The following is a 47,607-nucleotide window of genomic DNA, read 5'->3' on the forward strand; positions in this document are numbered from 1 at the left end:
AAGGTCGCGGCGTGCCAGAGTGGCAGAGGGTGAGGCGGCTGGGATTTGGTGGGTGAGACGAGGTGCGGCCGGGATGGGCGTGCCATTGGGGCGGCGGCGGGTTATTTTTTCTTTTCGTGGGTGAGGCCCATCTGGACGTAGTCGCGGCGGAAGAGGAGGTCGACGGTCCAGTCGAGGGCGATGCGGACCTTTCGGGTGATTCCGGGCATTTTGAGGAGGTAGAAGGTTCGCCAGGTGAACCAGGCTGGGAATCCGGCGAGTTTAAAGCCGAGGATTTTGGCGACGGCAGTGCGGCATCCGAGGGGGGCGATGGCGCCGCGGTTTGTGATGTCGCAGGGGGTAGGATGGTCGCCGTGGAGGGCGCGGGCGAGGTTATGGGCGAGGTGGTCGCCCTGTCGGACGGCGTGTTGGGCGGTGGCGGGATAGGCGTTTCCATGGGCGTCGAGATTGACGGCTGCGTCGCCGATGGCCCAGACGTTGTCGCAGCCCTGGACGCGGAGTTCGCGGTCGCAGAGGATGTAGCCCCGCTGATCGGTAGGCAGGTGGAGGCGTCGGAGGAGCGGAGGCGGGGCGATACCGGCGCACCAGACGACGGTGTGGGTGGGGAGTCGCCGGCCGTCTCGCAGGTCGACGTAGCCGTCGTGGATATGGCTGATCGTGGTGTTGAGCAGGACGTCGATGTTGCGTTTGGCGAGTTGGGCGAGGGCGTATTGGGAGAGGTCGGGGTCGAGGGCGGCGAGGATTCGGTCGGTGAGTTCGATGAGGGTGACTCGGCAGTCGTTGGGCGAGACGTTGCGGTAGTAGCGAGAGGCGTTTTCGAGGAAGACCTGGAATTCGCCGGCGACTTCGACGCCGGTGTAGTTTCCGCCGACGACGACGAGGTGGAGGAGGGCTTTGCGTCGGTCGGGGTCGAGGGCGGCGTCGGCGATTTCGAGCATCTGTATGGCGTGGTCTCGGAGGGCGAGGGCGTCGGGGAGGGACTTCATGCCGAAGCCGCGGTCGGCCAGGCCGGGGACGGGCGGGAGGTTGGTGACGGAGCCGGGCGAGAGGACCAGGTGATCGTAGGGGATTTGGCGCGGATCGGGCTCGCGCGGGACCTGGGCGAAGACGATCCGGCGGTCGAAATCGACGCCGGTGACTTCGGCCATGAGGAAACGGATTTTGTGGAGGAAGCTTCGGATGGAGACGAGGGCGTGTCGGGGTTCGAGGGATCCGGTTCCGGCTTCGACGAGGAGGGGGTAGAAGATGAAGTAGTTGTTTCGGTCGATCAGGAGGATATCGGCCCGCTGGTAAAGGCGGTTGTTTTCCATGGCTTGGGCGCAGTAGGCACCGCCGAATCCGCCGCCGATGACGACGATACGCGGCTTGTTTGCGGTGTGTGCCGGGTCCATGCCCACCCCCCTTGGCGTCGGCTGAGGACGATTGTATCGGGGCGACAGGCGGCTGTCGAGGTCGGCCAAAGAAAAAGGCGGGACGCTAGAGGCACCCGCCTTTCGTGTGACCCTCCGCATGGCGTGGGTGTCACGACTAAATTTCACTCCGTCGAAACGGAGCTCCTCACAAAGTCAGAAGCCAACGAGGTGGAATCACAGGTGCCAGTCCGGAGGTGCATGTCAAGTTCAAGGTACAGACCATGGGCATTTGTGTCAATGGTTTGCCGTAACGACCGGACTGGAAGGGACTTGATTTGGATCAAGAGGGGGAGTGTCGGTGGCGCAGCGGCATTGGGATCGGTCTGTTGTGTCGCAGCGGGGGTTAGAACTTGGCGGCGGCTCCGACCTGGCGGTCGAGGAAGAGTGCGTAGGCGAGGAAGAGCATTGCGAGAATGTAAGTAGCGGCGTATCCGGCGGCGAAGAGGATGTAAGTGAGGCTGATGTGTTTTTCGAGGTCGAGGGCGTCGAGCATCCAGAAGATCTGGAAATTGGGGACTAGGGCGTAGAGGGCGGACCATCCGGCGCGGGCGAGGTCGGAAGGGGCGTTCTGGACGTGGGCGAGGACGAGGTAGTCCCAGACCATACCGAGGCAGAGGATGACCACGGCGATCAGGAGGGTCCGGACCACGGGGAGTCGGGTGGAACAGGCGATACAGACGGCAGCGAGGACCCATATGGCCAGGAGGAGGAGGAAGCAGGCGGAGACGACTTCGATGGAATAGCCCTGACCGAAGGACTGGATTTTCCAGGATTTGTCGAAGAATCCGGCGGTGACGGCGGCTGCGGAGAGGAGGGGGAGTCCGATTCCCAAGGCGGCGGGTCCGAATTGCCAGTCGAAGAGGTAATTTCCGATGGCGGCGACGAAGAGGGTGATGACGGCTGCACTGAGGCCGAAGACGATGATGGGCCAGTCGCGTTCGAGGTAGGCGGCCCACATGACGCCGTGTCGCAGGACCATGAGGAAAGTGACAGTCATAAAAGTGCAGGCTAATGCAAGTGCGGCCATGACGGCGAGAAACTTTGCGACGAGGAGTTCGAGTCGATTGACGGGTTTTGAGATGATGGTGAGGATGGTCTGGTCTTCGATTTCGGCTGAGACGGCTTCGGAGCCGGCGACGGCGGCGAGGACGACCCCGGCGACGAGGATGGTTGAGAGGCAGAGGTCCTGGAGCATTTTGTTGTCGTCGTCCATGGTGAGCATGGTCAGGGAGGGGGCCAGGACCATCAAACCGAGGCAGAGTAAAAGGAGAACCCCGTAAATCGGCTGACGTATGACCTGTAAGAACGTGACTTTGGCTATGGCGTAGATCTTCATAGTGCTAAATTTTGTTAATAGAATTTGAAACGGACCCGGATGCCGCTATATTGTTTTGAACTACGTCGGAATACAAGGAAAAGTTCCGGCGAGGCGCCTGTTGTCGCGCGATAGACGGGTGGCGGCGATGGGCGTGGAGTAGCGGAGAATCGTTCGGCGAGCGGCCGGACGGGGCAGGGACCTGCCCAGCTAACCCAGAGGAGAACGGACAGGGGTTCCGTCGTCGGCGACGGCCCCGGCGTTGGGAAGTAAGGAGCGACCATGCATCGAGTGGACAGGCGAGCAGAGTGGGCGGCCCTGGCGGGCCTGGTCCTTCAGGTGGTGTTCTTCGCGGTGCTCCTGGTGTTGTTCCGGAGCAACGGGAGCGCGGCGACACTGGCGGAGAGCTGGCACTTTCTGGCGGGTGTGGGGATCTGGTTTTTGATTTTTGTGGAGGTGTACCTGCATCGGCTGTCGGTGCAGCAGCGGAACGAGGCGGAGGAGCTTGAGCGCGAGCGGCTGCGTCGGATCGGCGGGTCTGCGAGCGTGTTTTCGGGTTTGCCGGAGGGCGAGCCGCTGTCGATGGAGAAGCGGCTGGCGTGGACGAAGAAATGGTTCGTTCCGATTGCGTCGCTGGGGATTGCGGGGGTGTTGGGGTATTTGGCGTTTCGCCTGCTGCCGTACTGGGTTCCGATGGCGTGGATGCAGGACGCGACGGAGACGGGGGTCCGGAACGAGCAGTTGACGATGGTCGTTCTGGCGGTGATCACGCTGCCGTGTTTTCTGGTTTCGCGTTACGTGCTGGGCCTGAGCCGGGTACCGGGATTGCGGGTGGTGCGTGCGGGCGCGAACTACATCATGGGGAACGCGATCGCGTGTTTTGTGCTGCTGGTGGTGATGGCGTTCGCGTATTTCGGGGCGGGGAACGCGGAGCGGGTTCTGGCGGTGGCGATTCCGGCGGTGATGGCGGTGTTGGGGTTGGAGATACTGCTGAATCTGCTGTTGAACGTTTACCGGCCTCGGATTCCCGGGGAGGAGTATCAGCCGGTTTACGAGTCGCGTTTTCTGGGGTTGTTTTCGGAGCCGGAAGGGGTGATGCGGTCGATCGCCCACACGATCGACTACCAGTTCGGGTTCAAGGTGTCGGAGACGTGGTTTTACCAGCTTCTTCAGCAGGCGGTGGTTCCGCTGGTGCTGTTCGGGGCGGTGATGCTGTATCTGCTGAGTTGTTTTGTGATCGTGCGACCGGGGTACCAGACGGTGGTGCTGCAGTTCGGTCGGATCGACCGGGTGCTGGAGGAGGGGTTGTACCTGAAGTGGCCGTGGCCGATCGAGCGGACGCCGGAGTTCTATCCGGTCAAGGAGGTGCAGACGATCTGGATCGGGTACACGGGCGAGAGCACGTGGAAGGGGGAGGAGGACAAGCCGATCCTGTGGACGGTCAAGCACGTGACGGGCGAGGAGTTCCAGCTTCTGGTGGCGAGCGAGCGGATACTGGAGGTGGCGCGTGAGCGGACGGCGAGTCAGCCGGCGGAGTCGCAGGCGGACGCGGAAGGGAGTCTGGCTCCGGTGAACATCCTGGCGGGCGCGCTGGTGGTGAACTACCAGATCAAGGGCGGGGAAGCGGGGTTGATGGAGTACGTGGAGAACTACGCGGAGCCGGGCCAGGCGCTGGAGGCGATCGCGTATCGGCAGTGGACGCAGTACATGGCGAGCGTGGATCCGATGGAGGTGATGACGACGGGTCGGGCGGCGGCGAGCGTGGCGTTGCGGGACGCGATCCAGAAGGAAGCGGACGGGCGGCAGTTGGGGTTGAAGGTGCTGCAGATTGCCGTGCTGGGTCTTCATCCGTCGACGGAGATCGCGGACGCGTACGAGGCGGCGATCAACGCCCGGCACGAGCGGAAGGCGACGGTGTGGCGCGCGGTGGGCGACGAGAACGCGATTCTTCCCAGGGCCGCGGCGATGGCGGATGAGGTGTTGAGCGAGGCGTCGGCGGACCGATACGGGCGGGTGATTGTGGAGCAGGCGGCGGCGGCGCGGTTCAACGAGCAGCTCAAGGGGTATCAGGCGGCGCCGGAGGTGTTCTATCTGCGGCACTATCTGGACGTGCTGGCGTCGGCGACGGAGGACGTCCGGAAGTTCGTGGTGACGCTGAAGGACCCCGGGAAGGTGCTGCTGATCGTGGACGAGCAGGAGAAGCTGCCCCCGGGATTGCTGGGGCTGGGCGAAGAGATTCTGAACGAGAGAAACCAGTAGGGACATCCGATCCAGGTTACAGAGGGACAAAGCTCATGGAGTCGAAGCGAAGTCTGGCAACGATCGTGTTGGGAATCATCGTGTCGGCGGCGTTCGTGCTGTACATGGTGGTGTTCACGGTATCGTTTTCGGAGACGGCGGTGGTGACGACGTTCGGGAAGGTGACGCGGACGTACAGCGATCCGGACTGGCACCTGAAGTGGCCGTGGCCGGTGGAGCAGGTGATCACGTTCGACAACCGGCTTCGGGTTCACGAGAGCAAGCTGGAGCAGCTCTACACGCAGGACGAGCAGAGCGTGACGGTGATGGCGTTCACGTCGTGGCGGGTACCGGAGGGCGAGGAGCAGGTGGAGCGTTACCTGAAGGAGATTCGCACGCGGGAGAAGGCGGAGCAGATTTTGACGACGCTGGTGCACGACGCGATCGGGGCGGTGGTGGGTCGCCACCGGTTCGAGAGCTTTGTGAGCATGGACCCGGAGCGGATGAAGTTCACGGATATCGAAGCGGAGCTGAAGGAGATGATTCAGGGCCGCGCGCTGGAGAATTACGGGATCGAGGTGACGGCGGTGGGGATCGAGCGGCTTGAGTTGCCGGAGGAGGCGACCAAGAAGGTGTTCGATCACATGAAGGAGGAGCGTCAGCGTCTGGCCAAGCGGTATCGCGCGGAGGGGGAGGCGGAGGCCCGTCGGATCAAGACCCGTGCGGAGGAGCAGGCGAGCAAGATTCGGGACCGGGCGCAGGCGGAGGCGATCGCGATTCGGGGCGAGGGCGACGCGGAGGCGGCGAAGTACTACGCGATATTCGCTTCGTATCCGGAGCTGCACACGTTCATCAAGCGTCTTGAGGCGCTCAAGCAGATGCTGCCGAAGCGGACGACTTTGATTTTGGAGGCCGATCAGGTTCCGCCGTTTGACCTGATCGGGTCTCAGACGCTGCAGTGGTTGCTGCAGAATCCGGCGCCGGCGACGGCGACGCAGCCGGCGGCGTCGGATCCTCTGTTGTCGAGCAAGTAGTCGGGCGGGCGACCGGGCGGCAAGCTGATCGATCAGGAAATCAGGAATGGATGAGACTCGCATGGAACAAGACAATACGATCAAAGCGGGCCCTGGCGGGCAGATGGAGAGCGGCGACGAGGCCCAGAAGTCGTTGATGGACGGTCTTCGGGTGCTGTTCTGGGTGCTCAAGCTGGCGATGCTGGCGCTGGTGGTGTTGTACCTGGCGAGCGGGATCAAGCAGATCAACCAGAACGAGGTGGGTCTGAAGGTCCGGTTCGGCAAGATCGTCAAGTCGGCTGAGACGGCGGAAGCAGGTCCGGGTTTCAAGTGGGCGTTGCCGTGGCCGATCGACCAGTGGATTGTGATTCCGAAGGGGACTCAGCGCGGCGTGAACGTGGAGTTCCAGTACCAGATGACGGAGCAGGAGAAGGTCCAGGGCCCCAGTCCGTTCGCGGGCGGGTCGCTGGTGCCGGGCAAGGACAACTTCGTGCTGACGGGCGACGGGAACATCATCCACGTGGTGGTTCGGGTGAACTACCGGATTGCGGACGCGGCTGAGTACGTGGAGAACATCATGGACGCGGGGGTGGAGGGCAAGCCGGGCGAGTTGCGGATGCCGGAGAAGGGGCTGGTCGAGGCGTTGGCGCGGGAGGCGATCATCCAGGCGGCGGGTCAGTTCGAGGTGGATCAGCTTCTGACGCGCAGCCAGGTGTTCAGCGACCGGGTGGAGAAGTACCTTCAGGAGTCGCTTCGGGAGCTGCGTGCGGGACTGACGCTGGACGACGTACTGGTTCGGGAGATCACGCCGCCGCGTCAGGTGCAGGCTCATTTCAACGACGTGCGGAACGCGGCGGACGAGAAGGGGGCGATGGTCAAGAGCGCGGAGGGCGAAGCGGTCAAACTGCTGACGGAGACGGCGGGGACCGGGTATGAGGAGCTGATCGCGGCGATCGAAGAGGAGGAGGGTCTGCGGTCGAGCGGGGGGGACGGCGTGGAGGAGGCCAAGTTGCGGATCGCTTCGCTGCTGGACCAGGGGCAGGGCGAGGTGCAGTCGATTCTTTCGGACGCGAAGGTGTACCGGACCCAGATCGAGGCGTCGGCGAAGGCGGACGCGGAGTACTTCGAGGCGTTGCTGCCCGAGGTGCGTGCGAACCAGCAGGTCGTGTTGACGCGGCTGTTGCTGAGCACGCTGGAGGATCTGTTCCCTCAGGTGGAGAAGTGGTACGTTCCGACGCGGGTGGATCAGGTTCGGATCATGGTGGACAAGGACCCGCGGGATCTGCAGAAGAAGCCGACGCAGCAGTCACAGAATCGGTAGGGTGGTTTGACGCCGGTCCGATCGGCAGGACGGAAAAGGAACGATGGATCACAGACAACGTGACGTGGTGGTCGAGACGGTGGCCCTGACGAAGAACTTCAAGGACTTCTGGGGCCGGGACAAGGTCCGCGCGGTGGACGATTTGAACCTTCAGATTCACCAGGGCGAGGTGTTCGGGCTTCTGGGCCCGAACGGTTCGGGGAAGACGACGACGATCAAGATGCTGTTGGGATTGCTGTATCCGAGCCGTGGCCGGGCGCGGCTTTTTGGGAAGGATCCAAGCGACGTGTCGGCCAAGTCGCGGATCGGGTATCTGCCGGAAGAGACTCGGCTTTATCAGTTTCTGGACAGCGTGGAGACGTTGGATTTTTACGGCCGGCTGTTCAAGCTGGACGGTTCGGAGCGCGATCGCCGGACGGATGCGCTGGTGGAGATGGTGGGGCTGTCGGCGGCGGCGACGCGGCCGGTGGGGCAATATTCGAAGGGGATGGCGCGTCGGATCGGGCTGGCGCAGTCGCTGATCAACGATCCGGACTTTTTGATCCTGGACGAGCCGACGTCGGGCATGGACCCGATCGGGACCCGGAGCATCAAGGACCTGATTTTGGAGCTCAAGACGCGGGGTAAGACGATTCTGCTTTCGAGCCACCTGCTGTCGGACGTGGAGGACGTGTGCGACCGGGTGGCGATCATGTACGGGGGGAAGCTGCTGTGCTGCGGACCGGTGTCGGAGCTGTTGGCGCAGCAGGAGATGACGCAGGTGGTGACGGAGCGGTTGAGCGGGGAGCAGGTTCGGGAGTTGACGGCGTACATGGCGGAGACGCTGGGGACGAACGTGGTGTCGGTGGGGACGCCGCGCGACCGGCTGGAGCAGTTCTTTTTACGGATCGTTCGCCAGGCGCAGGAGGAGATGCAGCTCAAGACGAGCGGGGCGCTGGCGGGCGGTCAGGTGAGCGAGTTTCTTCGGGCGCGAGGGGATGAGCCGATCGAGGGGGCGGCATTGCTGGACCAGCTCAGTTCGGTAGAGGAGCCCAGGGCGGCTGAGGGATCGGCGGTGAAGGAGATTCGTCGGGAACCGGTACGGACGGACGTGCTGGAGCAACTGGCGCAGGGGCGGGAGCCGGAGTCGCGCGAAGCGGAGGGGGATTCGGTGAAGGAGGTCCATCCGGAGAAGGCGGAGGTGGATCGGTCGGTGTTGGACGGACTGGTGGACGGGTCGGGCGGCCAGGAGGGCGGCGTGGAGAAGGGGAACCGGTAGATGGGACGGATCTGGGCGATAGCGCGGCTGACGATTTCGGAGGCGATCCGGACGCGTCTGGCGATTTCGTTCATGGCGTTGCTGGCGGGTCTGATCGTATTGATCGTGGCGACGGCGTCGGGGGACGGGACGGTGGCGGGCAAGGTGCAGATGTTCATGTCGCACACGATCGGGATCACGCATCTGCTGCTGAGTCTTCTGGTGATTTTTCTGGCGGCGCGGATGGTGGACCAGGACATCCGGACGCAGCGGATCGACAGCCTGATGACCAAGCCGCTGGCGCGGTGGCAGTTTCTGGCGGGCCGGTGGCTGGGGATTCTTCTGCTGGCGACGTTCCTGCTGGGGTTGGTGATGGGGGCGAGCTACGGGGTGGTGCGGTTTTTCTCGCGTGAGGCGACGGGGGTTGACGCGGTCAAGCTGGAGAACCAGGTTCTGGTGGCGCGGACGTCGTACCGGCCGTCGCTTCCGGACGTTTCGGAGCAGGTGGAGCGGATCGTCCGTGAGCGGGGCCAGGACGAGGAGTTGGCGGAACTGACACCGCGGAAGATGCGTGAGCTGGTCCGGGACCGGCTGATTACGGCGTCACGTACGGTGGGTCCGCAGCAGGGGCGGACGTGGACGCTGACGGGGTTGCCCAAACCGCAGGAGGGGTCAAGCGACGCGACGGACCTGCTCACGCTGCGGTTCAAGTATGAGCCGTCGAAGAACACGGAAGGGGTGGCGGAGTATCAGTTGCACAGCAACACGATCCTTGGCCAATGGATCATCGGCCGGCGGGAGTCGCCGAACCAGCACATGTGGTTGGACGCCAAGCCGTATCGGACGGCGAACGAGATTCGTGTTCCGATCAACGCGATCGAGGCGGACGGGACGCTGGAGCTGTCGTTTATCAATCGGGACCCTCGCGGGGTGGCGGTGAACTTTCCCATGGAGGACGGGATCGAGGTCCTGGTTCGGTCGGGGCGTTTCGGTCCGAACTTCGTGCGGGCGTTCCTGCTGGTGTTGCTGACGCTGGTGTTTTTGACGACGCTGGCGCTGGCGTGCAGCACGTTTTTGTCGTTCCCGGTGGCGTCGCTGCTGACGGTTTCGATTTTCTTTGTGGGGTTGGCGGGCGGTTTTTTGTGGGATTCGATCGGGCTGTGGGGGACGGACCAGGGGACGGCGACGTTTTTGGAGGTGTTCGGCAAGATCGTGCGCGAGGGGACGGTCTGGGCGCGGGTGAGCCACACCATCACGTTTCTGCTGTTGCACCTGATCCCGATTCTGGACGTGGGGATATTCACGGACCGGTTGATCGACGGGCGGATGATCGGCTGGGTTGAGGTGATGGCGGGCTTTGTGAAGCTGGTGGCGGTTCAGAGTTTTCTGCTGGCGATTTTCGCGGTAATGATTTTCCGTCGTCGCGAACTGGGCAGGGTGATCGTATAGGCATGTCAACGAAGACGAAGAAGCTATTGTCGGCGGTGATGATCGTGGTGCTGCTGGGCGCGGGATTTGTCCTGTCGCAGCGGACCAACGGGATTCGGACGGAGCAGGGTCTGGCGCGGATGGAGCTTCCGGCCCAGGCTCGGCCGGACCTGCTGACCAACGTGTTGCTGAGTGTGGGACGGGCGCTGGCGGTGGACTACCTGTGGATCGGCCTTCAGAACATGCAGCAGGAGGGCCGGTATTTCGACGCGATGCAGCGGGCCGAGTGGATCTGCCACTTGCAGCCGCATTTCCCGGCGGTGTGGATTTTCCACTCGTGGAACCTTTCGTACAACATTTCGGTGGCGATGAACAGCGAGGAGGACCGCTGGCGGTGGGTGCTGAACGGGATCGAGATTCTGCGGGACCGCGGGATTGCGCTGAATCCGCAGACGGTGAAGCTGTATCAGCAGTTGGCGTGGATCTACCACCACAAGGTGGGCGGGCTGTCGGACGACTGCCACTGGTATTACAAGTCGCAGTTGGCGTTGGCGATCGAGGACATCGTGGGCTGGCCGGAGGAGCAGTACGCCCTGATGGCGCGTTCGCCGCGGACGTGGGAGGCGTTGATGGCGCGGCCGGGGATGGCGGGGATTCTGGCGCAGTTCGAGGGGTTCGGGCTGGATGCTCGCAAGGACCTGTTCGCCCTGCTGGCCAAGCCGCAGGAGTACGGCGAGAAGGTTCAGGCGTTCCTGGCCGACCCGGCGAATCAGGAAGACCTTCAGATGCTGGAAGGGCACCTGCGGCGCGACCGGCTGTACAAGGAATGGAAGCTGGACGCGGAGAAGATCGCGAAGCTTCGGACGGATGATATGTTCGGGCCGCTGGACTTTCGGACGCCGCAGGCGCACGCGATTTACTGGTCGTACCTGGGCCAGGAGATGAGCGGGGACGACGCGTCGTTCGAGGCGCTGAGCGCGGACCGGGTGGTGTACGGCTCGCTGCAGGACCTGGTGCGTCGCGGGCGGATCCACGTGAGCAAGGAGTCGCCGCTGCCGCTGATTTCGCCGGACGTGCGGTTCATTCCGGTGGTTCACCACTGGTACGTGGCGTTCGGCAAGAAGTGGGCCCAGATCAACGAGGAGGAGTGGGACGGGACGGCGGGCGAGACGTTCCGGTCGGGGCACGTGAACTTCCTGCGGAAGGGGATCACGCTGTACTACCAGTACGGCCGGACGGACAAGGCGCGGGAGTACTGGGACACCATGACGGAGATGTATCCACTGCCGGAATACGGCGTGGGGATGGAGGCTTACGTTCACAAGCTGATCCTGGAGGATTTGCTGTCGCCGGGTCTGCCGGACGTGAACGCGAGCGTGCAGTTTTTCCTGATGGACGCGTACCGTCGTTACGCGCTGGGCGACGACTATTCGGCGATGGGGATGGAGCGTCTGGCCAAGACGCTGTACGATTCATATCAGGATGAGCGGAGTTGGAGCGGGGAGATGGCGGCGAAGCGGGTGGCGATGCCGTCGTGGCCGGAGATGGTGCGTAAGACGCGTGAGCAGGCGTACGCGGCGTTGCCGCCGGAGCTGTCGCAGCGGCTGCGTGAGCGGCTTGGTGACGCGGCAGGGGGCGATTCGAAGGCTGAGCCGTCGCCGGTGAATCCGTAGAGACGTCGGGAATCGGCGTTTGCGGCAGTGGGGATGAGGAAACATCAGGGGTACTTTTTGCCATTTATCGGACCGACCGCCTTGATCGGGGTGGCGGGAGCGATAGAATCGGAGTGGTGGGAAGTGGGCCGTTCCCGCCCGATTGGCCGATACTGAAACTGTGGCAGCAGATCCACGTATAATGCTTATGGAGCGGTCATTGTTTCTAAGGTTTTTGCGGATATGAGTTTAGGCGAAGTATTAGTCGCGAAGGAGCTGGTCAGCCAGGCCCAGTTAGCCGAGGCTCAGGCGGTGTGCGAGGGGTCGGGGAACCGGCTTGACCGCGTGCTGCTGAAGCTTGGGTTCGTGGGGGAGGCGGACTTGCTGCGGGTTCTTTCGGATCAGTTTTCGATTCCGGTGGTGGACTTGCTGAGCGAGCCGATCGACACGGAGCTGCTCAAGTCGATGCCGGCCCGGCTGATCCATCGGCGGCGGATTTTGCCGTTTGCGGCGCGGAACGGGAACCTGATCGTGGCGACGAGCGACCCGTTCGACGTTTTCGCGTTGGATGAGCTGCGGGCGATGACGGGCAAGCACGTGGAGCCGGTGCTGGCGGCGGAGCGTGAGATCGCGGCGCTGATCAAGCGGTACTTCGGGGTGGGCGGGGCGGCGATCGACCAGATGATGCTGGAGAGCGGGGAGGAGGTCCACGACGTCGAGGTCTCGGACGCGGCGTTGCTGGAGCAGGCGCAGGAAGCGACGGTGGTCAAGCTGGTCAACGAGATTTTGCGGGAGGCGATCAACGACCGGGCGAGCGACATCCACTTCGAGCCATTCGAGGAGGATTTGCGGATTCGGTACCGGGTGGACGGGGTGTTGCACACGACGAACGTTCCGGAGCAGATCAAACGGTTCCAGGCGGCGATCATTTCGCGCATCAAGATCATGGCGTCGATGAACATCGCGGAGAAGCGGCGGCCTCAGGACGGCGGGTTCAAGATTCGCCACGAGGGCCGCGAGATCGACATCCGGGTGAGCGTGCTGCCGTCGGTGTTCGGCGAGGGCGTGGTGCTTCGTATTCTGGACCGCAGCGCGGCGGTGATCAGCCTGACGGAACTGGGGATGGACGAGGACACGTACACGGCGTTCGACGAGCTGATCAATCTGCCGCACGGGATCATTCTGGTGACGGGTCCGACGGGTTCGGGCAAGACGACGACGCTGTACGCGGCGCTGAACGCGATCGTTTCGGACCAGATCAAGGTGATCACGGTGGAAGACCCGGTGGAGTACCGGCTGATGGGAGTCAATCAGATTCAGGTGCATCCTGGGATCGATTTGACGTTCGCGGCGGCGTTGCGGAGCATTCTGCGTCACGACCCGGACGTGATCATGATCGGCGAGATTCGCGATTTGGAGACGGCGGAGGCGGCGATTCAGGCGTCGCTGACGGGTCACCTGGTGTTTTCGACGCTGCACACGAACGACGCGTGCAGCGCGGCGACGCGGTTGACGGACATGGGGGTGGAGCCTTATCTGGTGTCGTCGTCGGTGGTGGGGGTGATGGCGCAGCGGCTGGTGCGGACGAACTGCGAATTCTGCCGGGAGCCGATGACGATTGATCGGGACAAGCTTCCGAAGGATTTCGCGTTGGAGGCGGGGGCGGTGCTGTATCACGGCCGCGGGTGCCGGGAGTGCCGGCATACGGGGTTGCGCGGCCGGGTGGGGCTGTTTGAGCTGGTGCCGTTCGGCGGGGAGATTCGGGAGGCGATCACGGACGGTGCGAGCGCGGACAAGCTGTTGAAGATCGCGTGCCGGCAGGGCGCGCGGATGTTGCGCGAGGACGGCTGGAACAAGGTCCGGGCCGGGTTGACGGTGCCGGACGAGGTGTTGCGGGCGACGGTATTTCAAGGGAAGTAGTGATCGTTTATGGCGACGTTCAAGTACAAAGCGCGAGACCTTCGCGGCGTCGAGCAGCAGGGCAGCCTGGTGGCGGATTCGCAGGCGGCGGCGGTGCGGGTGCTGGACGAGCGTGGTCTGTTTCCGATTCGGGTTTGGGAGGACAAGGTCGAGACGTCGTCGCTGCAGATCGGCCGGCGGGTGAAGCTGTCGGAGCTGGCGGGTTTTTACAACCAGTTGGGGGATTTGCTGGCGGCGGGGGTTCCGATGCTGCGGGCGCTGGACGTTCTGGCGCGTCAGCAGCGGGCGGGCGTGATGGCGGTGGTGACGGGCGAGCTGCGGGAGGACGTGGCGGGCGGGGCGAGCATCGCGGACGCGATGGAGAAGCACACGCTGGTGTTTCCGGAGCTGCACGTGGGGATGGTGCGGGCGGGCGAGCAGGGCGGTTTTCTGAATTCGGTGCTGCACCGTCTGGCGTCGTTCGTGGAGCAGCGGGACGAGCTGCGGAACAAGGTGATCGGGGCGATGATCTATCCGCTGTTTCTGCTGGCGGTGGGATTGACGGTGGTGCTGGTGGCGGTGACGTACTTCATGCCGAAGCTGGAGCCGATGTTCGCGGGGATGGAGCTGCCGGCGTTGACCAAGGGGGTGATGGGGTTCGGCAACTTCTTGCGGGAGTATTACCTGCTGATTATTCCGGGGATCGCGCTGTCGGCGATGCTGGTGCTGCCGTATCTGCGGTCGCCGGCGGGCCGGAAGGCGTGGCACCGGGTCCAGTTCCGACTGCCGGTGGTGGGGAACGTGTTCCGGATGGTGGGGGTGTGCCGGTTCTGCCGGGTGCTGGGGACGCTGCTGGGCAACGGGGTGTCGATGATGCCGGCGTTGACGATTTCGCGGGAGTCGGCGGGCAACGTGGTGCTGGCGGAGTCGATCGCGGACGCGGCGGAGGCGGTTCGTTCGGGCAAGAGTCTGTCGCAGACGCTGCGGGCGGGCAATCTGTTTCCGCTGGACATTATCGAGCCGATGGCGGTGGCGGAGCAGACGAACCGGTTGGACGTGGTGCTGGTGGAGATGGCGGACCGTCACGAGCAGCGGGTGGCGCGGAAGGTGGACGTGGCGGTGCGGATGCTGGAGCCGGCGTTGCTGCTGGTGGTGTTCTCGATGGTCATGGTGATCGCCATGGCGCTTCTGCTTCCGATCATGCGGATGCGAAGCATCATGAGCATGTAGTAAGGCATAACGACGTAATCGGAGACAGCGATAGGAAGGAGTTTCAGCGATGTCGAGGAAGTCGAGGACGTACCGGGTGAAGGCGTTCACGCTGTTGGAGATTCTGCTGGTGATCGGGATCATCGTGGCGCTGGGCGCGGTGATTTTGCCGAACCTGCTGGGCCAGGGCGAGAGCGCCAAGATCGGTACGACGAAGATTCAGATGAACAGCGTGGAGGAGGCGCTGGAGTATTACAAGCTGAAGGTTGGTTCGTATCCGACGACGGACGAGGGGCTTGGCGCGTTGACGGACAAGGACGACGTACAGGACGAGGAGATGGCCAAGAAGTGGGACGGGCCGTACCTCAGGAAGAGCACGGACCTGCGGGACCCGTGGGGCCGGAAGCTGAACTATGAGAGTCCGGGCCGCCACAACGAGCGGAGCTTCGACCTTTGGAGCAACGGTCCGGACGGCCGGGAAGGCAACGATGACGACGTCACGAACTGGGAAGACGACGACTAGGCGGTTGGCTGCGGGCCGCGTGCGAGGCGGAGTTCGATCGTTCACGTTGATCGAGATTCTGCTGGTGATCGCGGTGCTGGTGATGCTGGCGGGTCTGATCTGGCCGAACGTGATGGGCCGCCGGGAGCAGGCGCGGTTCGACCACGTGGTGCTGCGGGTTTCGACGATGATGTCGCTGGCCCGCAGCGGCGCGATGATGTCGGGCCGGACGCACCGGTGCGTGTTCGACGAGGGCGGCGGGAGGATGCGGGTGGAGTGGGAGCCCGAGCCGTTCGACGGGGCGGGGGAATTCGAGCCGGTCGAAGGGAGTTGGGCGAGGCTGGATTTGGCGAAAGAGGGGGTTCGGTGCGAGATGGTGGATTTGAGCGGGGTGTTCAAGGCGATTCGGGTTCGCGAGCGCGACGTGGTGGGCGAGGAGCCGCCGGCGGCGTTGCTGGAGCCGGTGACGTTCCGGCCGGACGGCCGGTGCGACTCGGGCGTGATCGTGTTGAAGTCGAAGGGCGGGCGTGAAGCGCAGATGGCAATCAACGGCCTGACCGGCCAGGTAAGGATGGTCGAATCATGGCAGGGAGAACGTCAGGAATAGGGCGGTGGACGAGCGGGCGGCGGCGTGCCAGCATCCTGCTGGAGACGATGACGGCGCTGCTGGTCATCGCGATTGCGCTGGGGGTGATGTCGGGGTTTTTCCAGAATTCGATCTCGCGGATTCGGGAGGCGCGGCTTCGGAGCCGGGCGATGCTGCTGGCGGAGAACAAGCTGGCGGAGCTGCAGTTGGGGTTGGCGGACATGACGGAGGGGACGGAGGGCTCGTTCGACGGGCGGCCGGCTGGGTTTTACTGGATGGTCGAGACCGAGCCGACGGAGATCGAGGAGTTGGAGCGGTTGACGCTGACCGTGATCTGCGACGATCCGAGCGAGGGGTTTTCGATGCCGGTGCACACGTTGTTCAGCCCGTCGCTGAACTACTCGTATGAGAAGCTGATGGAGATATCGACGGACACGTCGCAGTTGATGGAGATTCAGACGCCGGGCCTGCAGGATTTGCTGACGCAGATGAACGAGGCGGAGTTTCCGGGCGCGGATCGGCTGGTCAAGGCGCTGATGGCGGGCGGGGTGGGCGAGATGATTCGGTTGTTCAACCAGATCACGACGGGCCAGCTTTCGCCGGAGCAACTGATGGAGTTGCTTCAGCCGGAGATGGCTGATGACGAGGACGCGTTCATGGGCACGCTGCTGGCGGGCGGGGCGGCGGAGGAGACTCCGTACGGTCCGGTCTGGAGCGACGACGACACGGCGGTGATTTCGCCGGAGGCAGGGTTCGCGGGGGGCGAAGGGGAGACGGGTGAACCGACGTTGGCGGAGGGCGAGCCGCCTCCCGATGACCCGACGGCTGCGCGTCCGCGTTCGCGGACTCTGGCGCCGGGCGAAGAGGGAGAGGCGGCCGAGCCGAGTCCGGCTCCGAGCGGGCGGCAGGGGATGTCGCGCGAGGATGCGATGCGAGAGATCACCCGCCTGCTGGGAAGAATGGCGCGTGAGAAGCGATGAGCAGGACGACCCGGGCGTTTACATTGCTGGAAGCCATGCTGGCGGTCTCGGTGATCATTCTGATTATCGGGGCGGTGTACTCGTTTTACACGTATTCGCTGCGGCTGGTGGAGGCGGGCAACCGGCACCTCCAGGAGTCGCTGGTGGCGAGGACGGTGCTTCAGCAGGTTGCGTCGGAGATTCGATCGATACCGGGATTGGGCACGCATTTCGGGCCGGTGCTGCGCGGCGAGCACGACCGGATCTTGTTTATCAGCACGGTGAATCCGTCGCGGCTGGTGTTTTTCCCTCGTGACTTCATGGAGTCGACGGTGGCGGTGGAGCACGATTTGCGTCGGGTGGAATACCGGCTGGCGGAGAGCGACGAGGAGGAGGTGCTGGGTCTGCGGCGGTCGGAGTTGCGGGTGCTGCTGGCGCCGACGGTGGAGGAGACCGGGGACGAGGAGTTGGCTGCGGGCGAGGCGTCGGAGTCGGTGGACGCGGCCGCGGAGGTGAGCGTCGACGAGGTGATGGATAACGTGGAGGTGGCCGAGGAGCAGATCGTCGCGGAAGACATCCGGTACCTGGAGTTTCAGTTCTACAACGGGCTGGGATGGAGCAGCCAGTGGGAGGCGGACGTTCTGCCGCGGGCGATTCGGATCGTGGTGGGTTTTTCGGAGGTTCCGGAAGAGGCGTTGCGGGACGAACTGATGCTGGCGTGGGAAGACCGGCCGTACCGCGAGGACCAGTATGACCTGGTGGTTTCGCTGCGGCTTTCGGAGGAACTGAAGGCCCGAAACGCCGAGAGCGGCGGGACGGAGGGGCAATGAGGACGAGCGGTCGGACATTCCGGGGCCTTCGCCGCCGTCGTCGGTCATCGTGGCGGCGCGGGGTCATTTTGCCGATCGTGCTGGTGATTTTCATTCTGCTGGCTATGCTGGCGATCAGCTTCGGGTTTCTGGCCCGGGCGGAGTATTCGGGGATGGCGGCGCAGGCGCGGCTTCAGCAGGCGCGGTTCTGCGCGATGGGCGGTCTGGAGGGTGCGGCGCTGCTGCTTCGGCAGCACTTCAACGAGCCGGCGTTGTGGTACAACAATCCGGCGTTGTTCCAGGACCGGGAGGTGTACGGCGAGGGATCGGAGGAGGATCGGCGGGCGTGGCGGTTCAGCCTGGTCGGGTACAACCTCGACAGCGACCAGGCGACTCGGTACGGGATCACGGATGAGGCGGGCAAGTTGAACCTGAACGTGGCGAGTCCGGATCAGCTTTACCGGCTGATCGCGCCGCGGTGCGCGCCGGGGATGGCGGAGTCGCTGGTGGCGTCGCTGCTGGACTGGCGGGAGTCGGGGAGCGAGGCCCGGCCGGGCGGGGCGAAGGACACGTATTACATGATGCTCACGCCGCCGTACCGCTGCAAGCAGGGGCCGCTGGACACGGTTGAGGAACTGCTGCTGGTCAAGGGGTTCACGGCGGATATCGTGTACGGCGAGGACATGAATCGCAACGGGATGCTGGACGCGAACGAGGACGACGGCGACGGGTCGCTGCCGCTGGACAACGGCGACGGCGTGCTGGACCGGGGGTTGTACCCTTACGTGACGGTGTACAGCCGCGAGCCGGAGGTGACGGACGGCAATCCGTACATGCCGCGGGTGAACATGACGATCTGGCCGGAGGGCGTCGCGGACAAGCTGCGGCCGGAGCTGGCGGCGTTTCTGGTTCAGGCGCGGGACGGCAAGGCGGATTTCGGGAAGACGCCGGCCAACCTGGTCGGCATGCAGGTCGGCAAGGGCGGCAGCACGTTCGTTTCACCGGCGACGGAGGAGGATTTACCGGCGGTGATGGACCTGCTGACGACGGGGTATCACGTGCACGACGACGGGTTCGTGTACGGGCGGATCAACGTGAACACGGCGTCGCGGACGGTGCTTGGGACGATCGGGAAACTGACGCCGGAGGAGATCGATGCGATCCTCAGCGTCCGGAACCGGCTGACCGACGAGGCGAGGAAGACGACGGCGTGGCTGGTTACGGAAAAGGTGCTGACGCTGGACAAATACAAAGAGGTGGCCTATTTATTCACTGCGCGGTCTTACCAGTTTACGGTAGAGTCGATCGGGTACGGCGACTATGATGGCCTTCAGTGCCGTCTTCAGACGGTGATGGAACTGCGTCTGCCGCGGGTCCAGTACGTGTATTTTCGCGATCTGACGGAGTTTGGGGCCAGTTACCGGCTTGGAGAATTCGAACAGGATGATGTTATCGTTACACAGGAAAGCGGTCGCGATTGACTACGACTCGAAGGACGTCCGCCTGCTGGAGTTTTCGCGGGAGCGGGGCGGGACGGTGAGCGTTCACCGGCGGTGCGCCGGGCGGTTGCCGGAGGGCGTGTCGGTGGACGATCCGGAGGGGTTCGGCAAGCACCTGTCGGAGCTGATGGCGCGGGAGGGCATCGCGACGCGGACGGTGGATTTCGCCATCGCCCGCGACGAGGGAATGATGCACCACCTGTCGGTGCCGGCGACCCCGGACGATGAGCTGGCGAATCTGGTGCGGTTCCAGCTTTCGCAGGAGTTGCCGTTCGCGATCGAGGAGTCGTCGGTCGATTACGTGGTCACGGCGCGTGCCGAGGGCGGTCTGGCGTCGCGGTTAATCGCGGGCGCGGTGAAGCTGGAGCATCTGGACCGTCTCCGGCACGTGGCGCGGGCGGCTGGGCTGTCGATCCGGCGGATCGGTTTTCGCCCGTACACGTCGTATCTGGCGTGCCGTCAGGCTGGGTTGCTTGCCGAAGGTGCGACCTTGTTCGTGTACCTGGCCCACGAGACGATCGAGATCGACGTGTTCGACCGCGAGGAAGGGCTGCTGTTTTCGCGGAGCGCCGGGCTGACGGAAGGCGTCGAGGAGCAGTCGGCGGTCGAGCGTGGGATTCTGCAGCTTCATCGGACGTTGCCGGCGTACCATGCGGAGGGCCGCGCCAAGCCGCTGGGTCAGGTGGTGGTGGCGGGTGAGACGGGCTCGGAGGGGGAGTTTCTCGAGAAGGTCCAGGAGCAGCTCAAGCTGACGGGCCGGCTGTTCGCGTTGCCGGGCGAGTCGGGCGGCGTGGAGTATTCGGCGTGCTACGGACTGGCGGTCGGTCAGTACGAGTCGCGGGCGTCGCAGTTCGACTTTTTGAATCCCAAGCGGGCGGTCGATCCGGTGGCCCAGCGGAACCGGCGGTACCAGCTCGTGGCGGCGCTGCTGATCGTACTGCTGATCGTGGGTTTTGTAACGATGCGGCGGGTTCGGTCGGATCGGCAGGCGGAGCTGGCGCGGCTGATCGCGATCGACGAGGAGTTGCAGGACGAGCTCAAGGAGCACAAGCGGTTCGAGCGTCAGGTTCGCCAGATGGCGGAGTGGAGCGAGGGGAAGGTGAACTGGCTCGATCAACTGTCGGAGTTGACCGAGCGGATGCCGGACCCGCAGCAGGCGTACGTGGAGGTGGTTCGTCTTTCCGAGGCCCGCAAGGGCGAGGGGGCGGCCAGGATCAGCATCCAGGGACAGGCCAAGTCGGCGCAGGTGGTGAACCAGATGTACCAGACGCTGCTCCAGAGCGGCGAGTATCTTGAGGTGGATCGCCGCGCGGAGTCCACCGCCCGCACCTCGCGAGAGTATCCGGAGAGTTTCAACTTCGAGATCGTGGCGGCTTCGAGCGAGGCGGGCGCGGCGACCAAGCCGGCGGACGACGCGGCGGAGACGGCGGAGTGACCTCCAGAGAATCCGAAAGGAACCCATGACGATACAACGTCGAGAGCGGGTATTGCTGATCGCGGCGATCGCGGTGGTCGCGCTGGTAGCGGCGCGGCCGATCCTCCGTTCGGTCTTCGGAGGCGGCGGGAGTCAGATCGATGAGCTTCGGACCGCCATCATCGAGAAGGAGGAGGAGCTCGAGGGCAGCCGCAAGCTGGTTCGGCAGTGGCGATCGATCCACGAGCAGAGCATGGCTGACGATCCCGACGCGGCCAAGGGCCTGCTGATGTCGCGGGTCAACGTCCTGCTGCTTCAAGCGGGCCTGGCGGACAAGCAGGTGACGCCGCAGGCGGGATCGCCGGTCAAGACGGGCAGCGACGCGAGCTACTATCCGGTGGCGCTGTCGCTGACGTGCAAAGGGACGCTGGAACAGATCGTCAAATTCTTCGACATGCTCGACCAGGAGCCGTACCTGGTGAAGGTGACGAGTTTTACGCTGAACCCGCAGGAGAAGAGCGAGATCATCTCGCTGAACCCGTGCCGGATCGAGGCGCTGATTCCGGCGCGGCCGGTCCTTCGGCGGGCGCAGTCTGGTGCGGAGCGGAAGGTTCCCGATCCGCTTCCGGCGCCGCAGGTCCGCAACGCGTACGCCCAACTGACGGCGAAGAACATTTTCGGTCCGCCGCGACCGACACCGACGCCGATGCCCGCGCCGGTCGCCCCGGTCGAGCCGGTGGAGCCGCGTCCGGCAGTGGGACAGCGGCCGAGCGTTCGCCGCGGTCCCGGCACGCTGGTGGGGACGGTGATCCACGGGCCGACGACGGGGGTCTACGTGCGAAACCACAACGAGACGCCGTGGTATAATTTGGGTGAGAGCATTGGAAGCCGACAACCGCATACGCTGGTGTTCGTCCATCCCCTGGGCGCGGTCGTCAGAGACCAGCGGGGACAGCATTTTTATATCGAGATCGGCCAGAGCGTGGACCAGCCGAAAGCCCTCACCCGAGAGAATTTGGCCGCCGACGAGCTTCTGGAACTCTACGACGCCTGGCAGTCGGCATCCCACTGAAGATTATAGAATTTTACTGGTGTTCCGGCTTCGGAAGTGGGACAATGTGCGCCCATAAGACGGAGCTGCCGGTCGGTTCGTAGAAGGAAGGAGTTTTCTATGCCCAGGTCTGCGAAACAAAGACCTACGACTTTGGTTTCGCCGACGTTGATTTTCGCGCTCCTTATCAGCGGGTTTTGTCTTGCTCAGGAGCCTGCCACGCAGCCTTTCGGCGAGCAACCGCCGGACATCACGCAGCTACGCCGTCTCATCCAAGCCCAGCGCCGTCAGCAGGCGCAAGATCGCACCACCCAGACCGCCACGGAGGAGGGCGGCGAGCCTATGGTGGAGATTCCGGTGACGCAGCCGGTCACTGGTCCGGTCGAGCTTGGGCCCGGTATTACCGAGGACACGACGCAGCCCATCGACGTCGAGACGCTGCCCGGCGCGAGGGGTGACGGACTGATCTATTTTTCGTTCCAGAACGCGCCGTACTCGGCGCTGCTGGACCTGCTCGAACGGCAGACGGGATTGCCGATCATCGGCGACCGCGACATCCAGGGCGAGACGACGTACGTCAGCACGAAGGGAATGACGGTCGAGGAGGCGATCTCGGAAGTCAACCTGCTGTTGCCCGAGCCGTCGGTGGTGGTGCGGCAGGACGGGTATCTTCGGATCTCGAAGTTTCCCGACGTGCTGCGCGAGGTGGGCCGGTACTTCATCGGGGCTGAGGAGTTTCTGGAGTCGGACGTTTCGCCCAGCGTGGTGGTGCGGGTGTTGTTCCGGGTTGAGAATCTTCCGGCCAACGAGTTGGTGAACCTGGTCGCCCAAGCGCTGCCGGTAGGCCGGGTCACGCTGGCGGCGTGGAAGACATCCAACTTCATTCAGGCGGTGGGCCTGGCTTCGGAAGTTCGGGACGTGGTTGTTCTCGCTTTGGAACTCGATCAGCGGATCGACGTGACCGACCCGGGGTTGACGGTGCGGGTGTTCCAGCCGAAATACATCACGGCGACGGGACTGGCCACGGCGCTGGAGAAGGTCTTGCCGCAGGCGGTGGTGGGCCCGGGCGACGTGCCGCTGGACGACACGCCGTCGCCCGCGCCGCGCGGGCGGGCTCCGGCTGCGGCGGCGATGGGCGACGCGGTGTCGATTGCCGCGGACGAGAAGGCGGGCATCGTGGTGGTCAAGGCGCCGGCGAGCATGATGGACTACGTCAGTCAGCTCGTCGAGATGATCGACGTGCCGGGCGAGGCGGGCGAGGACGTGGAGATCGTGGCGCTGCGGAACGCGAAGGCGGAGGACATCTACAACCGGGTGCTTCAGCCGTACTACCGGGAGATGAAGCGTCCGCTGCCGGCGGCGGCTGACAAGGTGAGCAACAGCATCGCGATCTGGGCGACGGGCAAGGAGAAGGAGGAGCTCACGGCGCTGATCCAGGAGTTGGACGAGACGGCGATCGGAGGCCGGCCGGTTCCGGTGGTCCGGACATATCGTCTTGAGGAGGTGGACCTGGCCGCGCTGGTCAAGACGCTGCAGGACATTTTCGGGGAGACGGCGAGCGTGACGTTCGCGATGGACCGGGTGGCCAACCTGCTGATCGTGGCGGCTCCGGACGAGCAGCACGGGCGGATCGAGCCGGTGATCGAGGAGTTGCGGTCGAAGCTCGGCCAGCTCGACGAGACGCGGCTGGTGAAGCTTCAGTATGCCGACGCGACGGACGTGTCGCGGACGCTCAAGCAGGTTCAGAGCGGGGTGAAGCGTCCGGCCAACCGATCGCCGGTGAGCGTTTCGGAGCACCCGCAGTCGAACGCGATCGTGGTGTCCGGTCCGCGCGAGGACGTTCAGGCGACGGTGGAGTTGATCGAGCGGCTGGACGAGGAAGTTCGCCAGACCGACGAGATCAAGACGTATACCCTTCAGCACGCCAGCGTGGACGAGGTGGTCAAGACGATCAACAACCTTTACGGCGGCAAGAGCAGCCGGCTGAAGATCGTGGCGGACGCGTGGACCAACACGCTGTTTGTCAGCGGGGCCGGGGCCATGCGGGCGGAGATAGAGGAGTTGCTGGCGCGGATGGATCAGCCGGTGGAGGCGACCGAAGCCGAGGCTGAGACGCCGATGGGCAATATCGACTTTATTCACCTGCGGTACGCGTCGGCGGAAGAGGCGGCGGATCAGATCGAGGAGATGCTGTATCCGACGGCGGGAACGCCGGCCGGGACCAAGCCCGCGCAGACCGCGGACATTGACGCCTCGAAGTCGGGCAACTACCTGGTGGTGACCGGACCGGAGAAGCAGGTGGAGCGGGTCCGGCAGTTGGCCAAGCAGATCGACGAGGTGGCGTCGAAGATACCGGACGCGTTGACGGTCAAGGCGATTCAGAAGATTTCGGCGGCGCGGCTGGCCCAGATGCTCGAGGTGGTGATCCCGGAGTTGCTCGGGGCGAACGTGCAGATCGTCGAGATCGACGTGGGCGGCGAGGAGTCGGACCTCAAGAAGCTGATGGACGTTCCTTCGACGCAGCCGGACGACGAGCGGACGCGGATCGTGATCGGGGTTGACCGGAAGAACAACAACCTGCTGATCCGCAGCCGGCCGTGGGAGGTCGAGCAGATCAGTTCCGTGATCACCACGCTGACCACGGACGTCGAGGATGATGTCGAGTTTGAGATTTACGCCCTGCAGTACGCCAACCCGTCGGAGGTGGCGCAGAACCTCGAGGCCGTATTCAATGACGTGACGGTTGGGCCGGTCCCGCCGCCTCAGCCTCAGCCTCAGGCGAACCAGCCTCCCCAGCCGCCGGCGCCTCCGGGCCAGCCTCAGCCGCCGCAGGCGCGGCAGGCCCGCACGCCGCGTCAGGCCGTCGCCCGGACCACGGTCAATCGCCGCATCCGCGCCATTCCTCTCGATACCATGTCCGCGGTGATTATCCGGGCCGAGCCGCGGGATTTCGAGCCGGTCAAGAAGCTCATAGAGCAACTGGACCAGCCGCAGTCGGCTGACATCCGCATTTTCCATCTGCGGTACGCGCGGGCGGAGGCCGTGGTCAAGAACATCAGCGAAGTTCTCGGCACCCGTCGGGCGGGGCGCGTTGCGCGAAGCGGGATGGGTTTCGACACATCGTTCAGCATCAGCGCCGATCCGGCCAGCAACGCCGTGATCGTCTCGGCGGACAAGGCGGAGACCGAGCAGATCGAGGCGATCATTGCGGCGCTCGATCATCCGACGGATACCGAAGTGGCGATGCAGGTGCTGCCGCTGAAGCGCGGGCGGGCGGATGAGTTGGCCCGGATGATCCAGACGCTGTTGAACCAGGCGGAGCAGATTCGTGCGGGCGGGCTGGGCCTGAGGCCTCAGCCGATCGCGCTGAGCGCGGACGCCATGACGAATTCGCTGGTTTTTGTCGGGCCGGCGCGAGTATTCGAAGAGGTCAAGCGGCTGGTCAATGAGCTGGACGGGGTGCGGGCGGGCGGCAACGGCCGGCCGTGGATCATACCGGTTCGGAGAATTCCGCCCGAGCGGGCCAAGCAATTGCTGGAGGAACTGCTGCCGGACAAGACGCGCGGCGACGCCTCGGAGGGTGGGCTGTACCGGTCGATGGCGCAGGTCCCGTTCGATGCGCCGGGTGTCAGCCCGTTGATCGTCGGGGCGGTCGCGGCGGTGGCGACGGGCGCGGTGCAGTTGCCGATCGAGCGGCCGGAGGTGCTGAGCCAGCAGTTTGAGGCACCGGCAGTTCCGGCATCGCCGACGACCCGGCCGGTTCTCAGCGGGAAGGAGCTCGAAGAGGTCATTCGCGAGATCGTGGCGAGGCATCAGACCTCGACGCAGCCCGCGGCCGGACCGGCGGCGACGACTCAGCCGCGTGTGCCGTCGATTTCGCCTGAGGCGGCGGCTGACCTTCACGGATTGATCCAGGGCGTTTCGCCGGACGTGGAGATTACCGCGCTGCCGGAGCAGGGCGCGCTGCTGGTCTACGGCAGTGAGGAGGACTACCAGGCGATTCAGCGGATTCTGGAGTTTTTGGACCGGTCGCAGTCGCGTCCGGAGGTGAAGGTGATCAAGCTGCAGAGCGCTCGTGCGGCCGATCTGGCTCCGGTGCTGAGCAGCATTTACGGCCGGCGTCCGCAGCCGCCGGGACTCCCGCCGATCACCTTTACGGCGGACAAGACGAGCAACTCGATCATCGTCTCGGCGAGTTCGGAGGACATCGACGAGATCGCGGCGATGATCCAGTCGCTCGACAGCCAGGAGCAGCCGCTGGAGATCGAGTTCCGCACGTACATGCTGCGGAACGCGCGGGCGTCGGAGGTGGCCGGGCGGCTGCAGGAGATGGTGCAGCAGATCATGACGGCCCGCGGCGTGACGGCTCCGCCGCTGACGATCACGGCGGACGACCGCACGAACACGATTCTGGTCAGCGCTCCGGCCAACTACTTCGACCACATCGAGCGGATCATTGAGATGCTGGACTCGGTGCCGTCATTCGCGACGGCGACGATGGAGATTATCCGGCTCAAGCAGACGGACGCGCGGTCGCTGGCGGCGACGCTGATGGAGCTGTTGACGCCGGCGAGCGGACAGGGGCAGCCGAAGTCCGGGCAGTTCGAGATTTTTCGGCGGCTGGAGATGGCGGCGGAGCGTGAGGGCGGGAAATTCACGCTGGACCTGGAGAAGCCGATCATGATTTTGCCGGATCAGCCGACCCAGACGCTGGCGATCCTGTCGACGCCGGAGAATCTGGTGGGCATCAAGGCGCTGGTGTCGCTGTACGACCGCGTTCCGCTGTTCGAGGAGCTTCGGGTCCGGGCGTTTCCGCTGAAGAACGCCGACGCGCAGGAACTGGTGGGGGTGCTGGAGAATCTTTTCAACAAGGGCGGCACGCTGACCGACGTGCCGGGTACGGGGCGGCAGGCGGGCGTGCCGGAGAATCCGACGGGGGCGGCGGTGGTGTACAGCACGGCGTTCGCGGCCGATCCGCGGACCAACACGGTGATTGTCAGCGGTCACGAGGTGAGCATCGCGCTGGCAGAGGTGTTGATTATGAAGCTGGACGAGGACCGTCCGGCGGACATCTATCCGATCGAGATGATTCCGCTTGAGCACGCGGACGCCAGCGGGGTGGCCAACGTCATCCAGGAGATCATGGACCGGCGGGTGGAGCGGGCGGCGCAGTTGGGCACGGGCCGGGCGGCTGAGCGGATGCGGGTGATCATCAAGGCCGATCCGCGGACCAACAACCTTCTGGTCAGCGCGGCGCCGGAGACGGTGGAGACGATCAAGGATCTGGTTCAGCGTCTGGATCAGGCTCCGACGGCTGGGTTCGCGCCGACGGTCATGAACCTTCAGAATCTCGACGCGATCGAGGTCGCGGAACTGATAAACGACGTGTTCGAGGCCCAGGCCCGGGTCCGCCGGGAGGCGGTGAGAGAAGGCGAGGTGGAACCGGCGCCGGTCATCATTCCGGATCCGGCGAGCAACAGTCTGATCGTGGTGGCCACGCGTCAGGGGCTCGAGGAGACCAAACGGCTGATCGACGAGATCGACCGTCTGCCCGCGGAGCCGGGCGTGACGGTGCGGGTCTATCCGCTGGAGACGGCGTCGGCGGCGGCTCTTCAGCCGATGATCGAGACGCTGCTGGAGGAACAGAAGCGAACGGCGAAGGCGCCCTCGCCGACCGTGTTGGCCGACCAGCGGACCAACTCGCTGATCGTCTACGGCAGCAAGTCGGATCAGGCCCTCATGGCGGGAATCGTCAAGCAACTCGATCAGCCGGGGAGCGCGGACCAGCGGGTGCGTGTATTTCCGCTCGAGAAGGCCGACGCGGAGGCCATCAAGGAGATCATTGACGAGATCTACACGGAGCGGGCGGCGGCGGGGGCCGAGGCCGAGGCGGTGACCGTGGTGGTCGACGAGCGGACCAACTCGCTGATCGTCTACGCCGCGCCGGACGACATGCAGACGATCGGCAACCTGGTGCAGCGGCTGGACACGATCGAGATCACCAAGCGGCTGCAGATCGCGGTGATTCCGGTGATTTCGGCCGACGCCGGTCAGCTCGCCGAGGCGCTTCGCGATATGCTCTCGCCGCAGGAGGGCGGGCAGGGGCTGCGGCAGTCGGTCATTCTGGAGTTCATGCGTCAGACGCCCGAAGGCGAGCGGCTGGTGCAGCAGGCGGTCAAGGACCAGGTGTTCATCTACGGCGACGAAGAGAACAATTTCATCATCGTGATTGCTGCGGAAGAGACGGTCGGACTGGTCCAGGCCCTGGTCAAGCACATCGACGAGGTCGCGCCGACGATTGAGATGCGGATTTTCCCGCTCGAGAACGCGGACGCGGGCCAGATGGAGGAGATGCTTTCGGAACTCTTCGGCGAGGAACGCGGCGGCCGCGGCGAGGGGGCGGCGCCGGCCATCACGGCTGAGGGCGTGACGGCGGCGGGCCGGATCGTACAGGAGACGTTCTCGGTGACCGCGGATACGCGAACCAACTCGGTGATCGTCACCGGCACTCCGGAGTATCTGAAGCTGGTGGAGCGGATCGTCAAGCATCTCGACGAACAGGAAGCCAAGGAACAGATCACCGAGGTCATCTCGCTGCGGAACGCGAAGGCTCCGGACATCCAGCAGGCGGTCTCGACGTTCGTGGAGAACCAGCTCAACATGCTTCGCGAGGTGTATGGGGCGGAGGGGATGGCTCCCGAACGGCTGCTCGAACAGCAGGTGAACGTCGTCGCCTACGAGGACACGCAGAAGATCATCTTACAGGCGTCGCCCAAGTACTTCAAGACGGTCCGGGAGATCATCAGCGAGCTCGATGAGATGCCGCTGCAGGTGATGATCGACGCGGTGCTGGTCGAGGTGACGCTCAACGACCGGCTCGAATACGGTTTTGAGGCGGTCGGGCAGGATCTGGCCTTCACCAAGGCGAGCAATGCCCAGGGGACTCCGGGCATCGGGCCGGGCCACGACGTGGTGGTCGGCACGGACGTGGGCGCGGCGGGTACCGGGGTGGCTGGGTTCACCTTCGCCCTCAACAGCGAGGACCTGAACCTTCTGTTCCGGGCGCTGTCGTCGGACGGGCGGCTCAGCGTGCTTTCCCGCCCGCACATTTCGGCCCGCGACAACGCGGCCGGGTTGATCACGAGCGGCTCGCGGGTGCCGTTCCCGACGGCCTCGGTCACTTCGGGCGATACGGGCGTGATTACCACGCAGATTCAGTACGAGGACGTGGCCCTGAGTCTGGAGGTTACGCCGCACGTGAACCCGTACGGGTTTGTGAACATGGAGGTGGCGACGGAGATTTCGGACTTGAGCGGTTCGACGGTCCAGATCAGCGAAGGGTTCAACGCGCCGATCTACAACCAGCGGAAGCTGACCACGGAGATCACCGTTCACGACGGGGAGACGGTGGTGATCGGCGGGTTGTTGCGGTCGCGGAAGGAGCAGCGGGAGACGAAGGTGCCGTTCCTGGGCGACGTTCCGCTGCTGGGCCTTTTCTTCAAGTCCGCGACGGCCACGGACGAGCAGTCGGAACTGCTGATTGTCATGACGCCGCGGGTGATCGGCACGCCGGTCGAGGAAGGGCACCTGACGCCGGCCGAGCTCGATATGATCCGCGAACACCGGGAGTACTCGGTTCAGGAGCGCGACCTGCTGCATCTGCTGCCGGGCGATATTCTGACGTCGGAGTTGATGCAGGGCCTGCAGGTCACGCCGGAGGAGTTGGCGACGCGCCCGGCCCCGTTGAAGCCGGACGCCAAGAAGCTCGACCCGCTGTATCGGCTGTTCAATCCGCCGCCCGCTCCGCCGGAACCCGAACTGGAAGTGCCGGAGGAGTGATGGGTAGTTTCTCGCTCATTTGCCGTTCCGCATCGGTCCGGCGAGTTGCGGCGTCGGCGGTCTGGGTGCTGGCGGTCGGTTTGGCCGGGTGCCAGGGCCCGGGTTGGAAGGGGACGTCGGAGGGTCCGGGACCGGGCCGGATCACCCACCACGATGACGTGGCGTACGTCGCGATTTTCGCCAAGACGCCGCTGCTGGACCTGGATCACGACAAGCGTCCCGAAGGGGTGGCGGTGCGGACGTACCTGTATCGTCAGGCGAGCAAGGATCCGGTGGCCGCCCGCGGCCCGATCACGTTCCGCCTGATCAAGCGGACGAAAAGCCCGGAAGGGGCTCCGAGCGATGAGGAGCTGAAGCGCTGGGAGCTTTCGGAGGAGCAGTTGGCCGGTTCGCTGGGGCGCGACCAGTTCGGTTTCCTGTGCTACCAGATGTCGCTGTACTGGAAGGGCGTGAAGGTGGCGGGGCCGGGCATCTATCTGCAGGCGGAGTTCGTTCGGCAGGATCAGTCGCACATTCCCTCGCGTCTGCTGCTTCTGCCGATCCTGGCCCGGGGCGATGCGCAGCGAGGATAGAAGCGTCTGGGGTTGATGAGCGGAGCAAGCCAATCCGACTATCGCAGCCGCCTGCGGCGATACCAGCGTCGCCGGCGGAGCCTGACCGCTTTGATTGCCGGCGTGATCGCCCTGGTGATCTGGATCGTTTCGCGTCTGAACGGACCGATCGTCGGCGGACCTCTCGACGATTACCAGCGGTACCACGGCAAGAGCTTCCGTTGCGTCAAGGTGGTTGATGGGGACACGATCGACATCGAGATTCCGGACCCGAAGGCTGAGAAGTTTCAGGCGTACACGCGTCTGCGTCTGTGGGGGATCGACACGCCGGAACTGGCCCACCACGGCCAGCCGGCTGCGTACTTCGGCCTGGAGTCGGCCGAGTTCGCCCGCAAGCTCATGCAGGGCAAGATGGTTCGGCTCGAGTTGGTGCCGGACGAGACGCGGGGCTATTACGGGCGGCTTTTGACCTACATTTTTCTGCCGGACGAACGACTTTATAACCGTCTGGCCATAGAATTGGGTTATGCGTACGCGGACCCTCGGTATCCGCATCCGCGCCGCGAGGAGTTTCTGGAACTCGAGGCCCAGGCCCGCGATCGACTGGCGGGCCTGTGGCGGGGCGTTGAGCCGGACCAGTTGCCCAAGTGGTATCGGCCGAAGCGGATCGAGAGGTTCTGGGAGCATCGCCGGGCCGCGCCGGCAGCGCCTGGTTCGAAGTAGGGCCGCAGGTAGGGCAAGGGTGTGTGCGGCGGCTAAACCACAGAGATTTATTATAAGTGAAGTGTCGCCGTCGCCGATGTACCATACGGATGCGTAATGGTGCTGTAAAAGTCATAGTTGTTGGTTTGGGGTTTATTTGGCCCCAGAGGCGAGATAGAATAGGTATAGAGGCGAATAGAACTCTCTAATTTTTATGAAGTACCAGAAAAACGAAAGAAATCCGAATGATGACGGCCTGCCCGAGGAGAAGGGGTCGCCGGACGATCCGAAGGGGCGTCGCCCGGAGCAGGGAGGGCCCTCGCCGGTGCGGTTTTTCCGAGGCGGGATCGGCTGGCTGGTGTTTCTCGGCCTGGCGCTGCTGCTGCTGATGCTCTTTAACAAGAGCTACGACTCGGCCCAGACGATGACGATCAGCGGGTTCTACACGGAGTTGGAGAACGCCAACGTCGAGGAGATTATCATCGGCGACAACAACATCCGGGGCGAGCTCAAGAGCCTCAGCGGCCAGCCGAAGGGGAGCACCAAGGAATTCAAGGTGGACTTCCCGCCGGACGCGATGAACTTCGAGTTCGTGCAGGACCTGACGCAGAAGGCGACGGCGGGCGGGGCGGAGCTTCGCTATGAGACGTCGCGGAACATTTTTCTGGAGGTGTTCCTCTCGCCGCTGCTGATCTACCTGCTGATTTTCGGGTTGATCTGGTTTTTGATATTCCGGCAGCTTCGCAGTTCGGCGGGCGGAGCGGGGATGCTCGGGAGTTTCGGGCGAAGCCGCCATCGCGTGCTGACCAAGGAACGGACCAACGTCACGTTCAACGACGTGGCGGGCATCGACGAGGCGAAGGACGAGGTCTCGGAGATCGTCGAGTTCCTCAAGAATCCGGGCAAGTTCCAGAAGCTCGGGGGACGGATCCCGCGCGGCGTGTTGCTGATCGGCGATCCCGGCTGCGGCAAGACGCTGCTGGCCAAGGCGATCGCGGGCGAGGCGGAGGTGCCGTTCTTTTCGATCAGCGGGTCGGACTTCGTCGAGATGTTCGTGGGCGTCGGGGCGTCGCGGGTGCGCGACCTTTTCAGCCAGGCGAAGTCGAACGCGCCGTGCATCATCTTCCTCGATGAGATCGACGCGGTGGGCCGGCGGCGCGGCGTCAACTTCAACGGCGGTGGGCACGACGAGCGCGAGCAGACCCTCAACGCGATCCTGGTGGAGATGGACGGCTTCGACACGTCGGACCAGGTGATCGTGATCGCGGCGACGAACCGGGCCGACGTTCTGGACCCGGCGTTGACGCGGCCGGGCCGTTTCGACCGGCAGGTGTACGTGCCGCTGCCGGACATCAAGGGCCGCCACGAGATCCTGAAGGTCCACGCCAAGGGCATCAAGACGGCTGAGAACGTCGATCTCTGGAAGCTGGCCCGCGGCACGCCGATGTTTTCCGGAGCGGACCTGGCCGCCATCATCAATGAGGCGGCCATCACGGCGACTCTCGCGGGCAAGGAGCGCGTCGAGCAGGAGGACCTCGAGGAGGCCCGCGACCGGGTGCGGTGGGGCCGGGCGAAGCGGAGCCGTGTGATCGACGAGCACGAGAAGAAGATCGTGGCGTACCACGAGGGCGGGCACGCCCTGGCGTCGGCGCTGATTCCGGAAGGCGACCCGCTGCACAAGGTCAGCATCATTCCCCGCGGGCAAGCGGGGGGCATGACCATGATGCTGCCCGAGGGCGACCGTCACATGTACAGCCGCCGGTTCATCATGGCGACGATGCAGGCCATGCTGGCCGGGCGAGTGGCGGAGGAGTTGGCCTGCGAGGACATCTCGAGCGGGGCGTCGGACGACATCAAGCGGGCGACGCAACTGGCCCGGACGATGGTCTGCGAGTGGGGCATGTCGGACCGGGTCGGTCCGATCCGCTACGGCCAGGACAACCAGAACGGCTGGCCGATGGACGGGGCGGGCCGCGACTACTCCGAGGAGACCGCCAAGGCGATCGACGCGGAGATTCAGAAGGTGGTGCGCGAGGCCCACGAGAAGGTGCGCAATCTGCTGTCGGAGAACCGGCAGAAGCTCGACCTGCTGGCCGAGGCGCTGCTCAAGTACGAAACGCTCGATGCGGAGGACGTGCTTCGCGTCGTCCGCGGCGAATCCATAGAGAAACCGACGGTCAACGATTTGCTAACCGATGCGGCGAAGATCAAGGATACGATCTCGTTCGGCGAGACCGACGAGCGGAACTGAGGCTCGGTCGCTGCGGCATCGTTGCGGATGGTCGGGCTGGGCGGTCCGTGCGAAAAGGAGTGCGACGTATGAGCAGAGCCGACGAGCTGGTGGTGGTGGAGCAGACGGACAATGGGGCGTGTATCGCCAGGCTCGTGCCCAGCAACGTGCTTGACGAACTCCAGATCACCGGCATCGGGCGTCAGTTGACCGATCTGGTCGACCAGGGCGCCCGTCGGCTGGTCGTCGATTTTTCCCGCGTGGATCATCTCTCCAGTTCGGCTCTGGGCATGCTGATCACCGTCCGTCAGGGCCTCAGTCAGGTCAAGGGGGATATGCGTCTGTGCAACATCCGTCCCGAGATATACGAGGTCTTCAAGATCACCGGGCTGGACAAGCTGTTCGTGATCCAGCCGACGGTGACCGAAGCCCTGGCCAGTCTGAGGTGACGCGCGCAACCCTATGGTAGACATCGACCTGACCAAACTGGCGTTCGAGAGCGTGGTGATCGGCAACGATCTGAAGGTGGCGGCCGAGCGCGTGGTGCGGCCGATCCTGACGCAGGCGTCCCGGTGCGGGTATTGCAGCCAGGACCAGTTTGCCCTGCGGCTCGCCCTCGAGGAGTCGCTGTGCAACGCGTTCCGTCACGGAAACGGATGCGATCCGGACAAGCGCATCTCCGCCCGCTGGGCGATTCGGGAGGACGTAGCGGTGATTTGCGTCGCGGACGAGGGCGACGGGTTCGATCCTTCGGCGGTGCCGGACCCGCGGCGCGAGGAGAATCGGGAGAAACCTTACGGCCGGGGGGTCATGCTGATGCGGGCGTACATGACCGAGCTGCGGTTCAACGAGCAGGGCAATGAGGTCTGCATGATCAAAGTGCGGAAACGAAGCGGGGCCAGGCCCACCGGGACTTAAGACGCCGAGCATGCTGCTGCCGATCCGAACAGACCGACCGCCTCGCCACCGTCCGACCGTCAACTACGTCCTGATCGGACTGAACGTGGCGATCTTTCTGGCCCTGGAGTTCGCGGTGCCTGTGCCCTTGGCAGGCCTTATCAAGCAGTTCGGCACCCTCGATACCGCCAGTCCGCAGCTCCACCAGTTCGTCAGCTACGCCTTTCTCCACGGCGGCTGGATGCACCTGATCGGCAACATGGTCTTTCTCTATATTTTCGGCAACAGCCTCAATGACAAGCTCGGGCACGTGGAGTACCTGCTGTTCTATCTGGCCGGTGCGATTTTTTCCGGAGCGGGTTACTGCCTGGTGTCGGTCAGTCTGGTGGTCGGGGCGTCCGGTGCGATCGCAGCGGTGACCACGGGTTTTCTGGTGCTGTTTCCTCGCAGCCGCATCCTCGTGCTGTTCTGGCTGTATATCATCACCACGTTTGAGGTCTCGAGCCTGGTGCTGATCGGGTTCAAGATGATTCTGTGGGACAACGTGCTGATCCCGATGATCGGAGGGGCGGGCAACGTGGCCCATGAGGCCCACCTGTTCGGGTACCTGTTCGGGTTTGTCATTCCGCTGGTGCTGCTGGCGGCCGGCATTCTTCCGCGCGACCAGTTCGACATCTTTTCGCTGTGGAAGCAGGCGTACCGGCGGTATCGGTATCGGCAGATGGTTCGAACCGCTCAGAAACCGCTGTGGGTCGGGATGAAGCAGGCCCGTCCGGTGCGGCCCGACGTAGGCGCGTCGCGGCCGGCGGAGGAAGAGGCGCTTCCGGCCGACGAGCACAGCCGCCATCTGGTGGCCAAGATCGCCGAGTCGATCGACCGGTACGATTTGGCGACGGCGGCAGAGTTGTACCTCAAGCTGATCGACCACAATCCCGACGCGGTTTTGCCTCGCCGCCAGCAGCTCGACGTGGCCAATCAGCTCATGTCGAACCGTCAGTTCGGCGAGGCGGCAGAGGCGTATGAGAAGTACATTCGCGCGTTTCCCGCGGGCGAGCAGATCGCGCAGGTGCGGCTGCTGCTGGGCATCATCTACGGCCGGCATCTGGGCCATCCGGACCGGGCGCGGGCGATGCTGGAAGAGGCGCGGCGGACGCTTGGCGACTCGACTCAGCGAAACCTCTGCCAGGCCGAGTTGGACCGCCTCGGGGAGTAGGGCGGCTGACGCTGCGGTTGGCTATTCCAGTTCCGGTTCCGCCGAGGGCTTGTCCTTTTGTCCTTCCCACGCCGGCGACCAGTTGGCTCCGTCGTTCGTCGTTTCCGGTCCGCCTGGGACGAGCGGGACGCGATTGACGAAGCTGCGGACGTGGGGTTCGGCGTTGCCCAGATGGTCCAGATTCTCGGGCCAGACGCGCAGCATCCCTGTTACGCGGGTCCGGCCGCCCGCTGGCTCGCTGCGGAACTCGACAATCAGGCGGCCGTCTTCGAGGCGTGTCGCGGCGTCTACCGGCAGGTGCGCCGCCTTCCACGGCCGAAGCGACGCCAGAAGGTCCGCCCCTCGCTGCTCGCCCATCCGGCGGAGCAGGACGTATTCGACCACGGCCTCGGCATTTCCCGCAGTGGTGCGTACCTTGCCTTCGACCGCTTCGAAGCCGGCGTCGGCGGCGGTTTCGAACGCGAGCACGGCCGCCTCGCCGTCAAGGTCGCACTCCAGGCCGATCCGTCCGTCGTCGGTCACGGCGTATCGCCAGGCCTGATCGGGCGAGCGCGTTGTCGTCGGTTCGGTTCCGAAGAACACCTGGGTTTCGAGCCGCACCGCGTTGAGCCGTTTCTTGGCGGAGACGAGATTCCGCGCGCTGACGACGTCCTGTTCGGCGTCGGCTGGCGCGTCATGGATGAAAGGTCCGAGTCCTCGCCGGCCCGCCAGGTTCCGCTGTTGCTGCGGATCGGTGCTCAGGTCGTACCACTGATCGATGCGGCCGTTGAGGAACACCAGCTCGAAGCGTCCGTGCGCGCCGATTCGGAAGTACTTGCCCTGCTTGACCGCGTACATCGCGCCTTCGTGTCCCTCCTGGGCGCCCAGCACGTAGCGCCGGTGGTCCAGCAGCATGATGTCGTCGACGTGGAGCGGTTGGTCGGCGAGGCTGGAGAAGGCGTAGACGACCTTGCTCATCCGTCCGGGTCCGCCGGGCCCGAACAGCTCGACCAGGTCGATCTGGAGTTTGTTCCACCCTCGCTGCAGCAGATAGCTGCGGGTGCGTGCAGGCCCGTCGAGCGGCTGGAATTCAACGCGGCAGATTGCGCCGTCCGACCCGCTGTGGATCGCGGTCAGAAACAGGTTGTAGCCTTCCCAGCGGCTGATGTTCGGCTGGAATACCAGTTGCGTTTCGCGGCCCGTGGGATCGACCGCCATCGCCCCCTGACCGGTGGCGGTTGGCGTTGTCACGTGCGAGGGCGCCGGCTGGTTGGCGGAGGCGTCGAAGTGCTGGAGCTGTCTGGGGCTTTCGAAATCGCAGAGGACCAGGAAGTCGGCGCTCTCCTCGAATGCGGGATACGCCAGCGTCTGTTGGGCAAAGAGGCTGTCCGGCGCCGGCCCCGCAGGGACCGCGGAAGCCGGGCCGGTTCGTGTCGGCGTTTGCGTGCATGAACTCAACAGCGTGAGGAGCCCCAGAAGGGCGGCGTTGTTCTTGCCCAGTTTGCCTATTGTGTTACTGTATCCCATTTTATCCTTCTTATGCGAAACGGCTTGAGAATGGCCTGGCGGCCGGTGTTTATACCGCGTCAAGGGCTTATCAGAAGGCATTGTAGCCGTTTGGCGGCGAAAATAAAGGTCGAATGGAAATCGGAATGTGAAAGTAGAAAATCCCCTTGACAGTCTGACGGGAGTTTTGGATAATGCGGATGTCCTAACCACGAACAAGAGAATGCCCTTCTCAACTTGGGAGATTGCCTGTCGGGTAGGAGAGCCGAGCGGGTAGGAGCGTAATGACCGTCGAGAGGGGTCTGTGCGCTTGTTCAAACGCGACGTTGATGGCGCGTGTCCTGCTGGTCGACCACACGGCGAGCTGGAAGACGCCGGTCTTAAAGGCGTTGGGGTCCGGAGTTGCCGTAGACGATGTCGGCAGTGTTGGGCAATTGACCGAGCTTCTGGCCAATCACACGTACGCAGTGGCCATCTTGGCCTCCGGTGCTTCTCCGGAAGGGAAAGAAACAACAGGCCTGGACCTTGAGACCGCGAGGTCCATTCACAGGGTCCAGGTCTGTTGTCGTCTGCTGTTTCTGGTCGATCGTGATCTTGACCTCGAAACGAGTTGTCAGGCGGTTCGGCTTGGAGCAGCGGGCTTTGTCGAGGCGGGTGGTCCGGACGCCGTAGAAGAGATCCATCGGAAAGTCATCGACCTGTTGTCGCACTGGCAGCGCGAGCGGGATCAGAGTTTCCCGTCGGGCGCCGCCGAGGTGCTCGATCAGACGGGCATTGCGACACAGTCGGAGAATATGCTCAGGTTGCTGGCCCAGGCCCGGAAAGCAGCCAATGTCTGTGACGCCCCGATCGTCATCGAAGGCGAGTCGGGGACTGGAAAACAGTTACTGGCCGAAGCGATCCACCGCATGGATCCGAAACGCTCCGGTCGGCCGTTTGTCTCGGTCAACTGTGCCGCGATCACCGGCACGCTGGCTGAGAGCGCCCTATTCGGCCACCGGAAAGGCGCCTTTACCGGCGCAACCGAGGACCGCAAGGGCTATTTCCGTACGGCGGACGGCGGGACCTTGATGCTCGATGAGATTTCCGAGCTGGACCCGGCCCTTCAGCCGAAGCTGTTGCGGGTTCTGCAGGAAGGCAGGGTGCTTCCGGTAGGGGATGATCGGGAATACCCGATCGACGTCCGGGTGATCACTGCTTCGAACAAGCCGCTGGCAGAACAGGTGGTTGCGGGGCGATTTCGCCTGGATCTGTACCAGCGGCTCAACGTGATCCGTCTGCGGGTGCCGGCGCTGCGCGAGCGGCTGCAGGACATTCCGCTTTTGGTCGCCCATTTTCTGGAGAAGTACGCCGGATACTACGGCGGCCGGATCGAGGCCGTGGACCCGGCGGTCTATCGCGTCCTTCAGCGGGCGGTAGGGGAGGGGAACGTCCGCGAACTCGAGAACATCGTGCGTCAGACGCTGGCGTTCAAGACCTCCGGTTCGAGCCTGACCCTCGCCGATCTGCCCGAGCAGGTGCTCGAACAGGCTGAGCAGCCGACCGGCGGGCACATGCCCGCCGACCTCGCCTCTTACATCGCAGCCATGCTGGAAAAGGGGCCGCTCGATCTGGATCAGTTCCTGACCGACTGCGAGCAGCAGGTGCTCGAGACGGCGATTTCGCGGTTCGGCCTGAAAGGCATGCGGCTGGCTTCGCACCTGCACCTGAATCGGCGGACGCTGTATCACAAGCTCCGCCGGCATCAGCTTATCGGACCTTCCTGATCGCGGTTCGGCTTCGAGCCCAAGTCACTACCGCCTTTGGCGGTTTTGCGCTATAATTGTCGCTATGAGTGCAAGCGGAAAGGTTGTGGTTGCCCTTAGTGGGGGAGTCGACAGCGCGGTTGCCTGCGCGGAGCTGAAGTCCGCTGGGCATGAGGTGCTGGCGGTGTTCGTGCGGATGACCGCGCCGGATCAGCCGGCCCGCAGCAGCGTCAAGGGGCATCTGGCCGACGTTCAGCGGATCGCCAAGCTGCTCGACGTCGAGCTCCACGTGGTCGATTACAGTTGGGATCTGTCGCAGATCATCGAGTACTTCAAGTACGAGTACGCGCACGGCCGCACGCCCAACCCGTGCGCCAAGTGCAACGCGGTGCTCAAGTTCGGGCGGCTTCTGGCGTTCAGCCGTCAACTCGGGGCCGCCTGGCTGGCGACCGGCCACTATGCCCGGATGGTCGACGTTGAAGGCCATTGGCGGCTGGGCCGCGGGCGGGCCGTCGAGAAGGACCAGTCATACGTGCTGTTCGGCATTCGGCGGGCCGACCTGCCGAGCATCCGGCTGCCCAACGGCGAAATGGCTTCGAAGGATGCGGTGCGACAGCGGGCTCGCGAACTCGATTTGCCCGTGCACGACAAGGAGGACAGCCAGGAGATTTGCTTCGTGCCGAACGATGACTATGCCGCATTCCTCGCCCGCTATCAGACTGAGCTGAATCAGCCGGGTCCAATCGTGGACATGGAAGGGCGGGTGATCGGGGAGCACGAGGGCGTGTTTCGCTATACGATCGGCCAGCGGCGCGGCTTGAAGGTGGCGGCGGGCGAGCCGATCTACGTGGTCCGGATCGATCCGCTGACCAACACGGTGGTGACCGGTCCTCGCGAGGCGCTGGCCGCCACGCATCTCGTCGCCCGCGATCTGAACTGGCACATCGACCCGGCCCAGCTTCCGTCGCGGGCGCTGGCGCAGATTCGCTCTACGCACAAGGCGGCTCCGGCTGGGCTGGAGCTGATCGGGGCCGACCGGCTGCGCGTGACGTTCGATCAGCCGCAGTTCGCGGTCACGCCGGGCCAGGCCGTCGTTCTCTATCAGGATGACCTGGTTCTGGGCGGCGGGTGGATACGCACCGATGAGTGAACGGGCGGGTCTGCTTGTTCACCACGCCGCGATCGGGGATTTCCTGATCGCTTTGCGTCTGACGGAGTGCTTTGCCGGCGTGCGCTGGACGGTCCTGTCGCGTTCGACTCTCGGGCGGCTGGCATGGTCGCTCGGCGCGGCTGAGGCGTTTGAGGATTTTGACGCGGGCGATTGGTACAGGCTCTTTGGCCCCGATCCGCGGCCCAATTCCTCAGTCGTCGATTTCGTCGCTCATTTCGAGATCGTGCTTAACGTCGTCGCCGGCCCCGGCGAGACCTTTTCTCGCAACCTTGACCGCCTTTGCCGCGGCTGCGTCCACCATGTCGATCCCAGACTTCCCGAGGGCTTTGGCGGCCATTGCTGGCAGCATCTGGCGGGCCAGATTGCGGATTGCCACACAGCCGCGCTTCCGGCGAGCGCGTTTGGCCTTCGTCCGGCGTGCATTGCCTTGGCCGCTGACTCGCGAGACACCGTTGTCATCCATCCGGGCGCGTCATCGGCCGCCAAGCGCTGGCCGTTGGCCAACTTCGTGCGTCTTGCGGATCGGCTGCGGCAAGAGGGGATGACGCCGTCGTTTCTTCTCGGCGAAGTCGAACAGGAGCAGTTTTCATCGGCAGAGATCGAATCCCTTCGGCGGAGCGATACGGTAATGACCGGCCTGGATCTGCCGAACGCAGCCGCCGTTCTTCACCGATGCCGCGCCTACGTCGGCAACGACAGCGGCATCAGCCATCTGGCCGCGGCGGTAGGGGCGCCGACCATTACCGTCTTTACCGCGACCAATCCGCGGAACTGGCGGCCTCTTGGCCGCGCCGTCCATGTCATCGACACCCGCGCCTCCGAGACCACGGAGGCCACTCTCAACCGGATCGTGTCGATAGCCGCTGCGGTTGATCGCCGAGGCTGAACAGACTACGGCAGGGGTTCGACTCCGTTGGTTGCGGGTCCGTCCGGGGTCGCGGCGGCGCTCAGGAGGGGGTTGGTTCGGAGGGCTTCGTAGGTTGGCATTCGCGAGAGGACCGTTCGCATGAAGGGTTCGACGGGGCCGACCGCGGCTTTGCGCCACAGGTCGGTCACGTGGTCGTTGACGAGTTGGATGTAGCGCTCGCGTTCGAGGATCGGTCGTATCTCGTCCTGAGCGTCGGCGAAGGGCACCTGCCTGGCGTTTTCACGCTGCTCGACCAGTACGAAGTAGAATCGCCGCCCAATGGCGACGGGTTCGCCGGGCAGGCCGATCGGCTGGGCGAACGCCCGTTCGTCGATTTCCTGGTGGCGGTGGCTGCCCTGGGTGATCCAGCCGATATCGCCGGAGAGCTTGCGGAGCGATCCGGTCGAGAGGTCGGCGGCCACCGTCCGGAAATCCTCGCCGGCGTCCAGGCGCCGCTGGATCTCGGCCAGCCGCTGCTGTGCGAGGGCGGCCATATCCGCCGGCTGGGAGGACGCGGCGGCCAGGGCCGCTGGGTCCACCTCGATCAGCAGGACGTGGGCGCGCGCCGGATGCTGGAACTTGGGCTGGTGGGTCTGGTAGTAGTGCCAGAGCTCTTCGCGGGTGACCACGACCTTCGGGCGGATCTGCTCGCGGAGGTACTGCTGGTTGAGGATCTGCCGCCGGAGCTGGCTCCGCAGGGCGTCCATGTTGGAATCCCGGGCGATCAGGAGCTTTTCGAAGCGGACCGTCGAGCCCCCGGCCTCGCGGGCGACCATCTCCTCGACCGCCTTGTTCACCGCCTTTTCCAGCAGCGGATCCTGCTCTTCGGTCAGCCGGTTGGCTATCTGCTTGTAGAGCATGACCTCCGAGACCAGGTCGCGAAGGGTGTTGAACACCGACATGCCGACCCGCTCGCGGAAGCCCTGCTCGTCGAAGGTGCGGGCCAGCCGCTCCAGTTCGGGCCGGGCCCGGCGGATGACCTCGTCGGCGGTCAGGTTCTCGCCGCTGACCACCAGGACGCCGGCCTCGATCGACCCGGCGGGGCGGGTGGCGGGCGTCTGGCTGTAGGATAACTCATTGTGGCGACTGGTGTTACGCCAATCGGCGACCCGGCCCTCGCGGTCAGGCCCGTCCGATTTGGCCTTGGACCCGCATCCGCAGACCAGGAGGATCGCCGCCGCCGTCAAACCGGTGAAAATTCGCCGCATCATTGTACCGCCGTCAACTCTGTGCCTACAATTGGTGGTTATGCCGAAAGGGCCGATCGGAACGGGATCGGGGCGCCTGACCAGTTCATTATACCGGCTTGGCGTGGCAATACAATGGCCCCGAAACTGCACCGAAACTGGAAAATTATCATAGGATACGTCTTGACATGCCTTTGCGGCGTAAGTACTCTAACAGCTTTGTCAGCCGAAAGGCGTACCCAGCCGGCACAGGTCGTGTACAGGTAGAGGTATCGGTTTAAGGAGAACACGTTTGGCCAGTGAACTAGTGCGAGAACTGCTCGACGCAGGAATTCATTTCGGGCACCGGGTGAGCCGGTGGAACCCGAAGATGCAGCCCTATATCTTCGGCAAGCGGAACATGATCCACATTGTGGACATCAAGGAGACGTACAGGGGGCTGCTGCGGGCCAAGAAGTTCCTCACGCGGCTGGTCGCCGAGGGCGGCGACGTGGTGTTTGTGGGGACGAAGCGCCAGGCCAAGAACATCGTCGAGGCCCACGCCAAACGGTGCAACATGCACTATGTGACGGAGCGCTGGCTGGGCGGCACGCTGACCAACTTCCAGACCGTCCGCTCGCGTCTGGCCCGTCTCGAAGAGCTGGAACGGCTCGAGGATACCGGCGAGCTCCAGAACTACAGCAAGAAGATGATCTCGACGCTCCAGCGGGAGAAGAAGAAGATCAAGCGGAACCTGGAGGGCGTTCGCCGGATGAACAAGCTTCCGGCGGTGATGGTCATCTTTGACACCGGCTACGAGCACATCGCGGTGCACGAGGCCCGGAAGCTCAAGGTTCCGACCGTCGGTTTGATCGACACCGACGGCGATCCGGCGTTCACGGACATCCCGATTCCCGGCAACGACGACTCGATGCGGGGTATCGAGATCATCATGCGTGAACTGGCCGATGCGGTTCTCGAGGGTATGGCCGCGCGTCCGGAAGAGCAGCCGGGCATGGAAGGGCAAGGCGAAGAAGGCGGTTCGCGACCCGGTCGTCCGCGTCCGCGGCGTCGTCCTCCGGAGCGGACGGCTCCGGCCGCGAGCGAACCCGCGCCGCCGCCACCGCAGCAGGCTGCGCCCGCCGGTCCGTCGCCGTCGCCTTCGCAATCCCAGGTATCGCCCGAGGCGCCTGAGCAGGGCGAACCGCAGAGCTCGTAACCTCGCCGACGGCTGAGGAAGCGGGTTCCGATCACAAACATAGCGTGTCAGTAAGGAGTGGATTACCCATGGCTGATATTTCCGCCGCTTTAGTCAAGCAGCTTCGCGAATTGACGCAGCTTCCGATGATGGACTGCAAGAAGGCCCTTCAGGACGCCGAGGGCGACATCGTCAAGGCCCAGGACATCCTTCGGAAGTCGGGCGCTCTGGCGGCGGCAAAGAAGGCCGGCCGCGAAACGGCTGAGGGTCGGGTCGCCACGTTCGTGACGCCGGATCAGAAGGCCGCGGCGATCGTCGAGGTCCGCTGCGAGACCGCTCCGGTGGCCAACACCGAGGACTTCAGCCGGCTGTGCCGCACGATCGCCGAGCACCTGGCGACCACCAGCCAGTGGCCGGCCGACGTGCAGCAGTTGCTCGGCCAGACTGTCGCCTCCGAAGGCCGCACGGTTCAGGATCTGCTCAACGACATCATCAACAAGATCCGTGAGAACATGCAGCCGGTCCGCTTCGAGCGTCTGGCCGGCGGCGTGATCACCAGCTACGAGCACCACAACGGCCAGGTCGCCACGCTCGTGCAGTTCAATGGCCAGGACGGCGGGGTTACGCCATCCGACCAAGTGGTCCAGTTCGGGCGCGACCTGTGCATGCACATCACCGCGGTCAACCCCATGGCCCTGAGCCGCGAGGAAATCTCCGCGGCCGTGGTCGCCAAAGAAAAGGAAGTCATCGAGGCCCAGGTGGCTGAGCAGTCGAAGGGCAAGCCCCCGCAGATCGTCGAGAAGATGGTCCAGGGCAAGATCAACAAGTGGTACAACGAGATGGTGCTGCTCGAGCAGCCGTACGTCAAGGACGACAAGAAGAGCGTCCAGCAGGCGATCGACGAGTTCAACAAGGCTGGCGGCCAGAAGGTCGCCGTTAGCAAGTATCTCCGCTACGAGGTGGGGGGAACGGCCTAACCGCATTCGGGAGCGTTCATCATGGTCGGCTCAAGCCGGACATCATCCGACGACGACGCGGGTCCGCCATATCGTCGCGTCGTCCTGAAAGTGACCGGCGAGAGCTTCGCCCCGGTCGGCACCATTGGTCTTGACTTAGGTTACCTCGATCAGCTCGCCGAGAAGATCGTCTCGGCTGCGCGGATGGGCGTGCAGATCGCGGTGGTGGTCGGCGGCGGCAACCTGATGCGAGGGGCCAATCTGGCCGGGTCCAAGCTTGTCCGTCCGGTCGCCGCCCATCAGATGGGCATGATCGCGACCGTCATCAACGGTTCGGCGCTGGCGGAGGCATTGCACGCCAAAGGCCAGGCGGCCGTGTTGACGTGTTCGATGCCGGTCGGCAACTTCACCCAGTACTACTGCCCTCAGCGGGCTCAGGACGACCTGGAGGCGGGCAGAATCGTCATTCTGACCGGCGGGACGGGCAACGCCTTTGTCACCACCGACACCTGTGCCGCCATCCGGGCGGCGGAGTTGCAGGCCGACGCCCTCCTGAAGGCGACCAAGGTGGATGGCGTGTACACCGCCGACCCGGTCAAGCACCCGGACGCCAAGCGCTACGAGCGGCTTACCGCGGCTGAGGCCATCGAAAAGAACCTCGGCGTGATGGATCTGCCCGCGGTCGCAATCTGCCGACAGGCCCGCGTGCCGATCCTCGTGTTCAACTATCAGGAGAACGACAGCATCGCCGGCGTCCTGGCCGGCCGAGTCAAAGCCACGCAAATCACCGCCCAATGAGGAGACTGCCATGCCCGTAGATGACATTCAACTCGAAGCCGAAGCCTCGATGTCCGACGCGGTCGATTTCCTGAAGTCTGAACTGCGTGGCATCCGCACCGGCCGAGCGAGTACCGCGCTGGTCGAGCACATCCGGGTTCAATACTACGGCACGCCGACCGAGCTGCGCCAGATGGCCCAGATCAGCACGCCCGAAGGCAACCTGATCGTCATCAAGCCGTTCGACGCCAGCGTCCTGAAGGAAATCGAGAAGGCCATCCACGCCTCCGACATCGGCATCACCCCTTCGAGCGACGGGCGGGTGATCCGCCTCAACGTTCCGCCGCTCTCGGGCGAACGGCGTCGGCAGCTTGCCCAGCACGTCCGCCAGCTCGGCGAACAGGCCAAGGTCTCGATCCGCAACGCGCGGCGCGACGCCAACAAGCAGATCGACCAGGAGCAGAAGGGCGGCGATATCCCGGAAGACAATGCTGAGACGGCCAAGGAAGAGATCCAGAACCTGACCAAGAAGTACGAAACCGAGGTGGACGAGACCGCTGCGGCGAAGATCAAGGAGATCGAGGAGATATAGTCTCCTTCGGAAGACGGCGCGACTTCGTCTTGAAGTGGCACGGAGCACGCGGGAAGGAAGACATCAGAAGCCGGAATAGAAGAGATGCCGGTGCCGGCGGATCTGTACCACCCTCTGAATCGCGATTTTCCACATTGAATCGGCCTGTATGTGGGAATAAAATAATGGTTTCCCTTGTGCCTCAGGCACTTGGCAGAGCCGCAAATCTCTAGAGTATCCAGTTAGGAGCATCGAGAATGGCAGTCAGTCTCGCCGTCGTCGGGGCCACCGGGGCCGTCGGGCAGGAGTTCATCAAGGTCCTGGAACGCCGCAACTTCCCGGTGGGGCGGGTCAAGTTCCTCGCGTCCAGCCGTTCGGCGGGCAAGGAGGTACGCTTCAAGGGCCAGGCCCATAGCATCGAGGAACTGACGAAAAAGAGCTTCCAGGGCGTCGAAGTGGCCCTGTTCAGCGCCGGCGGGTCGATCAGCAAGGAATTCGCGCCGGCTGCGGTTGACGCCGGGGCGATCGTGGTCGACAATTCCAGCGCGTTCCGGATGGACCCGAACGTGCCGCTGGTCGTTCCGGAGGTCAACCCTCAGGACGTCGCAGAGCACCAGGGCATCATCGCGAATCCGAACTGCTCGACGATCATCATGGTCGTGCCGGTCTGGCCGCTGCACAAGGCCAACCGGGTTGTGCGGCTGGTGGCTTCGACCTATCAGGCGGCCAGCGGGGCCGGCTGGAAGGCCATGGCGGAGCTTCAGCAGCAGACGGCCGACGTGCTGGCGGGCAAGGCGCCCAAGCCGGTGGTCATTCCGCACGTCTACGCCTTCAACCTATTTTCGCACAACAGCAAAATCAGCGAGAACGGCTACAACGAGGAAGAGGTCAAGATGGTCAAGGAAACCCGCAAGATGTTCCACGACGAGCGGATCGCGATCACCGCGACCTGCGTGCGGGTGCCGGTGCTGCGGGCGCACAGCGAGTCGCTGAACCTGACCTTCGAGAAGCCGATGACCGAAGACCAGGTGCGGCAGATCCTCGCCTCGGCGCCGGGCGTCAAGATCGTCGATGACCGGCAGAAGAACTACTTCCCGATGCCGCTGGACGCTTCGGACCAGGGCGACGTGCTGGTCGGCCGGATCCGGCAGGATATCTCCCAGCCGGACGGCAGGGGGATCGACATTTTCATCAGCGGCGATCAGCTCCTCAAGGGCGCGGCCCTCAACGCCGTCCAAATCGCTGAGTTGCTTCCGGTGGTCAAAGCGGCCAAGGCGTAAGTTGGCTGATTGGGATGACGTGTAGGTGACCAAGGGCGATCCCAGGATCGCCCTTGTTGCTGTGTGGCCTTGAGATGATTGATGCAATCATCGTGTGTATTTGTCTCAGTATAAGCGATACTAATAACATCGATGTCCGAACGCAACATCAAAATCATCGTCGCCTACGAGGGCACCAACTACAAGGGTTGGCAGCGTCAGAAGGACGCGGTCACCGTCCAAGGCACGATTGAGGCCGCCCTTGCGGATATTATCGGACGTTGGGTCAGGGTTCATGGGGCCAGCCGGACCGATGCCGGGGTCCACGCCGAGAGCCAGGTGGCCCATTTTTACGTCGATTCGCCGATTCCGGATGAGGCGTTCGCGTGGCTGTTGAGCGGCCGGCTGCCCGGGGATATCGTGGTCCGGTCGGCCCGGACCGTGCCGCGGGATTTCGATGCGTCGACCGATGCGGCGTGCAAGACGTATCTGTACCGTTTTTACACCGGTAGGGTGCGCGAAGTGCAGTTTTTCCGCCGCCGCTGGCGTACCGGGACGGATCTGGACCCAGCCGCCATGCACCAGGCCGCCCAGTACATCGTTGGCACGCATGACTTTAAGGGGTTCGCCTCGGCCAAGGACATGCGCGAGACCACCGTCCGAACCGTCATGTCCGCCCGTGCCTGGCGGGTGGCGGACGATGAGATCGATTTCGAGATCACAGCCGATCGGTATCTCTACCAGATGGTCCGCACGCTGGCCGGCACGCTGGCGGAGATCGGCCGCGGACGCTGGCAGCCGGAGAAGATGGCCCAGATCCTGGCTTCGCGAGATCGGACGACGGCCGGGCCGACCGCGCCGCCGAACGGTTTGTGCCTGATGCACATTGAATATCACAAAAATCTCGCCATCCCACTTGACATCGGCGGCTGATCGCGGAGAATTAGGTCATACGCAACGCCCGGAGCGGATGTGGCGGAATTGGCAGACGCGCTGGCTTCAGGTGCCAGTGGGCTTACGCCCGTGGAGGTTCGAGTCCTCTCATCCGCATTGCCCGGCCATTCGGCCGAAATCCCTACGAAATTCCCCTTTAAGACCCCGACCTTTTCGCGCTCGTCAGACCGTTCAACAGGACGTACCGAGAGCATTGTGCGCCCGAAAGAAGGCCGCCTTCTCCCGGCACGATGATTGACACTGCCGGGAAGCCCTAAGGCCCGGCGGGATGGCAAGCTCGCCCGCCGAAAGACGGCTTTGAAGGCTGAGACGTTGCGGAATCCGTGTTTGTCCGCTGTGAGCCCAGGAAGCGTATATGGTACAATAAGGAGCCGAAATGTGAAAGCTCGGCTCGATGCAGCATTTTTCTCAACGTCCTATAATATATCTTATGTTGCATTGC

34 protein-coding genes, 1 tRNA gene and 1 pseudogene are annotated in these 47,607 nt (G+C 64.1%); 32 read left to right on the forward strand and 4 right to left on the reverse strand.

Annotated elements, in window-relative coordinates; genetic code table 11:
* Positions 1-101 precede the first annotated feature (101 nt).
* Both GXY33_09825 and GXY33_09830 read right to left on the reverse strand, forming a co-directional pair.
* Positions 102-1,391, reverse strand: a complete 1,290-nt coding sequence (locus GXY33_09825; protein NLX05431.1) for an NAD(P)/FAD-dependent oxidoreductase — start codon at positions 1,389-1,391, stop codon at positions 102-104.
* Positions 1,392-1,755: 364 nt separating this feature from the next.
* Entirely contained in the window at positions 1,756-2,748 is a 993-nt protein-coding gene (locus GXY33_09830) for an ABC transporter permease subunit (protein ID NLX05432.1), read from the reverse strand.
* Positions 2,749-3,009: 261 nt separating this feature from the next.
* On the opposite strand from GXY33_09830, the gene GXY33_09835 reads away from it, so the two are divergent.
* The 22 genes and pseudogenes from GXY33_09835 to GXY33_09940 all read left to right on the forward strand — a co-directional run bounded on the left by GXY33_09835 (position 3,010) and on the right by GXY33_09940 (position 34,976).
* Positions 3,010-4,986 carry a hypothetical protein gene (locus GXY33_09835; GenBank protein ID NLX05433.1) on the forward strand — a complete coding sequence of 659 codons (1,977 nt, stop codon included), beginning with the start codon at positions 3,010-3,012 and terminating at the stop codon, positions 4,984-4,986.
* A gap of 35 nt (positions 4,987-5,021) precedes the next feature.
* Positions 5,022-5,999: a protease modulator HflC gene (locus tag GXY33_09840; GenBank protein NLX05434.1), complete on the forward strand. Its 978-nt coding sequence runs from the start codon at positions 5,022-5,024 to the stop codon at positions 5,997-5,999.
* A gap of 61 nt (positions 6,000-6,060) precedes the next feature.
* The gene (locus GXY33_09845) at positions 6,061-7,299 is read left to right on the forward strand and encodes a protease modulator HflK (GenBank protein NLX05435.1); all 1,239 of its coding nucleotides are present in this window, start codon (positions 6,061-6,063) and stop codon (positions 7,297-7,299) included.
* Between the two features lie 43 nt (positions 7,300-7,342).
* Positions 7,343-8,062, forward strand: a pseudogene (locus tag GXY33_09850) (ABC transporter ATP-binding protein).
* Between the two features lie 495 nt (positions 8,063-8,557).
* Positions 8,558-9,985, forward strand: a complete 1,428-nt coding sequence (locus tag GXY33_09855) for a hypothetical protein (protein ID NLX05436.1) — start codon at positions 8,558-8,560, stop codon at positions 9,983-9,985.
* Between the two features lie 2 nt (positions 9,986-9,987).
* Positions 9,988-11,637: a hypothetical protein gene (locus GXY33_09860; GenBank protein ID NLX05437.1), complete on the forward strand. Its 1,650-nt coding sequence runs from the start codon at positions 9,988-9,990 to the stop codon at positions 11,635-11,637.
* 222 nt (positions 11,638-11,859) lie between these two features.
* Positions 11,860-13,536 carry a type II/IV secretion system protein gene (locus GXY33_09865; GenBank protein NLX05438.1) on the forward strand — a complete coding sequence of 559 codons (1,677 nt, stop codon included), beginning with the start codon at positions 11,860-11,862 and terminating at the stop codon, positions 13,534-13,536.
* A gap of 9 nt (positions 13,537-13,545) precedes the next feature.
* Positions 13,546-14,745: a type II secretion system F family protein gene (locus tag GXY33_09870; protein NLX05439.1), complete on the forward strand. Its 1,200-nt coding sequence runs from the start codon at positions 13,546-13,548 to the stop codon at positions 14,743-14,745.
* Positions 14,746-14,794: 49 nt separating this feature from the next.
* The gene (gene gspG, locus GXY33_09875) at positions 14,795-15,247 is read left to right on the forward strand and encodes a type II secretion system major pseudopilin GspG (protein NLX05440.1); all 453 of its coding nucleotides are present in this window, start codon (positions 14,795-14,797) and stop codon (positions 15,245-15,247) included.
* Positions 15,213-15,833 carry a hypothetical protein gene (locus GXY33_09880; GenBank protein NLX05441.1) on the forward strand — a complete coding sequence of 207 codons (621 nt, stop codon included), beginning with the start codon at positions 15,213-15,215 and terminating at the stop codon, positions 15,831-15,833. Before gspG ends, GXY33_09880 begins: the two co-directional genes overlap by 35 nt.
* On the forward strand, positions 15,809-16,792 hold the full coding sequence (locus GXY33_09885; GenBank protein NLX05442.1) for a hypothetical protein: 984 nt from the start codon (positions 15,809-15,811) through the stop codon (positions 16,790-16,792). The genes GXY33_09880 and GXY33_09885 overlap by 25 nt, the downstream gene beginning before the upstream one ends.
* Complete coding sequence (locus GXY33_09890) at positions 16,789-17,601, forward strand: hypothetical protein (GenBank protein NLX05443.1); 813 nt, start codon at positions 16,789-16,791, stop codon at positions 17,599-17,601. Before GXY33_09885 ends, GXY33_09890 begins: the two co-directional genes overlap by 4 nt.
* Positions 17,598-19,061 (forward strand): general secretion pathway protein GspK, encoded by a 1,464-nt coding sequence (locus GXY33_09895; GenBank protein ID NLX05444.1) that lies wholly within the window; start codon positions 17,598-17,600, stop codon positions 19,059-19,061. Before GXY33_09890 ends, GXY33_09895 begins: the two co-directional genes overlap by 4 nt.
* Positions 19,024-20,514 (forward strand): pilus assembly protein PilM, encoded by a 1,491-nt coding sequence (locus GXY33_09900; GenBank protein NLX05445.1) that lies wholly within the window; start codon positions 19,024-19,026, stop codon positions 20,512-20,514. Before GXY33_09895 ends, GXY33_09900 begins: the two co-directional genes overlap by 38 nt.
* A gap of 25 nt (positions 20,515-20,539) precedes the next feature.
* Positions 20,540-21,565: a hypothetical protein gene (locus tag GXY33_09905; GenBank protein ID NLX05446.1), complete on the forward strand. Its 1,026-nt coding sequence runs from the start codon at positions 20,540-20,542 to the stop codon at positions 21,563-21,565.
* A gap of 321 nt (positions 21,566-21,886) precedes the next feature.
* Positions 21,887-29,383: a hypothetical protein gene (locus tag GXY33_09910; protein ID NLX05447.1), complete on the forward strand. Its 7,497-nt coding sequence runs from the start codon at positions 21,887-21,889 to the stop codon at positions 29,381-29,383.
* Positions 29,383-29,955 carry a hypothetical protein gene (locus GXY33_09915; GenBank protein NLX05448.1) on the forward strand — a complete coding sequence of 191 codons (573 nt, stop codon included), beginning with the start codon at positions 29,383-29,385 and terminating at the stop codon, positions 29,953-29,955. Before GXY33_09910 ends, GXY33_09915 begins: the two co-directional genes overlap by 1 nt.
* Before the next feature lie 15 nt (positions 29,956-29,970).
* A complete protein-coding gene (locus GXY33_09920; protein NLX05449.1) occupies positions 29,971-30,657 on the forward strand; it encodes a hypothetical protein in 687 nt (228 codons plus the stop codon).
* A gap of 367 nt (positions 30,658-31,024) precedes the next feature.
* Positions 31,025-32,887 (forward strand): ATP-dependent zinc metalloprotease FtsH, encoded by a 1,863-nt coding sequence (hflB, locus tag GXY33_09925; protein ID NLX05450.1) that lies wholly within the window; start codon positions 31,025-31,027, stop codon positions 32,885-32,887.
* Positions 32,888-32,955: 68 nt separating this feature from the next.
* Positions 32,956-33,315, forward strand: a complete 360-nt coding sequence (locus tag GXY33_09930) for an STAS domain-containing protein (protein ID NLX05451.1) — start codon at positions 32,956-32,958, stop codon at positions 33,313-33,315.
* Between the two features lie 13 nt (positions 33,316-33,328).
* A complete protein-coding gene (locus tag GXY33_09935) occupies positions 33,329-33,784 on the forward strand; it encodes an ATP-binding protein (protein NLX05452.1) in 456 nt (151 codons plus the stop codon).
* A gap of 10 nt (positions 33,785-33,794) precedes the next feature.
* Entirely contained in the window at positions 33,795-34,976 is a 1,182-nt protein-coding gene (locus GXY33_09940) for a rhomboid family intramembrane serine protease (GenBank protein ID NLX05453.1), read from the forward strand.
* Between the two features lie 21 nt (positions 34,977-34,997).
* On the opposite strand, the gene GXY33_09945 is transcribed toward GXY33_09940, so the two are convergent.
* Positions 34,998-36,482: a hypothetical protein gene (locus GXY33_09945; GenBank protein ID NLX05454.1), complete on the reverse strand. Its 1,485-nt coding sequence runs from the start codon at positions 36,480-36,482 to the stop codon at positions 34,998-35,000.
* 308 nt (positions 36,483-36,790) lie between these two features.
* Between GXY33_09945 and GXY33_09950 the strand changes: the two genes are divergently transcribed.
* From GXY33_09950 to GXY33_09960, 3 genes are all read left to right on the forward strand, one after another.
* Complete coding sequence (locus GXY33_09950) at positions 36,791-38,227, forward strand: sigma-54-dependent Fis family transcriptional regulator (protein ID NLX05455.1); 1,437 nt, start codon at positions 36,791-36,793, stop codon at positions 38,225-38,227.
* A 64-nt stretch (positions 38,228-38,291) separates the two neighbouring features.
* The gene (mnmA, locus tag GXY33_09955; protein ID NLX05456.1) at positions 38,292-39,356 is read left to right on the forward strand and encodes a tRNA 2-thiouridine(34) synthase MnmA; all 1,065 of its coding nucleotides are present in this window, start codon (positions 38,292-38,294) and stop codon (positions 39,354-39,356) included.
* Entirely contained in the window at positions 39,349-40,263 is a 915-nt protein-coding gene (locus tag GXY33_09960) for a glycosyltransferase family 9 protein (protein NLX05457.1), read from the forward strand. Before mnmA ends, GXY33_09960 begins: the two co-directional genes overlap by 8 nt.
* Before the next feature lie 5 nt (positions 40,264-40,268).
* On the opposite strand, the gene GXY33_09965 is transcribed toward GXY33_09960, so the two are convergent.
* Positions 40,269-41,492: a hypothetical protein gene (locus GXY33_09965; protein NLX05458.1), complete on the reverse strand. Its 1,224-nt coding sequence runs from the start codon at positions 41,490-41,492 to the stop codon at positions 40,269-40,271.
* Positions 41,493-41,763: 271 nt separating this feature from the next.
* Between GXY33_09965 and rpsB the strand changes: the two genes are divergently transcribed.
* The 7 genes from rpsB (at position 41,764) to GXY33_10000 (ending at position 47,261) form a co-directional block, all read left to right on the forward strand.
* Positions 41,764-42,669 (forward strand): 30S ribosomal protein S2, encoded by a 906-nt coding sequence (gene rpsB / locus GXY33_09970; protein NLX05459.1) that lies wholly within the window; start codon positions 41,764-41,766, stop codon positions 42,667-42,669.
* Between the two features lie 68 nt (positions 42,670-42,737).
* Positions 42,738-43,625, forward strand: coding sequence for a translation elongation factor Ts (gene tsf, locus GXY33_09975; protein NLX05460.1), 888 nt, complete (start codon positions 42,738-42,740; stop codon positions 43,623-43,625).
* A 21-nt stretch (positions 43,626-43,646) separates the two neighbouring features.
* Positions 43,647-44,402 (forward strand): uridine monophosphate kinase, encoded by a 756-nt coding sequence (locus GXY33_09980; GenBank protein ID NLX05461.1) that lies wholly within the window; start codon positions 43,647-43,649, stop codon positions 44,400-44,402.
* 10 nt (positions 44,403-44,412) lie between these two features.
* Positions 44,413-44,973: a ribosome recycling factor gene (gene frr, locus GXY33_09985; GenBank protein ID NLX05462.1), complete on the forward strand. Its 561-nt coding sequence runs from the start codon at positions 44,413-44,415 to the stop codon at positions 44,971-44,973.
* A 236-nt stretch (positions 44,974-45,209) separates the two neighbouring features.
* A complete protein-coding gene (locus tag GXY33_09990; GenBank protein ID NLX05463.1) occupies positions 45,210-46,232 on the forward strand; it encodes an aspartate-semialdehyde dehydrogenase in 1,023 nt (340 codons plus the stop codon).
* Positions 46,233-46,364: 132 nt separating this feature from the next.
* Complete coding sequence (gene truA / locus GXY33_09995) at positions 46,365-47,144, forward strand: tRNA pseudouridine(38-40) synthase TruA (protein NLX05464.1); 780 nt, start codon at positions 46,365-46,367, stop codon at positions 47,142-47,144.
* Between the two features lie 33 nt (positions 47,145-47,177).
* Positions 47,178-47,261, forward strand: a tRNA-Leu gene (locus tag GXY33_10000).
* The last annotated feature ends 346 nt before the right edge of the window (positions 47,262-47,607 follow it).

The organism is Phycisphaerae bacterium (assembly GCA_012729815.1).
Classification (GTDB): domain Bacteria; phylum Planctomycetota; class Phycisphaerae; order JAAYCJ01; family JAAYCJ01; genus JAAYCJ01.

What these genes read in the sequence shown, in the direction of transcription:
- GXY33_09825 (NLX05431.1), bottom strand. Translation starts at nt 1,391, where the DNA reads ATGGACCCGGCACACACCGCAAACAAGCCGCGTATCGTCGTCATCGGC.
- GXY33_09830 (NLX05432.1), bottom strand. Translation starts at nt 2,748, where the DNA reads ATGAAGATCTACGCCATAGCCAAAGTCACGTTCTTACAGGTCATACGT.
- GXY33_09835 (NLX05433.1), top strand. Translation starts at nt 3,010, where the DNA reads ATGCATCGAGTGGACAGGCGAGCAGAGTGGGCGGCCCTGGCGGGCCTG.
- GXY33_09840 (NLX05434.1), top strand. Translation starts at nt 5,022, where the DNA reads ATGGAGTCGAAGCGAAGTCTGGCAACGATCGTGTTGGGAATCATCGTG.
- GXY33_09845 (NLX05435.1), top strand. Translation starts at nt 6,061, where the DNA reads ATGGAACAAGACAATACGATCAAAGCGGGCCCTGGCGGGCAGATGGAG.
- GXY33_09855 (NLX05436.1), top strand. Translation starts at nt 8,558, where the DNA reads ATGGGACGGATCTGGGCGATAGCGCGGCTGACGATTTCGGAGGCGATC.
- GXY33_09860 (NLX05437.1), top strand. Translation starts at nt 9,988, where the DNA reads ATGTCAACGAAGACGAAGAAGCTATTGTCGGCGGTGATGATCGTGGTG.
- GXY33_09865 (NLX05438.1), top strand. Translation starts at nt 11,860, where the DNA reads ATGAGTTTAGGCGAAGTATTAGTCGCGAAGGAGCTGGTCAGCCAGGCC.
- GXY33_09870 (NLX05439.1), top strand. Translation starts at nt 13,546, where the DNA reads ATGGCGACGTTCAAGTACAAAGCGCGAGACCTTCGCGGCGTCGAGCAG.
- gspG (NLX05440.1), top strand. Translation starts at nt 14,795, where the DNA reads ATGTCGAGGAAGTCGAGGACGTACCGGGTGAAGGCGTTCACGCTGTTG.
- GXY33_09880 (NLX05441.1), top strand. Translation starts at nt 15,213, where the DNA reads ATGACGACGTCACGAACTGGGAAGACGACGACTAGGCGGTTGGCTGCG.
- GXY33_09885 (NLX05442.1), top strand. Translation starts at nt 15,809, where the DNA reads ATGGCAGGGAGAACGTCAGGAATAGGGCGGTGGACGAGCGGGCGGCGG.
- GXY33_09890 (NLX05443.1), top strand. Translation starts at nt 16,789, where the DNA reads ATGAGCAGGACGACCCGGGCGTTTACATTGCTGGAAGCCATGCTGGCG.
- GXY33_09895 (NLX05444.1), top strand. Translation starts at nt 17,598, where the DNA reads ATGAGGACGAGCGGTCGGACATTCCGGGGCCTTCGCCGCCGTCGTCGG.
- GXY33_09900 (NLX05445.1), top strand. Translation starts at nt 19,024, where the DNA reads ATGATGTTATCGTTACACAGGAAAGCGGTCGCGATTGACTACGACTCG.
- GXY33_09905 (NLX05446.1), top strand. Translation starts at nt 20,540, where the DNA reads ATGACGATACAACGTCGAGAGCGGGTATTGCTGATCGCGGCGATCGCG.
- GXY33_09910 (NLX05447.1), top strand. Translation starts at nt 21,887, where the DNA reads ATGGTGGAGATTCCGGTGACGCAGCCGGTCACTGGTCCGGTCGAGCTT.
- GXY33_09915 (NLX05448.1), top strand. Translation starts at nt 29,383, where the DNA reads ATGGGTAGTTTCTCGCTCATTTGCCGTTCCGCATCGGTCCGGCGAGTT.
- GXY33_09920 (NLX05449.1), top strand. Translation starts at nt 29,971, where the DNA reads ATGAGCGGAGCAAGCCAATCCGACTATCGCAGCCGCCTGCGGCGATAC.
- hflB (NLX05450.1), top strand. Translation starts at nt 31,025, where the DNA reads ATGCTCTTTAACAAGAGCTACGACTCGGCCCAGACGATGACGATCAGC.
- GXY33_09930 (NLX05451.1), top strand. Translation starts at nt 32,956, where the DNA reads ATGAGCAGAGCCGACGAGCTGGTGGTGGTGGAGCAGACGGACAATGGG.
- GXY33_09935 (NLX05452.1), top strand. Translation starts at nt 33,329, where the DNA reads ATGGTAGACATCGACCTGACCAAACTGGCGTTCGAGAGCGTGGTGATC.
- GXY33_09940 (NLX05453.1), top strand. Translation starts at nt 33,795, where the DNA reads ATGCTGCTGCCGATCCGAACAGACCGACCGCCTCGCCACCGTCCGACC.
- GXY33_09945 (NLX05454.1), bottom strand. Translation starts at nt 36,482, where the DNA reads ATGGGATACAGTAACACAATAGGCAAACTGGGCAAGAACAACGCCGCC.
- GXY33_09950 (NLX05455.1), top strand. Translation starts at nt 36,791, where the DNA reads ATGGCGCGTGTCCTGCTGGTCGACCACACGGCGAGCTGGAAGACGCCG.
- mnmA (NLX05456.1), top strand. Translation starts at nt 38,292, where the DNA reads ATGAGTGCAAGCGGAAAGGTTGTGGTTGCCCTTAGTGGGGGAGTCGAC.
- GXY33_09960 (NLX05457.1), top strand. Translation starts at nt 39,349, where the DNA reads ATGAGTGAACGGGCGGGTCTGCTTGTTCACCACGCCGCGATCGGGGAT.
- GXY33_09965 (NLX05458.1), bottom strand. Translation starts at nt 41,492, where the DNA reads ATGCGGCGAATTTTCACCGGTTTGACGGCGGCGGCGATCCTCCTGGTC.
- tsf (NLX05460.1), top strand. Translation starts at nt 42,738, where the DNA reads ATGGCTGATATTTCCGCCGCTTTAGTCAAGCAGCTTCGCGAATTGACG.
- GXY33_09980 (NLX05461.1), top strand. Translation starts at nt 43,647, where the DNA reads ATGGTCGGCTCAAGCCGGACATCATCCGACGACGACGCGGGTCCGCCA.
- frr (NLX05462.1), top strand. Translation starts at nt 44,413, where the DNA reads ATGCCCGTAGATGACATTCAACTCGAAGCCGAAGCCTCGATGTCCGAC.
- GXY33_09990 (NLX05463.1), top strand. Translation starts at nt 45,210, where the DNA reads ATGGCAGTCAGTCTCGCCGTCGTCGGGGCCACCGGGGCCGTCGGGCAG.
- truA (NLX05464.1), top strand. Translation starts at nt 46,365, where the DNA reads ATGTCCGAACGCAACATCAAAATCATCGTCGCCTACGAGGGCACCAAC.